The sequence below is a fragment of the Aeromonas bivalvium genome (genome assembly GCF_000819765.1).
Lineage (GTDB): Bacteria > Pseudomonadota > Gammaproteobacteria > Enterobacterales > Aeromonadaceae > Aeromonas > Aeromonas bivalvium.
In genome coordinates, this window is sequence record NZ_CDBT01000057.1 from 1 (window position 1) to 41562 (window position 41562).

Here is a 41562-nt window from a genome sequence, read left to right on the forward strand (position 1 = left end):
GAGACGGCCCGCCTCGCCCGGGATCTCGCCGCCCTGAGCCATCAGGAGGCATGATGTCCGCCACCACCCAAGACAGTACCCAGCTTCGCAAGGATAACGAGATGTCAGAGCTCATTGCCCCTCACCCCTTTCTGAACATGGCCTCCCTCAGCCAGACCATTCTCGGCAAGATCGTGGCCGCCAAGCAGGCGTGGGTGGCGGCCCGCAAGCTGGCCCAGCCCCTCGCAAGCTTCCAGAGTGCGCTCACCCCAAGCGATCGGGATTTCGAGGGGGAGCTGCGGGCAGGCTCCACCCGCTTCATTCTCGAATGCAAGAAAGCCTCTCCCTCCAAGGGCTTGATCCGGGACGACTTCAGCCCGGAGGCCATCGCCGACGTCTATGGCCACTACGCCACCGCCATCTCTGTGCTGACCGACGAGCCGTTCTTTCAGGGGGATTTCGCCTTTTTGCCGCGGGTGCGCAGCCGGGTCCGGCAGCCGGTGCTGTGCAAGGACTTCATGATTGACCCCTATCAGGTCTATCTGGCCCGCCACTATCAGGCGGACGCCATCCTGCTGATGCTCTCCGTGCTCACCGACGAGGGCTATCGCGCCCTGTTCAAGGTGGCCAAAGAGCTGGGTCTAGGGGTGCTCACCGAGGTGAGCAACGAAGAGGAGCGGGATCGCGCCATTGCGCTCGGCGCCCCCGTGATTGGCATCAACAACCGGGATCTGCGGGATTTGAGCGTCGATCTCGCTCGCACCAGACAGCTGGCGGCCGACATTCCCGCCGATCGGGTGGTGATCAGCGAGTCCGGCATCAAGCACCGTGCCCAGGTCGCCGAACTGCGCCAGCATGCCAAGGGCTTCCTGGTGGGCTCCTCCCTCATGGGTGAGCCGGATCTGGAGGCCGCAGTGCGCAAGCTTGTGCTGGGCCAGAACAAGGTATGCGGCCTGACCCGGGCCGAGGATGCCGCCGCCGCGCACCACGCCGGCGCCGTGTACGGCGGCCTCATCTTCGTGGCGAAGAGCCCGCGCTACGTGGATATCCCGAGTGCCCGCGCCCTGATGGCGGGGGCGCCGCTCTCCTATGTCGGGGTGTTTCGCAACGCTCAGCCCCAGACCATCGCCAAGACGGTGGCGGCGCTCGGCCTTGCCGCCGTGCAGCTGCACGGGGAGGAGGACGCCGCCTATATCGAGACCCTGCGCCCCCTGCTGCCGGCGAGCTGCCACGTCTGGAAGGCGGTCGGCATGACGCTCGGCGAGCCCCTGCCCTCTCTCGACTACCCGGCGGATCGCCTGCTGCTGGATACGAAAGTGGGCAGCCAGAGCGGCGGCACCGGCCAGGCGTTCGACTGGGCCCTGCTGGCCGGGCTCGACAAGTCCCGCCTGATGCTGGCCGGGGGCCTCAATCCCGACAACGCCTTGCAGGCCGCCCGGGTCGGTTGCCTCGGCCTTGATTTCAATTCAGGGGTGGAAAGCGCCCCGGGCCAGAAAGATGCCCACAAGCTGGCGGCCGCCTTTGGCGCCCTGCGCCAACTGTGAGAGTGCCCTGTGCAACCCGCAACACCGCACCTATTTGATGTTTCGCTTTAGCAAATACAAGGAAGAGACCATGACCCTGCTCAACCCGTTTATTGGTGAATTTCGTCGATGACATGTATGTGCCCCAGCCATACGCCTCAGCCCGCCAAGGCTCATACCTGAACTCAATTGCAGAATGTAAAGGAAGATAACCATGACCCTGCTCAACCCGTTTTTTGGTGAATTTGGCGGCATGTATGTGCCCCAGATCCTGATGCCCGCCCTGCTCCAGCTGGAGAAGGCCTTCGTCGATGCCAGGGAGGATGCCTCCTTCGTAGCCGAGTTCCAGACCCTGCTGACCGAGTATGCGGGCCGCCCCACCCCGCTCACCCTGACCCGCAATCTGACCAAGGGCACCAGGACCCGGCTCTATCTCAAGCGTGAAGACCTGCTGCACGGCGGCGCCCACAAGACCAACCAGGTGCTGGGCCAGGCCCTGCTCGCCAAGCGCATGGGCAAGCACGAGATCATCGCCGAGACCGGCGCCGGTCAGCACGGCGTGGCCACGGCGCTGGCCTGCGCCCTGCTCGGTCTCAAGTGCCGGGTCTACATGGGCGCCAAGGATTGCGAGCGCCAGAAGCCCAACGTGTTTCGCATGAAGCTGATGGGCGCCGAGGTGATACCGGTGCATTCCGGCTCCAGCACCCTGAAAGATGCCTGCAACGAGGCGCTGCGCGACTGGGCCGCCAACTACGAGACCGCCCACTACCTGCTCGGCACCGCCGCCGGCCCCCACCCCTTCCCCACTATCGTGCGGGAGTTCCAGAAGATGATCGGGGAAGAGGCCAAGGTGCAGTGCTTCGAAAAGGAAGAGCGCCTGCCGGATGCGGTGATCGCCTGCGTCGGCGGCGGCTCGAACGCCATCGGCATGTTTGCCGACTTTATCGACAACCCTGAAGTACGTCTGATCGGCGTCGAGCCCGGTGGCCACGGCATCGAGAGTGGCGAGCACGGTGCGCCGCTCGGTCACGGCAGCAAGGGGGTCTTCTTTGGCATGCACTCCTACCTGATGCAGGACAAGCAGGGGCAAATTCAGGAGTCCTACTCCGTCTCGGCGGGTCTGGACTTCCCCTCCGTCGGCCCCCAGCACGCCCACTTAGCCGCCATCGGCCGCGCCGAGTATGTCTCCATCACCGACAAGGAGGCCCTGGACGCGTTCCAGGAGCTGGCCAGAAGCGAGGGCATCATACCAGCGCTGGAATCCTCCCACGCCCTGGCTCACGCCCTCAAGATGGCCCGCAGCGAGCCGGAAAAGGAGCAGGTGCTGATCGTCAACCTCTCCGGCCGTGGCGACAAGGACATCTTCACCGTTGCCGATATTTTGGAAACAGAGAGCTTCGAAAAAGAAGGAACCCGCAAATGAATCGCTACGCACAACTGTTTTCCCGTCTGGAACACGCCAAGCAGGGCGCCTTCGTCCCCTTCGTGATGCTGGGTGACCCCACTCCCGAGTTGTCGCTCGCCATCGTCGATGCCCTGGTCGAGGGGGGCGCCGATGCCCTGGAGCTCGGCATTCCCTTCTCCGACCCGGTCGCCGACGGTCCCACCATTCAGGGGGCCGCGCTGCGGGCCTTTGCCAGCGGCACCACCCCGGATGGCTGCTTCCAGCTGCTGACCCGCATTCGGGCCAAGTATCCCCAGATGCCCATTGGCCTGCTGGTCTACGCCAACCTGGTCTATGTGCGCCACATCGACGGCTTTTATGAAAAATGCCAGCAGGCCGGGGTGGACTCGGTGCTGGTGGCGGACGTGCCGGTGCAGATGTGCGCTCCCTACAAGGCGGCCGCCGACAAGTTCGGCATCGACAGCATCTTCATCGCCCCGCCCAATGGTGACGCCGAGACCCTCAAAGCCGTGGCCGAGCTGGGCTCTGGCTACACCTACCTGGTGAGCCGCGCAGGGGTGACCGGCGCCGAGACCAAGGCGGGCATGCCGGTGGAGGGATTGATCAATACCCTCAACGAGTTCAAGGCCCCCCCTGCCCTGCTCGGCTTTGGCATCAGCGATCCCCAGCAGGTGAAGGAGGCCATCAAGGCGGGCGCCGCCGGCGCCATCTCCGGCTCCGCCGTGGTCAAGATCATCGAGACCCATCAGCAGGATCCCGACCGCATGCTCATTCGCCTGAAGGAGTTTGTGCAAGGGATGAAGGCGGCGACCAATAAGTAGAGGCAGGTATAGGGTCATATGCCGTTGGCCCTGACCAGCCAGCCAGCCAGCCAGCCAGCATAAAGGGAGCCCACTTGGGCTCCCTTTTCTATTTATCTCTTTTGCTTCCTATATCTTTATCCCCTCTCCCTTCGGGAGAGGGCCAGGGTGAGGGGAGTTTTCGCACTCTCTATCAGCCCTGAGCCCACTAAAAGCAGCGGTTGCTCACTAATTGGTTGAACCCGCTCAGGTTTTTATCATCCTCCTCTTCCCATGCCTCAATCAGGCCCCTTATGATAGCCAAACGACAATCAACCTCTGGGGAGAGCGTCATGGCAGCGATGGATGCAATCTCGCGGGTGAAAAGCAGCGAACTGGGGGCTGTAACTCAGGGGCGGTAGCCATGCTGCGATTTACCGTAACCGGCTCCTGAACTGTTTCTTTATAAAGGGGCAATGGAAGTATTAAACAAGGAGGTCACGCTAATACATTCAAGTATCAGAGGCATACTGGTAATGCTTTGATTTTATTTAATTTTTATGGCAACTCTCAGGGCAGAGCGGAGTTATATGGAAAGCTCTGCTATCGGATTGGGGCCGCCTTCTATCTATTCACTGTTATACCGAACTAGGAGTCAGTCGTGGCCGGACGCCCAACAAAAGAATTCCATGAGTACCTGATTCCTGCGCCAGGTAATACACACGTCAATCACTCTGAATACATCCAAGAACCAGCAACAGCATTTCTTAGATACGTAGTTGAGGCTAAGTCCTCCGTAGACATGTGCTTGAGAAAATTCAAATCAAATGGTAACTATGCACCCGATGCAAATGACAGCATAAGGCACATAATAATCGCAATGCTTCCAGCGATTATGGGGCACTATGAAACATACCAACGATACTTGTTTGCCGGTGTTTTTGAATACAGCGTTTATCTCAATAACTTTAAGCCAGATTCCTTCTTCAAGAAAATCAGCGAATGTGCAAGCTTGGAAGTTGATCTTGTTCGTCTTGCATCTTACAGAAGTTCAGCTGGCTTCTCAGCAGGCTTCATAGTTGCAGACTCACTGCCTGGATGGCACAGCCCTGAGAAAGTAAATAAATACTTTTCAGCATTTGGTTTGAATCGTCAGTTCTATGGCGGCGCCGAAATAAGGCGGCTAAAAACTTTATGGCAACTCAGGCACTCAATTGTTCATACCGGCGGCACAATCACCGTACCCGACGCACAAAAAGTTCCTGAGCTAGCAGCTTCAAGCGGAAAAACTATCGCCTTTGAAAATAATTTCATCTATGAAGTCGCTAGAAAAATACATCCATTAATCAAAACGTCTACTGAGGGAATGGGGGGCGCCTTCAAGGCTCAGCTGAAACAAGGGATAGAACCCTCAATCGTCAGCAAAATCGATGATTTATTTAGAGTAAGATCCTCCGTCAATGTCTGGCTTCGGTAAGTATAACAACTGGTTCAAACCGCTCGCTCCGCTCACTGGGACGGGCTAAAGCCCGCCCCTTAGCTTAATCGTTATATTTTTGAGGTACAGACTGAATTGGAAAATTACATGTGGTTTATAGAAAAATTTATTTATCCTCTAGTCGGTGGTGCAACTGGGGCTATTCTTGTAGCTAAATATTTGGCTAAGCAGCTTATTGAACAGCGATTTAGGAAGGACATGGCTAATTACCAAACCACGCTTACTGAGAAGACTGAGAGCTTGAAAAACTCTTTATCAATATTTGCTCACGAGCGTAATATACAAAACTCAAGAGTTGATGCTCAGACTGCAAAGGCTATACAGGCCGTCTATAGTGCATTGTCTGTACTTCTGAAACATGCGAGAGAGTTTGCCAATGGGAAACCTTACCCTGTTTCAGCTTTAGAAGAATACGAAGATGTTGATAGTCAAGATGCGAGGGATTTTCGCTTTTATAAAGAGAAAGCTGAGCTGACGAGTAATTCAGCCAGGCAGCTAGAATCAATTCTTCTAGACAATGCAATTTTCATAGAATCTAGTCTTTATGAAAAAATAGAGAACTTGAGCAATAGGTTTTATGAGTTATCGGGAAATTACGTTCGGATTATAATCAAAGAAGAGTGCAGCAGAGATGATGTTGAAGAAATCCTAGACGATCTAAATGATATGCATGCTGAATTGAAAAACTATTACAACGGTGAATTAACAAAACTCGTTGATGATATTGTGAGAGTATTTAGGGATAAGCTCGGAATAGAAAAAATATAAAAAAACGCCTCAAGAGGGACTGTCAACGCATGGCGTTTCCAGCCCCTTAGGTTGGCATTTTGGCGCATTCCAATTATAATTTTCCGGAGTGATTTATGAAACGTCGAGATTTCTTAATAGAACATATTATGGGAAAAACATTTATCGAAGATGTAATGAAGTCTGTCGCATGGACCACATTATGTGGTGCAGTATTTGCCTTAAGTTTGTCAACTATGCGCACAGGGGAACTTTATCAAGGCCTCCTCATACTTGCCTTGTTTTTGATTCTTTCAACGCTTGCTGTTTGCTATTTCGCTTTGCACATAGTTATTCCTCTTGATGATGCTATGTACCCAAATGACCATTACTGGGATAATAAGAAAAAAGATGCTAGAGGTGTAGCTAAGGGTGTTGAAGTCATCAAATTAATTTTTACTCGGTGGAAGATTTTCTACTTGTCATTGACAGTGAGTTACTTTTTGTACGTAAATGAGGTATGTAACTACCTGCTATCGAAAGTATAATTGAGGCAAAGATACGCGTTTTTGCGCCATAACAAAGCATTTAAGAATGATTCCCAACGTTTGGAATTTATCATTCCATCGTCGGGTTTTGTATTTAAGGTGGTATGATTATGGTTTGGCGGTAGAGTTGCTCACACCTTAATTCGGCGTTACTCAGCAAGGAGGGATATTATGCAAGAAACCATTTTCACCGTCACACTCTTGGCGTGTTCATTTTATTTCGCGGCAAATGAAGTATATCGTGTTCCATTATCTGGTGACAGCGGCACTTATTTCATTATCAGCAGTGAAAAAGGCAATGATGGAATACTCACCGTCCTTTCAAGCCGTATAGGTAAGGACAATGCATATACCGACTTCACAAAACTCAACGTAAATTTTCAAACCAAGCAATACTTTTAATTAGATGGCAGCAGCGAAGATGGTGCAAAAAATCTCCATCAAAACCTCTCAAAGACTGATCTAACTCCAAATGGACAATATTGATGCCTGGTTCCAGCAAGTCTGATCTTGTTCGGTATGTTTGCAAGTAAAATGCATAACAAAGTAAAGCATTTCGCGACTGTCGCCGCTGGACTCGCTAACGTTCGCCGCTGTTTACGGTGTTATGCCTTATGATGAGGAAAGAGCGCCTATGTTCAAATTAGAAACCGAGCATTTGATCCTGCGTGATATGAGACTCAGTGATGAAAACGTTTTTGTGGCCATGTCCCAAGATAATAAGTATCAGCGTTTTTACAGTGAGTCAGACTGTGACTCTGATAAGTATCGTCAATTAACAAAGCTGTTTGTAGAGCAAGCAAATGAAGTTCCGCGCAAGTCTTATCAGTTGGCAATAGAAAATAAATTGACGGGTGATTTTATCGGTACCGTTTGTCTGCGACTTGAACCTGATAATCAAGCATCGATGGGCTGTGGCATTGAACGGAAATCTCAAGGTCAAGGCTTGATAGAGGAAGCGGTTAGAGAACTAGCGGATTTTGGCTTTAATGAACTGGATGTGCATCGCATCTATTCCGAAACCATAAGCAAAAACCTGGCAGCAATAAAACTTTGCAAGTCGTTGGGAATGCGGCAAGAAGGGTATTTTCGTGAACATCGTTTTTTTAAAGGGCAATGGTGGGATACGGTCGTCTTGGCTATTCTGCGCAGTGAATGGGCACGGGCATAACAAGCGCCTCAGAGGGGCTGTCAACCCGTGGCGTTTCCCGTCCCATTGAGTCGTAATGGTTACGGTTGTGTTGGTTTAGCTTTGTGTTAATACGCTGCCAGCCCCTTGGGCGGGCTTTAGACATAAGAATGGAGGATGCGTGTCGAAAGAGTTATTTTCCCCGGTCATTGAAACCGAGCGGCTAACCATCAGAGCCTTGATGGCCCATGATGCTGAGAGCCTGCTAGAGATATTTTCTGATCCTGAGGTCATGCGTTACTGGAATACGGCGCCGTGGACTTCCATTGAAGACGCCCTGGACTTCATTGCACAGAGCAGCGGTGCGATGCAACGTCAAGAAGCCATCATCCTCGGCATGTATCTGAAGTCGACGGGTGAACTGGCTGGAAAATGTATGCTCTTTAGCTACGACAGCGCATCCAGGCGTGCCGAGATCGGCTTTGGTTTGAGTCGCGCTTACTGGGGAAAGGGTTATATCAATGAGGCAGGGGAGGCCTTGATCCAGTACGGCTTCAATGTACTGGGATTGAGACGAATCGAAGCAGAGATAGACCCAGACAACCAGTCGTCAGCGAAAGCATTAGAGAAACTCGGATTTTCCCGAGAGGGACTGCTAAGGCAGCGTTGGGAAGTGAATGGCACTGTCTCCGATTCAGCCATGTATGGACGACTGGTCAGTGACCATCCAGCGCAGCATGGCCAGCACCCAGAAAGCTGAGCCTAATGCCTGAGAGTAAGGTAATGGTATATAGACGCTTTGAAGAAACCGATTTTGAGTGGTACTCAGATTGGTATAAGCATGCTGCCATCAGCAAATGGCTTGGCCCTGTGTTAGACCCGAATTGGTTGACCTGTGTACTGAGTGATGATTCTCCAGCATATGTGTTGCACAGTGAAGGCACGCCTATTTGTGTCATTGGCATTCAACTTGATGATGGCATCCATGGTTTTAATGTGATCACCGACATCGCCGTGAATCCACACCATCAAAAGATGGGTCATGGGAGAAGAGTCATCTATGACGTCGTATCAGGGAATTTCCCTATCAAAAGGGCCAAATGGGCTGTGTTTGTCGACAATGAAAACGACATGGCCAAGGCTTTGTTTTCTCATTATGCAACCAGCATATCAAGCAATAGCGACAACATGACCGAGTACCATATTGACTCAATCATGTAAACACCTGGTGCCGAGGTGGTATTCAATCACTTGCGAGCATACAAAATTTGGTGCGATGGATGAGCTGTAAATTCAGCCCCCACCTTGCTGATCTCATCTGCATCATCAATAGATAAAGGCAGATACCTCTGTGTATACACACTTGCCCCATCAAAAAACAATCCATGGAGAAAGAATGCTATTTCACAAGGCGTTTCAATATAAGAAATGGGCAAACAATGAGCTGCTTGATTTGGGAGAATGGCAGCTTTCACAACTACCCGAAAGCGATGCCACCTTTTTCATTCGGATTTTAAATCACACCACGGTAGTTGACAGTCTTTTCATTAGCCGTATTTCAGGTCAGCCGGAGAAATACAGTGGGGACAATACCCTTGACACGCCGTCATTATCGGCGTTACGCCAGACGATGGAACAGCACGACGCCTGGCTTGTTGATTTCACGCAAGCCGTGACCGCTGACGAGCTACAGCGTAATGTGACGTTTCGATTTATCGATGGTGGTATTGGGCAGTTGAGCGTAGAGGAGATTTTGCTGCACTTGCTGACCCATGGCAGCAATCATCGTGGCATGGCCTCAAGAGTGCTGGCAGAGCATGGTCTTGAACGCCCGAAAGACACGTTTACCCGTTACTTACACGAAACAGAGCCGACAAGAAGAGAGAACATCGGCATCTGACCATCGGTTAAAGAGATATTGTGAATTATTAGTGGAGCAGAAAATCCTCCGCTATGAGATTGTCTCTGTTTTCACATTACCACTTATTTAACCAGGCACAATGTCATTGAATCGCATCATTTGGATGGATATATGAATATCAGAAAAGCCATGCCCGAAGAATCTGAAACAATAACCCAGCTTGCTTTGCGCTCAAAAGCCCATTGGGGTTACGATGAAACATTCATAGCCCAATGCAAACATGCTTTAACCGTTACCCCAAGAGACCTTGAAAACAAGTCAATGTACTTTGAAGTATGCGAATTGAATGGTGTAGTGGCTGGATTCTATGGGCTGGAATTTATCAATGCTGTGACGGCCGAGTTGACTTACCTGTTTGTTGAACCAACAAATATAGGGCTAGGTATTGGCGGCAAGCTGTTTGATGCTGCAATAAAAAACGTAAAAGAAAGAGGGGTTGCGTCTTTAGACATACTCAGTGATCCAGAGGCCAAGGGGTTCTACCTGGCAAAAGGAGCAAGGTTTGTTGAATACAGGCAATCCGATGCGATTGAAAATAGACAAATTCCTTTTTTGACATACTCGATTAACACCACCACATTGGCATAGCGATGAAAGGATCATGACAGAAATTAGGACACCCAGTTTTCTGAGCAAGACGCTGCACAGCCAGCGCACCAAAGGTGGGTATCCCAGTGTTGGATTTTTCACTCGCGGGAATGGGCTAAAGCCCTGCCCCATCACCAAACGTCATGCACATACAAGGAATTTTTCGTGATCACAAAATACTTATACATCGCAGGCAGTATACCATTCCTTGTACTTGGTATTCTGCATACGGTCTACACAATCACCGACACATTCAACCCCAAGAAATTAATACCATATCAATCTGATGTGATGGGGCTTATGAAATCGTCATCCCTGGCCATCACAAAAGAAACAAATATGTGGCGTGCATGGGTTGGATTTAACATCAGTCACGGTATTGGCATGCTGTTTTTCTCCGTCACTTATTTATACTTATCCACTTTCTATATACCCTTCCTGGAAGCTTCTGTCTTTTTCATGAGTGCGGCGCCAATCATTGCATTGATCTATCTTGCATTGTCTAAAAAATATTGGTTTAGCATTCCCATCATAGGGTCAACGATCGGTCTGCTGTGTTTCGTTGCAGGGGCATTGGCACAGATATATACATAGCAAGTGGTTCAGGCCGTTCGCTTCGTTCACTCGTAACAGGCTAAACCCGCCTCTTAACCAGACGTTATCATGCAAGCCAGAAACAGGAACGCCTCATATATGGAAGTCAGCTGTAGCTCACTGAATGAAGTCCGCGAGCATATCGACAAGATAGATAGTGAAATCGTGGCATTGCTTGCAAGGCGCGGCGCCTTTGTCGCCAAGGCCGCGTCCTTCAAGAAGACGACAGAGGAAGTAAAAGCCCCCAACCGGGTAGAGCAGGTCATCGCCAAAGTCATCTCCCTTGCACAAGAACAAGGCGCCAATCCAGAGGTGGTGGAAAGGGTTTATCGCGCCATGATTGCTGCCTTCATCGACGCTGAACTTAACGAGCATTCACGGCTTAAGGAAAATAGCGTAAAGCCCTGACAACTAGTTCAAATCGCTCGCTCTACTTATTGGGACTGACTAAAGCCAGCCCCTTAATCCGAACGGCATATCCAGTCGTCAGCGCGGGACGCAGCCCAGCCTTGAGCCCATGGCGGGCATTGCCTACAATGACCCACTTTTTATCACACTCAGGTAAATAAAATGAGCGACAACAAACCGGCACTGCCCGACCGTCTGGCGGCCAACCCGCGCAGCCCGCACCATGTGGCGGAGTGCTTCGAGCACGAGATCGGCATTCGCGTGAACGGCAAGGAACGCACCAATGTCGAGGAGTACTGCATCAGCGAAGGTTGGGTGAAGATCCCCTCCCCCAAGGCCAAGGATCGCTACGGCAACCCCATGCTGATCACCGTCAAGGGCACCGTCGAAGCCTTCTACGCCTAAGCAGCGTATGGCTGCGATGCCCCGAGCAGGGGCGCGACCCTGTTAATTCAAAGCACCGGCCTTGCGCCGGTGTTCTGCTTTTGAGGGCGACCCAGGATGACAGGCGGCCTCTCTTTCTTTGTTCTCCTTTGCCTTCCTTTTTCTTCCTTTCCCTTCCTTTCTTTCGCCTTTCCCTTCCGCCAGGGCCCTGATCTGGCTGGCCCTTCCTTTGCCGTCAAGGCAAGGCAAGGGCGGCGCGCTTGTCACCCGCCTCTGGGTGTCGCCACGCCAGTGCCCCTCATGGCGTGGGGCGCGCCTTGCCGGCCTGCCAGCGTTGCAGCGCGGCACCCGCCAGCACCAGCAGGATGCCGAGCAGATCGCTCGCGGCCAGCCGTCCGGCCAGGGCATCGAGCAGCGCGCCTCCCGCCAGCTGGCCCGTGACGATGAGCAGGGCGCAGGCCAGAGCACCGACCCGGCCGATGGCCCAGCTGCTGATGGCAACGAAGAGCGCCCCCAGCACGCCGCCGAGCAGCAACCAGGGATCGAGCCCGGCGAGCCGCTCCCAGGGGGCCCCCTTGAGGATGAGCAGGGCACCGAGCAGCGCGAAGCCAAGCAGGTGGTTGGCGAGCGACGCCGTCATGGCGCCACGGGCGCTGGCGAGGCGGCCATTGAGGGTGCGCGACAGGCTCACCGCCACGCCGTTGAGCAGTCCCAGCAGGATCAATAGGGTCATGGTGTTTCTCCTAACCGAGCACAATAAGCATGGCGCCGGCCAGCACCAGCAGGGCGGCGAGCTGTCCCAGCAGGATCAATATGGTCATGGTGTTTCTCCCAACCGAGCACGATAAGCAGGGCGCCGGCCAGCACCAGCAGGGCGGCGAGCTGTCCCAGCAGGATCAATATGGTCATGGTGTTTCTCCCAACCGAGCACGATAAGCAGGGCGTCGGCCAGCACCAGCAAGGCGGCGAGCAGTCCCAGCAGGATCAATAGGGTCATGGTGTATCTCCTAATGCAGCACGATAAGCAGGGCGCCGGCCAGTACCAGCAAGGCGGCGAGCGCGTCCATGCCCGAGGGGCGGCGGCGGGCCAGTCCGAGCCAGCCGAGGCCGTCGCACAGGGCACCAAACAGCAGCTGGCCGAGCAGCAGCAGGGCCAGGGTGCCCGCCATGCCCAGGGGGGAGTTGAGGCACAGGGCCGCCAGCACCACGGTGAGCGCCCCCGGCAGGCCGCCAAGCCAGGCCCATCGCGGGGCTGCCTCCGGTGTCGGGGCACGGGGGGTCAGCCACCACAGAAGCCCGGCCACCAGGCTGCCGACCCCGTGGGCCAGCCAGCTCCCGAGCCAGGGGTCGGTGGCGCGGGCCAGGGCGCCGTTCTGGGCGATCATCAGCGCCAGCAACAGTCCGGCGGCGAAGGCGGCCAGGGCGCCCAGGGTCTGGCCAAGTGTCTGGCCGAGGGCGAGGCGGCCGGGGCCGCGGTCAACAAGAGGGGGGATCATGGCTTGCTCCTTGGTGTCACTGACGAGCAGGGTAAATTGTTTTTGATTTGGGGATAATCTACCCTTCCTGAACAACATTGTTTCCACATTAAGAACAGCATGAACCAGGATGCCTTCGCCCTGCTCCCCGCCTTCGTCGCCGTGGTGGAGTCGGGCAGTTTCTCCGGTGCCGCCCGCCAGCTCGGCCTCAGCAAGTCGGTGCTGAGCAAGAAGGTGAGCCAGCTCGAGCAGGCCCTCAGCTGCCAGCTCCTCTATCGCACCACCCGCTCCCTCACCCTCACCGAGGCGGGGGAGCGCTACTTCGAGACGGTGCGCCATGCGGTGCGCCTGGCCTGCGACGGGGAAGATGCCATCGGCGCCCTGCAATCGGCGCCGCGCGGCCTGCTGCGGGTGACTGTGCCCATGGTCTATGGCCGGCGCCACATCGCCCCCCTCATCCCCGAGTTTCTCGCCCGCCACCCGGAGGTGCAGTTGCAGCTCGAGATGAGCGACGCCCAGCAGGATCTGGTGGCCGAGGGGTTCGACGTGGCGCTGCGCATCGGCGAGCTGGAGGACTCGAGCCTGGTGGCCCGCCGCCTCGCCCCCTGTCACAGCACATTGTGCGCCGCCCCCGCCTATCTGGCGCGGGCCGGTACGCCCCGCACCCCGGCCGATCTCGAGCACCACAACTGTCTCTTCTACTCCCTGTTTCGCGGCGGCACCCGGTGGCGGCTGCACGGGCCCGAGGGGGAGGTGGCCATCACCCCCAGGGGCAATTTCGAGGTCAACAACAGCGACGCCATCCACACCGCCCTGCTGGCGGGGCTCGGCATCGGCAACATGCCGGACTTCATCGTGGGCGAGGATCTCGCCGCAGGCCGCCTGGTACCCCTGCTGCCGGGCCATGCCCTGCCCGAGCACGGCGTCTGGTGCGTCTATCCCCGCCGACGCCACCTGCCCGCCAAGGTGCAGGCCTGGCTGGCGTTTCTTGACGAGCGCCTGGGCCAGGCCGGAGGCGAGCCATCCCGATAGTCGAAACGGTTCACGTTTTTCCAGCGGGAAGGGGAAGAGTCAGGACAAACCAGGCATCCGCTTTTAATGAAAACGCGCTCTGATGACCTGCCATGACGGGTGCCCCTCACCCCAGGTGGAACGCCATGATGATGAAGAAAACCGCGATTGCCCCGACCCTCACCAGCCTGCTGGCGCTGCCAGCCTGCACTGCCCGATCGTCTGGCGGCCAACCCGCGCAGCCTGCACCCTGTGGCCGAGAGCTTCGAGCACGAGAGCGGCATTGGCGTGAACGGCAAGGCGCGCACCAATGTCGAGGAGCACTGCATCCGCGAAGGCTGGGTGACGATCCCCTCCCCCAAGGCCAGGGAGTGCTACGGCAACCCCATGCAGATCGCCGTCAAGGGCACGGTCGAGGCGTTTTACGCCTGAGACCCAGGGCCGCCGCCCCCGATCCGGGGTGGAGCCTGGGGACAGCTCTCGTTATGCCAAGACACCGGCCTCGCGCCGGTGTCTCTGTTTTTCGGCTGGCAAACGCCCGGGCGCTGCGCCGCCCTCTGCGCATTTTCTCCCTGATTTGCTCTCCTGCTCGACTCCCCCGAGGGGCTTGCCATTGGTTCCCGGGCTCGGCATGATCGCTGCATTTGGCGTCGTTTGAACACAGGGATACCATGAAAACACGGATCTGGCTCCTCGCCTTGCTGCTACCTGGCGTGCTGCCTGGGCATGCACTCGCACAAGCGGCCAGGGCCGCCGCGCAGGACCCCCTCGATTTCATTCCTGAAGGCTATGTGCTCTTTGAGAAGATCGAGGGGGATCTCAATCGGGATGGTCAGGCGGATACTGTCCTCATCATCAAGGGCACGGATCCGGGCAAGCGGCTGGTGGACGAATACCGTGGCGCGCTGGATCGCAACCGGCGGGGGCTCATCATTGCGTTCAAGCAGGGGGATCACTACGCCTTGGCGCTGGAAAATCTGGCCTGCTTCTCCTCGGAGCAGGAGGATGGCGGCGTCTATTTTGCCCCCGAGCTCTGGCTGTCCATCGACAAGGGGATATTGCACATTCACTACGGTCACGGGCGCTATGGTGACTGGTCCTACAAATTCAGATATCAGGACGCCGGCTTCACCCTGATTGGGTACGACGACAGTGATAACCGGGGCCCCCTGATCGAGCGGATGACCAGCATCAACTTCTCGACCCGCAAGGTGCTGATCCGGGAAAACATCAACCGGGATGCGCAGGGAAATGGCGATGAAGTCTTCAGGGAGACCTGGCAAGGCTTCACTCTGCCGGCCCCCTTGCGGCTCGATGCCATCGCGGATTTTGATGGTTTCTATCACGACAAGCTGTATCCGCTGATCCAGTAACAATGGAGGCTGTGGATGACGATACGCGTAAAGCCTGTGCCGAGGCAGACGGTGTGCTTGCCGACCATGCTGACCGAGTGCATCACCGCGCGGCCTCCCCTCTCGATCAAGGGCGCTCGACAACAAGATTCCCTGACCGAAAATGGCCAGCATCGGCGCGCGCAATGGCTATCATGGCGCTTTCACTCGACAGGATGTTGCCATGAATACCGACTTCATCATCCAGGCTCTCGACAAGGGTCTGTTTGCCCGCTTCATGAACATGGAGGAGAAGGCGCTCGACGCCGTCAATGGCCGCTGGCTCGTCGCCGACGCCAGCCCGGGCTATCCCTGCCGGGTCTCCCTGCGAGAAGCCAGTGTGGGGGAAAGGGTACTGCTCATCCCCTTCCCCTATCACGACGTCGACTCCCCCTATCGCGCTTGTGGCCCCGTGTTCGTGCGCCAGCAGGCCGATACCGCCGAGCTGGGCGTCAATGAGATACCCGACATCTTGCCGGGACGGCTGCTCTCTGTCCGGGCCTATGACTGTGCGCACATGATGATCCATGCACAGACCATCCAGGGTACCCAGTTCGAGCAGGCGGTGCGCAGCCAGTTTTCAAGCGAGGCGGTGAGCTACCTGCAGATCCACAATGCCAACCCCGGCTGTTTCAGCTGCTCCGTCCACCGCGCCAATGCCCGCACCTGAAAGAAGAGAGGCCCACCAGATGGCGGGCCTCTCTTTTATTCAAGGGTGCGTCAATCAGCCATTGAGTTCGAGCACAGGGCTGAAGCCGCCGAAGATCATGCGGGCACCATCGAAGGGCATGACCTGATTGGCCGGGTTGCCCGGATCCATCCTGGGATCTTCCATCATCCTGGCCATGGCCTGATCCCGGGTGGCCTTGTCCGGCCACTCCACCCAGGAGAAGACCACGGTTTCATCCTCCTTCGCCGCCACCGCCCGGTAAAAGTCGGTCTGCTTGCCGTGGGGCACGTCGTCCCCCCAGCACTCCAGCACCCGGGTGGCGCCATATTCGAGAAAGATGGGATCGAACTGGCGGGCATGTTCGATCAGGGCCTGCTTGTTGGCCGTGGGCACGGCGAGCACGAATCCGTCCACATATGACATGAGACTCTCCTCCTTGGTTGAGGAGTTCAGCATAGCAAACCCGTGTCGATGGCTCCGTCATGCCAACCCAGCAGGTCAGCTGGCCACCAGCTGCTCCAGATCGCTGCGCTTGATGCGCCGGGAGTCCACCTTGACGTAGAGGGAGCGCTCGGCGCCGTCCAGCAGCACATCGCTCACCCCCTCCCGGGCCCGTACTTTTTGCTCAAGGGCCGGGGTGGCCTCCACCCCTGCCGGCAGCAGGATGCGCAGGCTGCTGACATAGGGCGGCTCTTTCATGGTGAGGCTGAGCCCGAGCCAGAGCAGCGCCAGCAGGGCGCAGCTGCCAAACACCAGAGCCGCCCCCCCCTCGCCATAGAGGAAGCCCCCCAGGCTGCCGCCGATGGCCACGCCGAGGAACTGGCTGGTGGAGTAGACCCCCATGGCGGTGCCCTTGTAACCCGGCGGCGACTCCTTGCTGATGAGGGACGGCAGCAGTGCCTCCATCAGGTTGAAGCCGATGAAGAACAGCTGTAACCCGGCCAGTATGCCCCACAGCTGCAAGCCGGATTGCCACAGCACCACCTCGGCCCCCAGCATGGCCAGCACGCAGAGCTGGAACACCCGCTTCATGCGCCTGCGCTTCTCGGCATAGATGATGACGGGCACCACGCTCACGAAGGCGATCAGCATGGTGTAGAGGAACGCCTGCCACTGCTGGTCCCGGGGCAGACCCGCTTGTTCCAGCAAGGGGGGCAGCGCCACGAAGCTCGACATCAGCAGGGTGTGGACACAGAAGATGCCGACGTTGAGCTTGAGCAGACGGGGGTTGCCCAGCACCCGCTTGAAGCCCCCCTTCACCATGCCGGATTCGCGATTGAGCAGGTGCGCCTCGGGCGCCGGCACCCACCACAGCAGGATGGCGATGCCCCCGAGCGCCAGCAGGGCGATGAGCCAGAACAGGCCTGAGAGGCCGATGGCCTGGGTGATCAGGGGGCCGGTCACCATGGCGATGGCGAAGGTGATGCCAAAGCTGATGCCGATGAAGGCCATCGCCTTGGTGCGGTTCTGCTCCCGGGTGAGATCCGACAGGAGCGCCATGATGGCGGCCGAGATGGCGCCGCTGCCTTGCAGGGCGCGCCCCAGGATCACTCCCCAGATGGAATGGGTCAGGGCCGCAATCCCGCTGCCCAGGGCAAACAGCAGCAGGCCGCCGACGATGAGGGGCTTTCTGCCGATGCGATCCGAGAGCAGGCCGAACGGGATCTGCAGCAGGGCCTGGGTCAGGCCATAGATGCCGATGGCAAGGCCGATGAGCGCCTCGGTGGCGCCGGCCAGGGACATGCCGTAGGTGGTCAATACCGGCAGCACCATGAACATGCCGAGCATGCGCAGGGAGAAGAGGGAACCGAGCGCCCAGGTGGCGCGCAGCTCGCCCCGGGTCATCTTGTAATCATGCATGACGGCCTCAGTGCGATAGAAACGGAGTGAAAAGAGTGGGGCACGAAGAGCCCTGGCAGGCGAAGCGCCCGAGTGACATCCGGAAAACCTCTTCGGCGCACCGGCTAAGATGGCAACAGAGCCGGGACTGTGCCCGGCTCTGGATTTTACGCATTTTCGGGGCGAGATGAAGCCGCCGAGTCCCAAACCCTGAGCCAGCCCCCATCTTGGCGGGCCGGGCTCGGGCAATAGGGCCATCAGGGCAACATGCTGACCAGCACAGCGGAATCCACATCCGGCTGCCCATCCACCGACATCATCACGCTCAGACAGGTGATGGTGACAATCGAGAACATGAACAGCTTGCGGGCCCAGAGGGAGTCATCCACCGCCTGCTTGTAACCGGACAACGCCATCCCCAGCCACCAGACGCTGACCGCCGTGGCCACCACCAGGTACTTGTAACCGGCGTAGCCGCCGAGAAACAGCATCAGGGTCGGCACCATGAAGGCCAGGATGTAGAGGGTGATGTGGTGCTTGGCCACCGAAATCCCCTTCACCACCGGCAGCACGGGAATGCCCGCCGCCTGGTAGTCCTTGAAGCGGAAGATGGCGATCGCATAGGAGTGCGGCATCTGCCACAGGCTGAAGATCGCCAGCAGGATAAGCGCGCCCGAGTCGAACTGACCGCTCACCGCGCAGTAGCCGATGACCGGCGGCGCGGCGCCGGAGAGGCTGCCTATCAGGGTGCCGTAGACCGAGTGGCGCTTCATGTAGAGGCTGTAGACCCCCACGTACACGATGAAGCCGAGCACCGCCAGCAGCGCCGCCAGGGGGTTGGCGGCAAAGTAGAGCAGCGCCACCCCGGCAAGGCCCAGGGCCGTCGCATACCAGAGGGAGACGCCGGGGGCGATGAGCCCCCTCACCAGGGCGCGGTGCTTGGTGCGTTCCATGATGCAGTCGATGTCCCGGTCGATGTAGTTGTTGAACACGCAACCGGACGCCACCACCAGGGAGACCCCCACCATGGTCAGGATGAAGAGGGGCAGATCCAGGTTCCCCTTGGCGGCCAGCAGAAAACCGCCGATCACCGAGATGAGGTTGCCGAAGATGATGCCCGGCTTGGTCACTTGCAGGTATTGCTTCATCATCACGCCGCTCAACTTGGCATCATGTTGATGTTGAGGTTGTACATGATCCACAGGGATCCCCCCACCACGATGGCGATGATGAGCACGGTAAACACCAGGGCCACCAGGTTCCAGCGCTCCTCGGACGAGGTGTTCATGTGCAGGAAGTAGGCCAGGTGTACGAAGATCTGCACCACGGCAGTGGCGACCACGGCCCCCAGGATGACGCCATGGGAGGCGGTGCCCTCCATCACCAGCCAGAACGGGATGGCGGTCAGGATCACCGACAGCACGAAGCCAATCAGATAGCTCTTGGCGCTGCCGTGGCTGGCACCGTGATTGTCAACGGAATGAGTGCTCATTTACATGACCCCCTTCAGATAGGCTCTGACACTGTCGTGGCTGGCACAGTCAATATTGTCAACAGAATGACTCATTTACATGACCCCCATCAGATAGACCACGGTAAACACACAGATCCAGACCACGTCCAGGAAGTGCCAGAACAGGCTCAGGCACATCAGGCGGGTACGGTTGCGCTCGTTGAGCCCCTTCTTGGATATCAGCACCATCATGACGATGATCCAGATAAGACCACTGGTGACGTGGATCCCGTGGGTGCCGACCAGGGTGAAGAAGGCGGAGAGGAAACCGCTGCGCTGGGGACCGAAGCCTTCGGCAATCAGGTGATGGAACTCGTAGATCTCCATGGCGATGAAGCCGGCGCCCAGCAGGAAGGTCACCAGCAGCCAGGTGTTGACCGACGCCACCTTGTGCTTGTTCATGGCCAGCATGGCAAAGCCGAAGGTGATGCTGCTAAAGAGCAGCAGCATGGTCTCGGCAAACACGAACGGCAGTTCGAAAATGTCCTTGCCGGTGGGGCCGCCCGCGGTGCCGGTCACCAGTACCGCATAGGTGGCAAACAGGCAGGCGAACAGGATGCAGTCACTCATCAGGTAGATCCAGAAGCCGAACACCTTGTTGGCGCCGGCATCATGGTGCCCGTCGTGGGCACCCTGATGGTGGGAGTGTTGCAGAATATCAGTAGCCATATCGGTTCTCATGCCACCTTGCTGATGTTGTCGAAATGCTGACCTTCGATGCGCTCGATCTCGTCGACCTGCACGTAGTAGTCCACATCATCGTTGAAACTGTGAATGATCCAGGTCCCTATCATGCCGACGAAGCCGACCAGGGCCATCCACCAGATGTGCCAGATCATGGCAAAGCCAAACACCACGCTGAAGGCGGCAATGATGACGCCGGCCCCCGAGTTCTTGGGCATGTGGATGGGGGCATACTTGGCCGGCTGCTTGTAAGCACTGCCGTCAGCCTTGGCTTCCCAGAACGCATCCAGACTCTTGATCTTCGGCTCGATGGCAAAGTTGTAGAAGGGCGGCGGCGAGGAGGTGGCCCACTCCAGGGTACGGCCACCCCAGGGGTCGCCGGTCAGATCCCGGTTCTTCTCCCGATCGCGAATGCTCACTACCACCTGGACGAGCTGGCACAGCACCCCCAGGGCGATGAGGCCGGCACCGACCGCCGCCACCACCAGCCAGGGGTGGAAGGCGGGATCAATCTGCTGGCTGACGCGACGGGTCATGCCCATGAAGCCCAGCACGTAGAGCGGCATGAAGGCGACGAAGAAGCCGACGATCCAGCACCAGAAGGCACGCTTGCCCCAGGTCTCGTCCAGGGTGAAGCCAAACGCCTTCGGGAACCAGTAGGTGATGCCGGCGAAGCAGCCGAACACCACGCCGCCGATGATGACGTTGTGGAAGTGGGCGATGAGGAACAGGCTGTTGTGCAGCACGAAGTTCGCCGCCGGCACCGAGAGCAGCACCCCTGTCATGCCCCCTATGGTGAAGGTGATGATGAAACCGACGGTCCACAGCATGGGCGAGGTGAACGCGATGCGACCCCGGTACATGGTGAACAGCCAGTTGAAGATCTTCACCCCGGTCGGGATCGAGATGATCATGGTGGTGATGCCGAAGAAGGCATTGACGTTGGCACCCGAGCCCATGGTGAAGAAGTGGTGCAGCCAGACGATGAAGGAGAGCACGGTAATGGCCACGGTCGCCCACACCAGGGAGGTGTAGCCAAACAGCTTCTTCTTGCTGAAGGTGGCGACCACCTCGGAGAAGATGCCAAACACCGGCAGCACCAGGATATACACCTCGGGGTGACCCCAGGCCCAGATCAGGTTGATGTACATCATCATGTTGCCACCCATGTCATTGGTAAAGAAATGGGTACCCAGGTAGCGGTCTGCGGTGAGCAGGGCGATGGTGACGGTCAGGATCGGGAAGGAGGCGATGATCAGGATGTTGGCGCACAGGGCGGTCCAGGTGAACACCGGCAGGCGCATCATGGTCATGCCAGGGGCCCGCATCTTGATGATGGTGGCGAAGAAGTTCACCCCGGTCAGCAGGGTGCCCAGCCCCGATATCTGCAGGCTCCAGATCCAGTAATCCACCCCGACGCCCGGGCTGTACTCCAGACCCGACAGGGGCGGATAGGCCAGCCAGCCGGTCTGGGCGAACTCACCCACGGCGAGGGAGACGTTGATCAGCACCACGGCAGCGGCGGTAAACCAGAAGCTCAGGTTGTTCAAGAAGGGGAAGGCCACATCACGGGCACCGATTTGCAGCGGCACCACTATGTTCATCAGGCCGATCACCAGGGGCATGGCCACGAAGAAGATCATGATGACGCCGTGGGCGGTGAAGATCTGATCGTAGTGATGGGGCGGCAGCACCCCTTCCCCACCGGCCGAGGCCATCACCTGCTGGGTCCGCATCATGACCGCATCGGCGAAGCCGCGCAGCAGCATCACCATCCCCAGGATGAGATACATGATCCCGAGGCGCTTGTGATCCACCGAGGTGAACCACTCCTGCCACAGGTATTGCCACTTGCCGTAGTAGGTGATGAGGGCGGCGATCGCAAGCCCGCCCAGAATGATGGCCGCCACCGTCACCATGATGATCGGCTCATGGTATGGGATGGCGTCGAGCGTTAATTTTCCAAACATCAGTTATTCCTCGGATCCCGCGTTCACAGAGTGGTCACCCATCGGCATATGCCCGGCATGATCCCCTTGGCTGTCATGGGCCATGGCGGCATGGTTCATGGCCTGGTGCTCTCCCTCCTGGCGAGGGGTCGCGCCGTGCGCCATCCCTGCATGACTCCCGTGGTTCATGTCACCCATGAACTTGTTGATCACCTTGGTGAACAGCACGGGGTCGGCCGCGGAGAAATACTCCACCGGATGGTATTGGGTCGGCTTGGCCAAGGCGTCGAACTCTGCCATGGTGGTCAGCACCTTGGGCGCGGCTTTCACCTTGGCAACCCAGGCGTCGAAACCGGCTTGATCCTGGGTCGCGATGGCCTTGAATTTCATGCCCGAGAAACCGGCGCCGCTGTAGCTGCTGGAGATACCGTCATACTGCCCCGCCTCATTGGCGATGAGGTGCAGCTTGGTCTGCATCCCGGCCATGGCATAGATCTGTCCACCCAGACGCGGAATGAAGAAGGAGTTCATGACCGAATCCGAGGTGATGCGGAAATTGACCGGTGTATGGGCAGGGAAGGCCAATTCATTGACCGAGGCGATGCCCAGCTCGGGATAGACAAACAGCCATTTCCAGTCGAGCGAAATCACATCGACCTGGATCGGTTTGACATCGGAGGTGAGCGGCTTGTAGGGATCAAGCTCGTGGGAGGTCTTCCAGGTGATCACGGCCAGAATGGCGATGATAATCACCGGCACTGTCCAGACCACGACTTCAATCTTGTTGGAGTGGGCCCAATCCGGTGCATAGGTCGCACTGGTATTGGAGGCTCGATATTTACGGGCAAATACCACGGCCATGATAATGACCGGGATCACCACGATTAACATTAAATAAAGCGCAGTTAATATCAGCGACTTCTCTTCCAGACCAATCTGGCCCTTGGGATTCATTAATGCCATATCGCAGCCACTCAACAAGCCAGTGACGGCGATTAATAACAAAGCTCCCAAGCCCCTCTTATAGTCAAAAGGTCTCATGCTACTTCCTTTCTCTTGCAAGGCGTAAAGCTATAAATAAAACGCATCATTCTGGGCAAGAGACACCCGGCTAAACAACATGAAAAATTAATCCCGGCAGAGGGTTGGGTGTTGGGGGTAGGACCGGGGGCTCACACTAATCAATCCCGGTCTGATACCAATTAATTAACAGCCTCATACAAGACCAATAAAAAGCCGTCATCAAGTATAATGAACAATTCCTGAACGCATAACATTAATAAATAGAGGGGTAATGGCATGGGGTCGTCGGGCGGGAAATAAGGGCAAGGCCGCGGCCAGCGGGCATTTCTCGATGTGATTAATTATATTTTATACACTCAGGTACCTGAATAAATTCCAATGGCGCCATACATTAACAATTCATTTGCATTATTTAAAAATAAATAACCAGAACAGCCAGCCAAGGCAACAAATAAGGGCAGTGGCCTGGCCCCTGCCCTGACAACACCGCTTTCTAGCCTGCCGCGGCATCCCCTCGGGGGTCAGGAGCGCCGATGCTCCATCCGGGTGGCGACCGCGATCCGGTTCCAGGCATTGATGGTGACTATCTGCATCAGGCATTGGGCCAGCAAGGTCTCGCCCAGCAGCCCCAAGGCCCGCTGATAGGTCTCCTCGCTGAGCCCTTGCTCGTCGATCCGCGTCACCTCGTCGGTGAGGGCCAGCACGGCGCGCTCCCGTTCATCAAACAGCGGGGATTCACGCCAGGCGGCCAGGGCCAGCAGACGCTGGGGACTCTCCTGCTCGGCCATGGCGGCCTCGGCGTGCATCTCGATGCAGTAGGCACAGCCATTGATCATGGAGGCTCGCAACTTGATGAGCTCCTTGAGGATGAAGGGGATGTCCGTGCCACCGAGATAGGACTCGAGGCCCATCATGGCCTTGACGGCGGTGGGAACCAGGTTGGCCAGTTGGATACGTGCTGACATGGGATGCTCCTGTGCAAGAAACGCCCGGCTTGGGCAAGAACCTCATTGTTCATCTTCGCAACCGAAAATAGAATACCGCCGTAAACTGCAACAGTTTTGCATTTATCGCAAAGGAGTATCCATGCTGGATCGCATTCGTATCCTGGCCCAGGTGGTGGAGTCGGGCAGCTTCTCCCGCGCCGCCCGCGCCCTCAGCCTGGCCCCCTCCTCGGTGACCCGCACCATCGACAGCCTGGAGGCCCAGCTGGGGGTGCCCCTGTTCAAGCGCAGTACCCGTCAGCTGGTGCTCACCGAACAGGGGGACTATTTTCTCGCCCGCTCGGTGCGCCTGCTGGAGGAGGCCGATCAGCTGGTGCAATCCCTCCAGCCACTCCATGAGGCGCCAAGCGGCCCGCTGCGCGTATCGGTCTTCGAGAGCTTCGGCGCCGCCTGCCTCTCGCCCCTGCTGCCCGAGTTCCTGGCCCGCTACCCGGGGATACGGCTCGAGATAGGGTTCGACAACCACCTGGTCGATCTCGATGCCGACAACGTGGATGTGGCGATCCGCATCGGACGCCCGACCGACAGCGGTCTTCATGCCCGCACCCTGCTGACCAACCGCTCCCTGCTGGTCGCCTCCCCCGCCTATCTGGCCCGCCATGGCGTGCCCGGGACGCCGGAGGAGATCGCCGGCCACAACTGCCTCATCCGCGGCCAGGGTCGTCAGCGCCAGCACTGGTACTTTCGGCAAGGGGCGCAGCAGCGCGTCCGGGTTCCGGTGCAGGGCAATCTCACCTCCATTGGCGGCACCCCGCTGCTGGAGGCGGCCCGGGCCGGTTGCGGCCTGCTGCTGCTCTCGAGCTGGATGGTGCAGTCCAGTCTGGATGAGGGGAGCCTGCTGCCCGTGCTGCCCCTGTGGCGAGCCTCCCCCTACGAGCACAGCGACGACCAGATCCTGGCGGTGTTTCGCGGCGGCCGTTTCCTGAAGCCCCAGAGCCGCGCCTTCATCGACTTCCTGGTCGAGCGGATCCCGCCCCTGCAAACCCGGGGACCCGGCTGGCCAGAATAGGGGCGACGCCCGCAACAAAAGCCAGTATCAGCAAGGCCCGCCGGGGGCGGGCCTTGTCATGTCAGCTGGCCTTGGGATCTTCCCCGAAGCGGTTGGGGCCCGCCTGTCCCTCGCACACCATGAAGTAGAGGAAGACCAGGGTGCCGACGATGGGGATCAGGTTGATGAGCAGCCACCAGCCGCTGCGATCCGTGTCGTGCAGGCGCCGGGCCCCCACCGCCAGGCTCGGCAGCAAGACCAGCAGGGAGTAGAGGTTGGCGATCTGCTCCTTGAGCCCGATCAACTGGCCAAGCAGACCCAGCAGCAGGGCTATCCCCAGATTGCAGAGCACGAACATCCAGTATTCCTTGCGCCTCGCCCGCCCGGCAAAGACGGCATATTTCCTCATCACGGCCAGATACCACTCCATATCGACTCCTTATCAACAATGAAATAAATGAGATGAATCCAGGATCCCCGCGCTAGTCGCGCCCCTTGCCCCAGGCCACCAGGGTGTCCCGATAGAGGGCCAGCAGGGCCTGATCCCGCACCGCCACCCCGACCCGCTGCGCCGGGCAGCCTGCCCACCCGTCATGGGGATGGCGCCTGTCGTCAAACTTCTGCAGGGTGTGGCCGATGGCGGGGCCGTCCGTGACGACCCGCACCGGCCCCTCTCTCAGGGTAAACAGGGTCGGATCGATCACATAGGCGATGGCGGAGGGATCGTGCACATGGCAGCCATCCAGGCCGATACGCTCGGAATAGAACCTCAGATAGAAGCGGCTGACATCCCACAGGAAGCGGCCGGGCTCTCCCGCCTCGTCTCGCAGGGCATCGAGGTAGGCGCCGCTGAAGAAGCTCTGCTGGGTCACGTCCAGCCCGATGATCACCAGAGGCCAGGGGGCGGTGAAGACCCTGTCCGCCGCCTCGGGATCGTCGTGAATGTTGGCCTCGGCATAGGGGGTCACGTTGCCGCGATGGCCGTTGACGCCAAAGGCGCCTCCCATCACCACCACCTGCTTGACCTGGGTGACTATCTCGGGGGCCTTTTCAAGAGCCAGGGCCAGGTTGGTGAGCGGCCCTATGGTCACCAGGGTGATCTCGCCGGGGTTGGCCTGCACCGTCTCGACCAGGTATTGCCAGACCGGACGGGGATCCGGCGCCAGGGTCACCTCCCCCGCCGCCACATCGCCCAGCCCGCTAGGGCCGTGTACCACTGTGGTCGGCCCCACGGGCTCGCGCACCAGGGGCGCGGCGGCCCCCATGGCCACGTCGGCCCTCATGCCATATTTTTGCTTGAGCCAGAGGGCATTGCGGGTGCCGTTCTCTATGGTGGCATTGCCAAAGACGGTGGTGATCCCCACCAGATCGATGTCGGGGTGTGCCTCGGCGAAGAGGATGGCCATGGCATCGTCGATGCCGGGATCCGTGTCCAGGATGATCTTGCTGGTCATGATAAGGTTCCAATGAGAACGAAAAGCCAGTGTAGCGCGTTGCCGCCCCTGCGTCAGGATCCCCTTCACAGGATGAGTCCGGGGAGGCATTTCCAGACCCGATCCCGTTTTTATCGCCCCCGGCCTGTTATAGTCGACAGGGCGTGGCGCCGGTTTGATGACGGGCCGCCCCAGGCTAAAGCCGACTCTCTTTCTCCCAATCAGGTGAACAGCTTATGGATACCAGACTCTCCCTCGCCGCCCTGCTCACCCTCTCCCTGCTCTGTCCGGTCCAGAGCTGGGCCGTGCCGGTGCGCAGCCTGCAATCTGAATCGGATTACGGCCAGCTCATCAGCAAGCGCCAGGTGGTGGATCAGCTGCTCGGTGAAGCCAGGCAGATCTATGACTCCCCCGCCCGCGTCTCGGATGCCGGCTTCACCGCCAAGATGCCGAGCAACATGGAGCTCGTCACCTCCCGGCTGCTGGAGGCCTATCAGCTCGAGCCCTATCGCACCGATCTGCTCATCTCGGCCGCCAACGCCCAGATCTACAACGGCAAGCTGGACAGGGCCATCGCCCTGCTCAACCAGGCCCTGACCGCCGCCCCCGATGATGTGGATCTGCTCTCCTATCTGGCGGTCTGGCTGCGCGTCAAGGGCGACGAGGGGGGGTCGAGCCAGTATCTCGACCGGGTCAAGGCCCGCAACCCGGGGCGAGAGGCCGATCTGCGCCGCCTCTTTGCCACCATAGACAGGGTGGTCACAACGCCGCTCAAGGAGCGGGCAGGGCGGGATCAGGACAAGACGGGGCGGCGCGCCATCGTCACCCTGGGCTATGCCCTGAACCCCGACGGTTCCATGAGCGACATACTGCTGGGGCGACTCGACACCACCCGAGCCCTGGCCAAGGCCGATCCCCAGGCCCTCATCATAGTGAGCGGCGGCGTGCCCCAGAATCGCAAGACAGAAGCCAGTGTCATGGCCGACTGGCTGGTGAGCAAGGGGATCAGCCGATCGCGGATCATAGAGGACAACTATGCCACCAGCACGGTGGAAAACGCCCTCAACACCGCCTGGGTGCTGGCCCGTCACCAGATAGACAAGGCCACCCTGGTCAGCTCGGCCAGCCATGTGCGCCGTGGTCAGACCCTGCTCGAGATTGCCTGCTGGCAAACCGGTCCGGCCAACATTCGCATCGACAGCGTCAGCTACCCGGACAAGCCCGTCTCCAGCCTGGCCCGGGTCGAGGCGGGCGAGCTGCTCGGCATCTATCGCGATGCCCTGCGCACCTATGGCATGTGGAGCTATCGCTCCCCTCCCCTGCTGGCACGCTGATGCTCCACCCATCAAGGAGGCGTCCCCGGCAGCGGGGGCGCCTCCTTGTCATGGGGCGGGATCAGCGGCGCCTGTGGCCCGAAGGCGGGCCAGGCTGCTGGCCGCGATAGTCGGCGTAAGGGAAGACGTTGCGCACCCGCTGGGCGATGGGCTCTGGGATGGAGCGGGAGAAGACCAGGCGCACCCCCTTGCCATCCCGCAGCCCCTGGATGCGGCCGCGCACCGGCTCGTGCTTGAGGATCTGCCGCACCTGTTCGATGAAGGCGGGGGGCAGGCTGCCCCTTTGCACCACCAGCTTGCCCGGGGCAAGTCGGATCTCGAACAGGGGGCCGCGCCCCAGCTTCAGCAACCACCAGATGAGGGCCACCCCCACCAGCAAGGATATCCAGGCCATCGTCGCTCTCCTTGACGTCATTGATGCCTTTGAGCATCACTCCGGCAGCATAGCGCCATCCGGGATGCTTGCCACACGCCAGTAGGCAACACTTTATTTTAGAAGAGAATCAAATCATTCGATTCATCACCAAAACCATGATGCGTGTCTCATACAGCACCAAAAAACGCAAAAAAGATCTCACTCGGAACCCACTTATGAAAATGACGGCTACTCTTTGTTCGCTTTGATAATTAACCAACGACAAGGAGAAGTGAAGCATGACCCACAAGCTGTCTCTGCTGGCGAGCGCCCTCGCCCTGGCGCTGAGCACGCCCGCTCTGGCCATGACCCAGTCCCAGCTCGATGCCCTGGGAGCCGGCATCGCGCTCGGCTACCAGGTGGTCGACAACAGTCAGGACGAGTGGCGCACCTTTCGCGGCCAGATAAGCCTCACCAACCAGGGAGCCGTACCCTTGCCCGCCACCGGCTGGGCCATCTGGTTCAGCCATATCCGGGACATCAAGGCGCTGGATACGCCCCAGTTCAAGGTGACCCACGTCAATGGCGACATCTTCAAGCTCGAACCCACCGCCAGCTTCGTGCCCCTCAATCCGGGGGAGAGTCTCAGCTTCCAGTTTGACGGGGATGCCTGGCAAGTCGCCAAGAGCGACGTGATGCCGAACTGGTATTTCGCCTCGACCCATCAGGGCCAGCCCATCTCGGCGCTGATCCAGAGCACCAGCAACCGGATCCAGGGTGCCGTGCCGACCGCCCCCTCGGACGAGTTGCCGTTTGTGGCTGACTTCACCTCCCCTTCCCAGTGGAAACGCTATGACAGCCCGGCCCTGACCGATCACTATGACCCCTTCACGGCAGCGGATCGCTACGCCCGCAATCAGGGCCTGGCCCCCCTGCCTCACCCCGTCGGCGTGATCCCGACTCCGGCCGAACAGACCCTGGGGCAAGGCAGCGTCCAGCTTGGCAGCGACTGGACCGTGGTCTATGACAATGGCTATCAGGAGCAGGCCCAATACCTCGCCGCCCAGCTCGACCTGACCGCCGCGCCCTGGAGCCCCAGTACCAGCAAGGTGATCAAGGTCGGCTGGGGACCGGTCAGCCTGGATGGACAGTCAAAATGGCAGGAGGCCTATCGCCTCAAGGTCGATCCGGCCCTCGACCTCATCACCCTGGCCGCCGTCGACCAGGCCGGGGCCTTCTATGGCGCTCAATCCCTGCTGCAACTGCGCCAAGGCAGCCAGGTACCCGCCATCGAGATCACCGATGCCCCCCGTTTCGCCTATCGCGGTTTCTCCCTCGATGCGGTGCGCAACTTTCGCAGCAAGGATGCCGTGCTGGCCCTGCTCGACCAGATGGCTCGCCTCAAGTTGAACAAGCTGCACTTGCGGCTGGCCGACGATGAGGGCTGGCGCATCGAGATTGCCGCTCTGCCGGAGCTGACCGAAGTTGGCGCCAGACGCTGCCATGATCCCGACGAACGCAGCTGTCTGCTGCCCTTCCTGGGGGCGGGCCCCGATGGCACCCCGGAATCGGACGGTTATTACACTGCCAGCGACTATGGCGCCATCCTGGCCCACGCCCAGCGGCTCAATATCGAGGTGATCCCCGAGATAGACATGCCGGGCCATGCGCACGCCGCCATCAAGGCGATGGAGGCCCGATATCACAAGCTGATGGCGGCAGGCCAGCCGCAGCAGGCCCAGGAGTACCTGTTGTCGGATCTGGCGGATCAGAGCGATTACCTGTCGGTGCAGATGTTCAAGGACAATGCCATCAACGTCTGCATGGCATCGAGCTTCCACTTCATCGACACCGTCATCGCCTCCCTGGTCGACCTGCACGCCGCGACCCAGCCCCTCACCCGTTTCCATTTCGGCGGTGACGAGGTGGCGGGGGCCTGGCGCGATTCACCCGCTTGCCAGCAATTTTTTGCCAGCAATACCCAGGGCATCACGGACCCATCCCAGCTCAGCCAGTATTTCGTGGAGCGGGTGGCCAGCCTGAGCTCGGCCCGCGGTCTCAACCTGGGGGGCTGGGAAGATGGCCTGATGCACAACAACCTGGTCTACCCCAGGGCCAACCTGGCCAACGCCAGCGTCTCGGGCAACGCCTGGCAGAATATCTGGGAGTGGGGAGTGGCGGATCGGGCCTACAACCTGGCCAACAGCGGGTATCAGGTGATCTACAACCAGGCGACCCACCTCTATTTCGATCATCCGTATGAACCAGACCCGAACGAGCGCGGCTACTACTGGGCGCCGCGCTTCACCGATACCCGCAAGACCTTCGGCTTCATGCCCGATGATCTGTTCGCCAATGCCGATTACACCCGGGCGGGGGCCCCCATCAGCAAGGAGCAGGTGCTGGCCGGTGCCGGGGTCAAATCCCTGGAGCGGCCGGAGAATGTGCTGGGGCTGCAGGGATCCCTCTGGTCAGAAACCGTGCGTACCGACGATCAGTTCGAGGGCATGGTCTTCCCCCGGGTGATAGCCCTGGCGGAGCGCGCATGGCACAAAGCGGGCTGGGAGGCCGACGACGCCAGTGCCAAGCCCCTGGATGAGGCGGCGCGCACCCAGGATTACAACCGCTTCGCCAACCTGCTCGGCCAGCGCCTGCTCCCGGCACTGGAGCAAGATGGCATCGCCTTCAACCTGCCGGTACCGGGCGCCATGCTGGAGGCGGGGGTATTGCGCGCCAACATCAGCCTGCCAGGGCTCACCATCCAGTATTCGCAGGATGGCGGCGCCAGCTGGCAAACCTATGATGACGCCAACCCGCCCTCGGTCTCGGGCCAGGCACTGGTGCGCAGCGTCTCGGGCCTGCGCGCCAGTCGCAGTGCCAGCGTGCAGTGACCACATCACCAGGACCGCAGCGCTCGCCATGAGTCTGCGGGTCTGGTGAAACCAGGAGGCCTGATCTGGCTCCATTCGCCCCAGGCCCTGGCCTGGGGCACTCTTTTGCGGCCAGGGGCCAGGCCCGCCCCCTGGCAACAAGCGCTGGAAAAAGCCGCTCTCGCACCAGGCGGGCTTGTCCTCGGGGCGGGGGGAGTGGTATCTCTGGGGCCAGACTCACCATGAGGGAACCCAGTGTACCAACTCATCACAGTGGCCCAGCAGCGCCAGATGCCCTGGAAAAATGGCAAGGGCAGCACCGCCGAGATAGTGATTGCCCCGGCGGGCAGCACCCTGGCCAGGCTCGATTTCGACTACCGCCTGAGCTCTGCCCCCATCAAGGAGGCGGGCCCCTTCTCCCGCTTCCCCGGCTATGACCGCATCCTGCTCCCCATCGGCGGGGCCGGTTTCGTGCTCAACGGCCACCCCTACGCCACCTTCGAGGCGGCCCATTTCAAGGGGGACGACGAGACCCACTGCGAACTGCTCAAGAGAGAGGTGACGGACCTTGGCCTCATCTATGACCCCGACAGGCTGAGTGCCAACGTGCGGGTGCTGACCCTGCCCTTCTCCCTCTCCCTCACCCTCATCCCGGCCCACACCTATCTCGTCACCCTGCTCGAGGGCAGCCTGACGGTGGCGCAGCATGAACTCGCCCGGGGAGATACCCTGGTGGTCACGGCCGAGGAGGACATCCGATTCGAATGCAGCAAGAAGGCCAGCATCGCCTTCTTTACCCTGCAATCCAGATAGGCACCAGGCGCACGGGCCCGATCCGGTTCAGCGCTTCGGGGCGAGGCAGGCCTGCATGGTGTCGTAGGGGATGTAGTGCTTGGTGCGACTGTAGTAGGTACCGCCCTTGGGATGGCAGATGCCGTTGCGGCTCTTCTTCACCGGGGGTTCTGCCGCCAGTGCGACGGCGCACATCAGCAGCAGGCAGACAGTGACTCCCCATTTCACTATGTTCATCACGGCGTTTCATTCCTCTCGTCCGAGGCAGAAAGGTTCAAAGGACGCCCATTCTATTGTCTCGTCACACCGCTCGCCCGGCGTTGGATCATGAAACGAGGGGATCCCTTGCCGCCCCATGACTGCGGGCCACAAAAAAGCCGGGCATGCCCGGCTTTTTCATCTTTTGAGCGTCGAGATCAACCGACCTTGAAGCTGCCCTTCATCATGGCCCAGTGGCCGGGGAAGGAGCAGAAGAAGGTGAGATCCTTGCCCGCCAGCCCCTCGGTCGGGAAGCTGATGCTGGTGGTTTCACCGCCGCCGATGAGCTTGGTATGCGCCAGTACCCGGGCATCATCCTTGGGCAGATAGTTGTTGTCCGGGCCCGCCCCCATGCCGGCGGTCGCCACGTCCTGGAAATCGGCCGTGCTGGTCAGCACCCAGTTGTGGCCCATGGCAGCGACCGGCAGCTTGCCGGTGTGGGTCAGGGTGAGGGTCACCTCCTTGCAGGTCGCGGGCACGCTCAACGCCTTGGTGTTGAACTGCATGGCATCGTTCGCCTCGACCGTCAGGGTGCACTCATCGGCGAAGGCGGGGGCCGCCAGGGCGCTCAGAAACAACAGGGACATTACCTTTTTCATCATCCTCTCCTATGGGTTGCCAGGGTTGGCGACAGGATTGTCTGGCCCGCAGCCGCGAGCCAGACAAAGGTGCTATTCGAATCGACCTTATTGTACTCATATGCGCTCGGTCAACCAGGGTTTACGGCCAAGCCTGCGGGCCAGATCACTCCCTTTCCGATGCCAGCCCCCCTGGGGCCGGCCTGGCGCCCCCCTTTGCCAATTGCCTGATCCCGAACTTTGGTGGCACACTGGCGCATCGATGCCCCAAGACCCAGAGCCATGCCGACCCAGGATCCTGCCCTCCCCTCTGCCGCTGGCGATGCCGCCCCCAAGCCTGCCCCCGTCAAGCCGCTGCGCCTGCTGCTGGTCGATGATCAGCGCGCCTTTCAAGTGATGATGAAGGCCATGCTGCAAAACATCGGCATCAACCGCATCAGCTTTGCCAACAGTGCCGAGGAGGCCCGTCGCCGCTGCCAGAAGGAGAGCTTCGATGTCTATCTGTTCGATTACGATCTGGGCGGAGGGGAGAACGGCCGCCAGCTGCTGGAGAGCCTGAGGGACAAGGGGCTGATCCCGCCCCTGAGCGTGGTGATCATGGTCAGCAGCGACAACTCCCGCGCCATGGTATTGAGCGCCCTGGAAGTAGAGCCGGACGAATACCTGATGAAGCCCTTCTCCCAGGAGCAGTTCAAGTTTCGGCTGCGCCGGGCCCTGGCTCGCCGCCGGGCCCTGGAGAGCGTGTTCCGGGCCCTGGCCGAGGACAAGCCCGAGCAGCTGATCCACGCCTGCGCCGAGCGGGCCGACGCCATCCCGCGCTTTGCCAACTTCTGCCGCTGTCTGCAGGCCGACACCCAGCTCAAGCTGGGTCAGGCCAAGGAGGCCCGCAGCCTGATGCGCCAGCTGCTGGCGGGCCAGGAGAACGGCTGGGCCCGGCTCACCCTGGGCAAGGCATGCCATACCCTGGGACTGAACGAGGAGGCGGTGAGCCACCTGCAGGCGACCCTCAAGCACAACCCCCTGATGGTGGAGGCCCACCGCTGGCTGGCCGAAGCCCAGCTGGCCCTGGGGGAAGAGGAGACGGCCCAGCGCGAGCTCAAGCGGGCGGTGGAGATCTCTCCCCAGTCGGTGCTGCTGTCGCGCCGCCTGGCGGAGGTGTGCCTGCAGCGCCACGACTATGCCCAGGCCAGGGATGTGCTCCTCTCCCTCATCGAGCTGGCGCGCAACTCCATCCACCGGACTCCCCACTACCTGGGGGCCTATATCCAGTGTCTCACTCTCTACGCCCTCAACAGCAATGACGGTTATCACATCGCCAACCTGCAAAAACAGGTCAACTCGGCCCTGTCGCGCATTCGCGACTCCCTGATGGTGAGCGAGTTCAATTACCCCGTGTTCGAGCAGATCTGCCAGGCCAGGGTGCAGATCGCCCTGGGCCAGCTGCTCAAGGGCAAGAAGATGCTCTATCGCGCCAACCAGCCCTGGCTGGATCAGCCGGCCAGCATGCCGGGCACCCTGCTCGGCGAGACGGTGCTGGCCCTCTACCAGCTCGGGGAGTTCGAGTATGCCGAGAGCCTGCAGGAGCACCTGACCGAGGATGGGGACAGGCTGCTCACCATCTGCATCCAGGCGACCCGCAACGACAAGACGGTGCAGGAGCGGCGCCAGCGCTATCAGCAGCTCAACGAGCTCGGCATCAAGGCCTATGAGGGGGGCCAGCTCGAGCAGGCCCTCACCCACTTTCGCGAGGCCCTGCGCCGCGCCCCCGCCAACACGGGGGCGGCGCTCAACAAGATCCAGGTGCTGCTCAAGCTCATCGAGAAGCATCGCAAGAACCCGGACTTTCCGAGCGAATGCAAGGAGACCCTGGCCATACTGGAGGGGATTCCCCTCAATCCGGCCCAGCAGGAGCGCTTTCGCAAGCTGCGCCAGGAGTTCAGCCAGAGCCAATGAGCCCGCGGCTTGCATCGACCCGGGATTCCTAGTCCAATAGCCACCTATAAAAACGACATGAGCACATCGACATGAAGATCATCTCTTTCAATATCAACGGCCTGCGCGCCCGTCTTCATCAGTTGCAAGCCATCATCGACAAGCACCAGCCGGACGTGATCGGTCTGCAGGAGATCAAGGTCCACGACGAAGCCTTCCCCCTGGCGGACGTGGAGGCCATGGGCTATCACGTCGAGTTCCACGGTCAGAAGGCCCACTACGGGGTGGCCATCATGAGCAAGAACAAGCCCCTCGAGGTGCAAAAGGGCTTCCCCACGGATCCCGAGGACGCCCAGCGCCGCATGATCATGGCCAGCTTCCAGCGCGAAGACGGCTCCGTCATCAAGGTGATGAACGGCTACTTCCCGCAAGGGGAAAACCAGGATCACGAGACCAAGTTCCCGGCCAAGCAGAAGTTTTACGAGGACTTGCAGCACTACCTCGAGACCCATCACAGCCCGGACGACCAGATTGCGCTGATCGGGGACATGAACATCTCCCCCACGGATCTCGACATCGGCATCGGCGAGGCGAACCGCAAGCGCTGGCTGCGGGATGGCAAGTGCTCCTTCCTGCCCATCGAACGGGAATGGATGGCCCGTCTGGAAGGGTTTGGCCTGACCGACACCTTCCGCGCCGCCAACCCCACCGAGTGCGAGCGCTTCTCCTGGTTCGACTACCGCTCCAGGGGCTTTGACGAGAACCGGGGTCTGCGCATCGACCTCATCATGGCGTCCAATGCTCTCAAGGACAAGGTGACCGAGACCGGCATCGACTACGAGCTGCGCGGCATCGACAAGCCCTCGGATCACGCCCCCATCTGGACCTGCTTCGCCTGATCCCGGCGCCAGGCTCGCCCTCGCCAAAAGACTCGGCCCCCGCCCATGCGGGGGCTTTTTTTGTTCACTGCCCCGCCCTTTCTTAATCCATGTCAATTCGCCAGCAGACGGCCCTTGCCAGGCCTTGACCTTCTCCTTTCGGCAAGGTTTACATTCGGCCTATCCGTCACAGAGAAACCGCCCATGCTCTCATCGAGATTGCCCACAGTGCTCATCGCCCGGCTGTTGCTGGCACTGCTGCTCGCCTGCAATCTCAGCCTCTGCCTCGGCTGGCTGGGCAGTCATGCCATGGCATCCCCCCAGGCCGCTGACCATGGCGCAACCGCAATGGGTCATGGAGAGATGGATGCCGCCGCCATGCAGGTGCTCTCCTGCCACGATGGTGGTGGCAGTGCTGCCGCCGACCTCCATCAGGACGAGTGCCAGATGCACGGCGGTCTCACCTCGTCAACCGGCGCCGGTCTGCCGCTGCTGGCTGCCCTGCTGACCCTGCTCGCCCTGCCCCTGTTGCTGCTGCCCCCAGGGACGACCGGCAGCACACTGGACAACTGGCTGCGGGACCCCTTCCTGCGATCCCGCGGTGCTCACCCTCCCTCCTGGCCACGCCGACACCTGATGCTGTCGGTGCTGCGCCACTAGAAAGCCCTTCTCTCGCGGCGGCGGCAAGCCTTGGCTTGCCCGTTTCCTGCCGCCTTGCCTGACCCTGCGTCCTGGCCAAACCGGTCCGCTCGCAGGGAGCCGTACGCACGCTGACCATTCAGCCGCGCCCCGTTTGCCGCCCGCCCGTGATGCCCTGCCCATCACCCGCCCGGCGGCCTGCACAAGAGAAGACGTACCATGTCACTTGCCCATTTTTCTCCCGCCAGGGTTGCCGCCTTCGCGGGCGCCCTGTCCTCCAGCCCTGCCCGCGCCGGAGGCTTGTCATGAACAAGACGCTGCTGATGTCCGCCCTGCTGCTGGCCCTCGGCGCCGGTGGCGGCTACTGGGCCGCCAAACAGACTGGCGACGGTGCAACCGCCAAAGAGAAGACGCCCCTCTACTGGGTCAACCCCATGGATCCTCGCGACAAGCGCGATGGCCCCGCCAAGGACAACATGGGGATGGACTTCATTCCCGTCTATGAGGAAAAACAGGGGGGTTCGCCGGGTACCGTCACCATCAGCCCCGAGATCCAGCAGAACCTGGGAGTGCGCCTTGCCAAGGTAGAGAAACTCCCTGTCCACCAGCAGCTCGAGACGGTGGGCTATGTCGGCTATGACGAGGACAGGCTGGAGGCGGTCAACGCCCGCATGGCGGGCTGGATCCGCACCCTCGCCATCAAGAGCGAGGGGCAGCAGGTGGCCAAAGGCGCCCTGCTCTACGAGCTCTACGCCCCGGATCTCGTCAACGCCCAGCACGAATACCTGCTGGCGCTCAATACGACCAATCCCCTGCTGCTGCGCGCCGCCGAGGGCAAGCTCAAGTCCTTGCAGGTGCCATCAGATCAGATTGCCGCCCTCAAACGCAGCCGTCAGGTGCGCGAAACCATTGGCATCTACGCCCCCAGCAGCGGTTATGTGTCAGAGCTGAAAGTGCGCGAGGGCCAGTATGTTGAGCCCGCCGCCGCCCTGTTCAACATCGGCACCCTCAAGCAGGTGTGGGTGAGTGCCGAGGTGTTCGAGCGCCAGGCCGCCCAGCTGAAGGTGGGGGATCCGGTCACCATGACCCTGGACTACGCCCCCGGCCGCAGTTGGCAAGGTAAGGTGGATTACCTCTACCCGACCCTGGATGCCGCCACCCGCACGCTCAAGGTGCGGCTGCGCTTTGCCAACCCGGACGAGTTTTTGAAACCCAATATGTTCGCCAAGGTGAGCATTCGCACCGGACAGGGGGAACCCCGGCTGGTGGTGCCGAGCGAAGCGGTGATCCGCACCGGCAGCCAGGATCGGCTGGTGCTGGCGCTGGGGGAAGGCAGCTTCAAGTCGGTGGCCGTCACCCTGGGTCCCCAGTTTGGCGACAAGGTGGCTATCAGGGAGGGTGTTGAAGCGGGGGACAGCATAGTCAGCTCGGCCCAGTTCCTGCTCGATTCGGAATCGGCCATCGATTCGGACTTCCAGCGCATGACGGCGGTGCGCCCGGCCGAGGTGTGGACCCAGGGCGAGGTTGACAGCATGGATCTGGCCAACCGTACCCTGATGGTCTCCCACCAGCCCATCCCAGAGTGGCAGTGGCCCGCCATGGAGATGGAGTTCACCGTGGCGGACGGGGTGGACATGAGCAAGCTGACGGAGGGGAAGACCCTGCACCTGCAGGTGATGCAGGAGGGGGACGAGTACCGCATCACCAACATCCATCAGGAGAAGGCACCCGCTACTGACGGCGACGTCAAGCCTGCGGCGGATGAGATGGAAGGCATGGACCCTAGCCAGCACGAGATGGGAGCCAAGCCATGATCCCTTCCATCATTCGCGGCGTGGCTGACAACCAGGCTCAACTCTCTGCACTGCATGAGCAAGGAGCCAGATCATGATCCCGTCTATTATTCGCTGGTCCGTCGGCAACCGCTTTCTGGTGCTGCTGTTGACCCTCATGCTCACCGCCTGGGGCCTCTGGTCGGTCAAACAGACCCCGGTGGACGCCCTGCCGGATCTCTCCGACGTCCAGGTGATCATCAAGACGGCCTATCCGGGCCAGGCACCCCAGGTGGTGGAGGATCAGGTGACCTACCCCCTCACCACCGCCATGCTGGCGGTGCCGGGGGCCACCACGGTGCGCGGCTACTCCTTCTTCGGCGACTCCTTCGTCTATGTGCTGTTTGACGACAGCACGGATCTTTACTGGGCCCGCGCCCGGGTGCTGGAGTATTTGAGCCAGGTGACCCCCAACCTGCCCGCCTCTGCCCGCCCCCAGCTCGGCCCCGATGCCACCGGGGTGGGCTGGGTCTACCAGTACGCCCTGGTGGACAGAAGCGGCAAGCATGACTTGAGCGAGCTCACCTCCCTGCAGAACTGGTTCCTCAAGTACGAGTTGCAGACGGTAGAGGGGGTCTCCGAGGTCGCCACCGTCGGCGGCATGGTGCGCCAGTATCAGGTACGGGTCGATCCGGACAAGCTGCGCGCCTACGGCATCCCGCTCTCCCTCATCGAGACCGCCATTCAGCAGGGCAATCAGGAGACCGGCGCCTCCGTCATCGAGATGGCGGAAGCGGAGTACATGGTGCGATCCAATGGCTATTTGAAAAGCGTGGAGGACTTAAAACAGATCCCGCTTGGCACCAATGTGCGCGGCGCGCCCCTGTTGCTGGGGGATGTGGCGGATGTGGTCACAGGCCCCCAGAGTCGGCGCGGCGTCGCCGAGCTCAACGGCGAAGGGGAAGTGGTGGGCGGCATCATAGTCCAGCGCTACGGCGAGAATGCCCAGCACACCATAGACGGGGTCAAGGCGCGGCTGGCGGAGCTCAAAAGCAGCCTGCCGGAGGGGGTGGAGATCGTCACCGTCTACGATCGATCCGATCTTATCGCCCGCGCCATCGACAACCTCTCCGGCAAGCTGGTGGAGGAGTTCGCGGTGGTGGTGCTGGTCTGCCTCGCCTTCCTGTTCCACCTGCGCTCGTCCCTGGTGGTGGTCATCACCCTGCCCATCGCCATCCTGACCGCCTTTATCGTCATGCACCTGCAGGGGATCAACGCCAACATCATGTCGCTCGGCGGCATCGCCATCGCCATCGGCGCCATGGTGGATGGCGCCATCGTGATGATCGAGAATGTCCACAAGCATATGGAGCGGGAGGCGCTCACCGACAAGAACCGCTGGCGCATCATCACAGAGGCGAGCATAGAAGTGGGGCCCGCCATCTTCTTCTCCCTGCTCATCATCACCATGAGCTTTTTGCCGGTGTTCGCCCTGGAGGCGCAGGAGGGGCGGATGTTCCACCCCCTCGCCTACACCAAGACCTACGCCATGGCCGCCGCGGCCGCGCTCGCCATCACGCTCGTTCCAGTAATGATGGGGTACTTTATCCGTGGCAAGGTGCTGGCCGAACAGGCCAACCCGCTGAACCGTGGCTTAAGCCAGGGCTATGTGCCGTTGCTCAAGGCCGTCTTGGCCCGTCCGAAAACCACGCTCGCCGCCGCACTACTGGTGACGGTGGCGGGCTTCTGGCCGCTGAAATATCTGGGCTCCGAGTTCATACCGCCGCTCGATGAAGGGGACATCATGTACATGCCCACCACGGCGGCCAACATCTCGGTGGGCAAGGCGCGGGAGATCTTGCAGCAGACCGACAAGCTCATTCGCACCGTGCCCGAGGTGCAGAACGTGTTCGGCAAGGCGGGGCGCGCCGACACCGCCACCGATCCCGCCGATCTGGTGATGATGGAGACCAGCATACAGCTCAAGCCCCGGGATCAGTGGCGCCCCGGCATGACCCCGGAGAAGCTCAAAGAAGAGCTGGATTCCCTCATCCGCTTCCCCGGCCTCACCAACGCCTGGGTGCCCCCCATCAAGACCCGCATCGACATGTTGGCCACCGGCATCAAGACCCCGGTCGGCATCAAGATAGCGGGGCCCGATCTCAAGGTCATTCAACAACTTGGCCAGCAGCTGGAGCAGATCATCGGCAAGGTGGAGGGGGCCTCATCGGTCTATGCCGAACGGGTGGCCGGTGGCCGCTACGTCAAGGTGGACATCGACCGGCTCAAGGCGGCCCGCTACGGCCTCAATATCGCCGACGTGCAAGGGGTGCTCGCCACCGCGGTGGGCGGCATGGAGGTGGGCCAGACCATAGAGGGGCGCGAGCGCTACCCCATCAACCTGCGCTATCCCCAGAGCTATCGCGATTCTGTGGCGAGCCTCGAGCTGCTGCCCCTGGTCACCCCAGGCGGTGCGCGCATCGCCCTGGCGGACGTGGCCCGGGTCTACATCAGCGACGAGGCCCCCATGCTCAGAAGCGAGAACGCGCGGCTCAATGGCCTGGTCTACGTCGACATTCGCGATCGGGACATCGGCTCTTTTGTGGCGCAGGCCAAGGCCGAGGTGGCCAAGCAGCTGGTGCTGCCGCCGGGCTATGCCCTCAGCTGGTCCGGTCAGTTCGAATACATGGAGCGGGCCAAGGCGCGTCTGGCCTACGTGGTGCCATTGACCGTCGCCATTATCGTGCTGCTGCTCTATCTGGCGTTTCGCCGCTTCCAGGAGGTGTTGCTCATCCTCACCACTCTGCCGCTCGCGGTAGTGGGGGGGATCTGGACCCTCTGGTTGCTCGATTTCAACCTCTCGGTGGCGGTGGGGGTGGGCTTTATCGCCCTGGCCGGGGTGGCGGTGGAGACAGGCGTCCTGATGCTGGTCTACCTCAACCACGCCTGGGATGACCTGGTGGCCAGCGGCAAGCCGGACCAGGCGGGCCTGCACCGGGCGGTCATTCAGGGCGCCGCCCTGCGCCTGCGCCCCAAGATGATGACGGTGGTGACCATCATCGCGGGCCTGCTGCCCATCATGTGGAGCCAGGGCACAGGATCCGAGGTGATGCAGCGCATCGCCGCCCCCATGATTGGCGGCATGGTCAGTGCCTTGGGTCTGACCCTGCTGGTACTGCCCGCCGCCTTCTATCTGTGGAAAAGCCGTACCCTGAAGACCCTCGACCACACGACTGCGCAGACGGATATCCCAACTGCACCCTGATCAACCGGACAACCCAAACAAGGAAACCAAGATGAACTACAAGACACTCACTTTGACCCTGCTGCTGGGCCTTGCCACCCACACCAACCTGCAAGCTGAAGAGATGATGAGCCATGAAGGCCATGACATGAGCCAGATGGGTGACATGCAGCAGATGGAGGGGATGAAGGAGGGGGTGATGACCAAGGGGATTATCACCCGCCTCGACGAGGCCAACGGCAAGGTCGGCATCAAGCACGAGGCCATCGCCAACCTCAAGATGCCCCCCATGACCATGGTGTTTCGGGTGGCCGACCCGGCCCTGCTCAAGGATCTGAAGGTGGGGGATGCGGTACGCTTTCACGCCGAGAACCCGGCTGGCAAGCTCACAGTGACCGCCATCCAGCGGGGATAAGGGGCTCAGGCGGCAAGAAAACGGCGGGACAAT

At 60.0% G+C, this 41562-nt stretch carries 45 protein-coding genes; 29 read left to right on the top strand and 16 right to left on the bottom strand.

Annotated elements, in window-relative coordinates; genetic code table 11:
• Positions 1-101 precede the first annotated feature (101 nt).
• From trpCF to BN1119_RS16875, 15 genes are all read left to right on the top strand, one after another.
• Positions 102-1523, top strand: coding sequence for a bifunctional indole-3-glycerol-phosphate synthase TrpC/phosphoribosylanthranilate isomerase TrpF (trpCF, locus tag BN1119_RS16815; RefSeq protein ID WP_244463758.1), 1422 nt, complete (start codon positions 102-104; stop codon positions 1521-1523).
• Between the two features lie 193 nt (positions 1524-1716).
• Positions 1717-2925: a tryptophan synthase subunit beta gene (gene trpB / locus BN1119_RS16820; RefSeq protein WP_042000763.1), complete on the top strand. Its 1209-nt coding sequence runs from the start codon at positions 1717-1719 to the stop codon at positions 2923-2925.
• On the top strand, positions 2922-3728 hold the full coding sequence (trpA, locus tag BN1119_RS16825; RefSeq protein WP_042000765.1) for a tryptophan synthase subunit alpha: 807 nt from the start codon (positions 2922-2924) through the stop codon (positions 3726-3728). Before trpB ends, trpA begins: the two co-directional genes overlap by 4 nt.
• A 619-nt stretch (positions 3729-4347) precedes the next feature.
• Entirely contained in the window at positions 4348-5163 is an 816-nt protein-coding gene (locus BN1119_RS20255) for a hypothetical protein (protein ID WP_084205533.1), read from the top strand.
• Between the two features lie 108 nt (positions 5164-5271).
• A complete protein-coding gene (locus tag BN1119_RS16830) occupies positions 5272-5952 on the top strand; it encodes a hypothetical protein (protein WP_042000768.1) in 681 nt (226 codons plus the stop codon).
• 95 nt (positions 5953-6047) lie between these two features.
• Positions 6048-6458 carry a hypothetical protein gene (locus BN1119_RS20260; protein WP_084205534.1) on the top strand — a complete coding sequence of 137 codons (411 nt, stop codon included), beginning with the start codon at positions 6048-6050 and terminating at the stop codon, positions 6456-6458.
• Positions 6459-6629: 171 nt separating this feature from the next.
• A complete protein-coding gene (locus BN1119_RS16835) occupies positions 6630-6860 on the top strand; it encodes a hypothetical protein (RefSeq protein WP_042000771.1) in 231 nt (76 codons plus the stop codon).
• A gap of 232 nt (positions 6861-7092) precedes the next feature.
• Complete coding sequence (locus BN1119_RS16840; RefSeq protein ID WP_042000774.1) at positions 7093-7629, top strand: GNAT family N-acetyltransferase; 537 nt, start codon at positions 7093-7095, stop codon at positions 7627-7629.
• Positions 7630-7768: 139 nt separating this feature from the next.
• Entirely contained in the window at positions 7769-8347 is a 579-nt protein-coding gene (locus BN1119_RS16845; RefSeq protein WP_042000778.1) for a GNAT family N-acetyltransferase, read from the top strand.
• A 5-nt stretch (positions 8348-8352) separates the two neighbouring features.
• Positions 8353-8808 carry a GNAT family N-acetyltransferase gene (locus tag BN1119_RS16850; RefSeq protein WP_052448082.1) on the top strand — a complete coding sequence of 152 codons (456 nt, stop codon included), beginning with the start codon at positions 8353-8355 and terminating at the stop codon, positions 8806-8808.
• A gap of 175 nt (positions 8809-8983) precedes the next feature.
• Positions 8984-9487: a DinB family protein gene (locus tag BN1119_RS16855; RefSeq protein WP_042000781.1), complete on the top strand. Its 504-nt coding sequence runs from the start codon at positions 8984-8986 to the stop codon at positions 9485-9487.
• A gap of 132 nt (positions 9488-9619) precedes the next feature.
• Entirely contained in the window at positions 9620-10096 is a 477-nt protein-coding gene (locus BN1119_RS16860) for a GNAT family N-acetyltransferase (RefSeq protein WP_042000784.1), read from the top strand.
• 165 nt (positions 10097-10261) lie between these two features.
• Positions 10262-10690, top strand: a complete 429-nt coding sequence (locus tag BN1119_RS16865) for an LIC_13387 family protein (RefSeq protein ID WP_042000787.1) — start codon at positions 10262-10264, stop codon at positions 10688-10690.
• A gap of 99 nt (positions 10691-10789) precedes the next feature.
• Complete coding sequence (locus tag BN1119_RS16870; RefSeq protein ID WP_042000791.1) at positions 10790-11098, top strand: chorismate mutase; 309 nt, start codon at positions 10790-10792, stop codon at positions 11096-11098.
• Positions 11099-11260: 162 nt separating this feature from the next.
• Positions 11261-11503 (top strand): DUF3297 family protein, encoded by a 243-nt coding sequence (locus BN1119_RS16875; RefSeq protein WP_010673692.1) that lies wholly within the window; start codon positions 11261-11263, stop codon positions 11501-11503.
• A 277-nt stretch (positions 11504-11780) separates the two neighbouring features.
• Here BN1119_RS16875 and BN1119_RS16880 read toward each other — a convergent pair whose 3' ends face one another.
• From BN1119_RS16880 to BN1119_RS16885, 3 genes are all read right to left on the bottom strand, one after another.
• Positions 11781-12215: a DMT family transporter gene (locus BN1119_RS16880; RefSeq protein ID WP_042000799.1), complete on the bottom strand. Its 435-nt coding sequence runs from the start codon at positions 12213-12215 to the stop codon at positions 11781-11783.
• Between the two features lie 84 nt (positions 12216-12299).
• The gene (locus BN1119_RS20560) at positions 12300-12479 is read right to left on the bottom strand and encodes a hypothetical protein (protein ID WP_157438682.1); all 180 of its coding nucleotides are present in this window, start codon (positions 12477-12479) and stop codon (positions 12300-12302) included.
• A gap of 10 nt (positions 12480-12489) precedes the next feature.
• The gene (locus BN1119_RS16885) at positions 12490-12978 is read right to left on the bottom strand and encodes a DMT family transporter (RefSeq protein WP_084205535.1); all 489 of its coding nucleotides are present in this window, start codon (positions 12976-12978) and stop codon (positions 12490-12492) included.
• 99 nt (positions 12979-13077) lie between these two features.
• On the opposite strand from BN1119_RS16885, the gene BN1119_RS16890 reads away from it, so the two are divergent.
• From BN1119_RS16890 to BN1119_RS16905, 4 genes are all read left to right on the top strand, one after another.
• Positions 13078-13989 carry a LysR family transcriptional regulator gene (locus BN1119_RS16890; protein WP_042000802.1) on the top strand — a complete coding sequence of 304 codons (912 nt, stop codon included), beginning with the start codon at positions 13078-13080 and terminating at the stop codon, positions 13987-13989.
• A 147-nt stretch (positions 13990-14136) separates the two neighbouring features.
• Positions 14137-14400 (top strand): DUF3297 family protein, encoded by a 264-nt coding sequence (locus BN1119_RS16895; RefSeq protein ID WP_042000805.1) that lies wholly within the window; start codon positions 14137-14139, stop codon positions 14398-14400.
• Between the two features lie 239 nt (positions 14401-14639).
• Complete coding sequence (locus BN1119_RS16900; protein ID WP_042000808.1) at positions 14640-15341, top strand: hypothetical protein; 702 nt, start codon at positions 14640-14642, stop codon at positions 15339-15341.
• 202 nt (positions 15342-15543) lie between these two features.
• Complete coding sequence (locus tag BN1119_RS16905) at positions 15544-16029, top strand: DUF1203 domain-containing protein (RefSeq protein ID WP_042000812.1); 486 nt, start codon at positions 15544-15546, stop codon at positions 16027-16029.
• A gap of 54 nt (positions 16030-16083) precedes the next feature.
• On the opposite strand, the gene BN1119_RS16910 is transcribed toward BN1119_RS16905, so the two are convergent.
• The 8 genes from BN1119_RS16910 to BN1119_RS16945 form a co-directional block, all read right to left on the bottom strand.
• Positions 16084-16452 carry a DUF1428 domain-containing protein gene (locus tag BN1119_RS16910; RefSeq protein ID WP_042000815.1) on the bottom strand — a complete coding sequence of 123 codons (369 nt, stop codon included), beginning with the start codon at positions 16450-16452 and terminating at the stop codon, positions 16084-16086.
• Positions 16453-16527: 75 nt separating this feature from the next.
• On the bottom strand, positions 16528-17889 hold the full coding sequence (locus tag BN1119_RS16915; protein ID WP_042000818.1) for an MFS transporter: 1362 nt from the start codon (positions 17887-17889) through the stop codon (positions 16528-16530).
• A 236-nt stretch (positions 17890-18125) separates the two neighbouring features.
• A complete protein-coding gene (gene cyoE / locus BN1119_RS16920) occupies positions 18126-19022 on the bottom strand; it encodes a heme o synthase (protein ID WP_042000887.1) in 897 nt (298 codons plus the stop codon).
• A gap of 5 nt (positions 19023-19027) precedes the next feature.
• Positions 19028-19360: a cytochrome o ubiquinol oxidase subunit IV gene (locus BN1119_RS16925; RefSeq protein WP_042000821.1), complete on the bottom strand. Its 333-nt coding sequence runs from the start codon at positions 19358-19360 to the stop codon at positions 19028-19030.
• 75 nt (positions 19361-19435) lie between these two features.
• The gene (locus BN1119_RS16930) at positions 19436-20050 is read right to left on the bottom strand and encodes a cytochrome o ubiquinol oxidase subunit III (protein ID WP_042000824.1); all 615 of its coding nucleotides are present in this window, start codon (positions 20048-20050) and stop codon (positions 19436-19438) included.
• Between the two features lie 8 nt (positions 20051-20058).
• On the bottom strand, positions 20059-22035 hold the full coding sequence (cyoB, locus tag BN1119_RS16935) for a cytochrome o ubiquinol oxidase subunit I (RefSeq protein WP_042000827.1): 1977 nt from the start codon (positions 22033-22035) through the stop codon (positions 20059-20061).
• A gap of 3 nt (positions 22036-22038) precedes the next feature.
• Complete coding sequence (cyoA, locus tag BN1119_RS16940) at positions 22039-23055, bottom strand: cytochrome o ubiquinol oxidase subunit II (RefSeq protein ID WP_084205536.1); 1017 nt, start codon at positions 23053-23055, stop codon at positions 22039-22041.
• A gap of 503 nt (positions 23056-23558) precedes the next feature.
• Complete coding sequence (locus tag BN1119_RS16945; RefSeq protein ID WP_042000830.1) at positions 23559-24002, bottom strand: carboxymuconolactone decarboxylase family protein; 444 nt, start codon at positions 24000-24002, stop codon at positions 23559-23561.
• A gap of 121 nt (positions 24003-24123) precedes the next feature.
• Here BN1119_RS16945 and BN1119_RS16950 point away from each other — a divergent pair, with 121 nt between their 5' ends.
• Positions 24124-25050 (top strand): LysR family transcriptional regulator, encoded by a 927-nt coding sequence (locus BN1119_RS16950; RefSeq protein WP_042000833.1) that lies wholly within the window; start codon positions 24124-24126, stop codon positions 25048-25050.
• Between the two features lie 61 nt (positions 25051-25111).
• Here BN1119_RS16950 and BN1119_RS16955 read toward each other — a convergent pair whose 3' ends face one another.
• On the bottom strand, positions 25112-25459 hold the full coding sequence (locus BN1119_RS16955) for a DUF805 domain-containing protein (protein WP_042000836.1): 348 nt from the start codon (positions 25457-25459) through the stop codon (positions 25112-25114).
• 52 nt (positions 25460-25511) lie between these two features.
• Positions 25512-26483 (bottom strand): nucleoside hydrolase, encoded by a 972-nt coding sequence (locus BN1119_RS16960; protein ID WP_042000839.1) that lies wholly within the window; start codon positions 26481-26483, stop codon positions 25512-25514.
• 215 nt (positions 26484-26698) lie between these two features.
• On the opposite strand from BN1119_RS16960, the gene BN1119_RS16965 reads away from it, so the two are divergent.
• Entirely contained in the window at positions 26699-27796 is a 1098-nt protein-coding gene (locus tag BN1119_RS16965; RefSeq protein WP_042000842.1) for a YdcF family protein, read from the top strand.
• 61 nt (positions 27797-27857) lie between these two features.
• On the opposite strand, the gene BN1119_RS16970 is transcribed toward BN1119_RS16965, so the two are convergent.
• Positions 27858-28190: a DUF3634 family protein gene (locus BN1119_RS16970; RefSeq protein ID WP_042000845.1), complete on the bottom strand. Its 333-nt coding sequence runs from the start codon at positions 28188-28190 to the stop codon at positions 27858-27860.
• Between the two features lie 260 nt (positions 28191-28450).
• On the opposite strand from BN1119_RS16970, the gene BN1119_RS16975 reads away from it, so the two are divergent.
• Both BN1119_RS16975 and BN1119_RS16980 read left to right on the top strand, forming a co-directional pair.
• Positions 28451-31042 carry a family 20 glycosylhydrolase gene (locus tag BN1119_RS16975; RefSeq protein ID WP_042000848.1) on the top strand — a complete coding sequence of 864 codons (2592 nt, stop codon included), beginning with the start codon at positions 28451-28453 and terminating at the stop codon, positions 31040-31042.
• 270 nt (positions 31043-31312) lie between these two features.
• Positions 31313-31834 carry a HutD family protein gene (locus tag BN1119_RS16980; protein WP_042000891.1) on the top strand — a complete coding sequence of 174 codons (522 nt, stop codon included), beginning with the start codon at positions 31313-31315 and terminating at the stop codon, positions 31832-31834.
• Between the two features lie 27 nt (positions 31835-31861).
• Here BN1119_RS16980 and BN1119_RS16985 read toward each other — a convergent pair whose 3' ends face one another.
• Both BN1119_RS16985 and azu read right to left on the bottom strand, forming a co-directional pair.
• On the bottom strand, positions 31862-32050 hold the full coding sequence (locus tag BN1119_RS16985) for a hypothetical protein (RefSeq protein ID WP_042000851.1): 189 nt from the start codon (positions 32048-32050) through the stop codon (positions 31862-31864).
• A 179-nt stretch (positions 32051-32229) separates the two neighbouring features.
• A complete protein-coding gene (gene azu, locus BN1119_RS16990; protein ID WP_042000854.1) occupies positions 32230-32670 on the bottom strand; it encodes an azurin in 441 nt (146 codons plus the stop codon).
• Positions 32671-32931: 261 nt separating this feature from the next.
• Here azu and BN1119_RS16995 point away from each other — a divergent pair, with 261 nt between their 5' ends.
• The 6 genes from BN1119_RS16995 to BN1119_RS17020 all read left to right on the top strand — a co-directional run bounded on the left by BN1119_RS16995 (position 32932) and on the right by BN1119_RS17020 (position 41529).
• On the top strand, positions 32932-34602 hold the full coding sequence (locus BN1119_RS16995; RefSeq protein ID WP_042000857.1) for a tetratricopeptide repeat-containing response regulator: 1671 nt from the start codon (positions 32932-32934) through the stop codon (positions 34600-34602).
• Between the two features lie 71 nt (positions 34603-34673).
• Positions 34674-35480 (top strand): exodeoxyribonuclease III, encoded by an 807-nt coding sequence (xthA, locus tag BN1119_RS17000; RefSeq protein ID WP_042000861.1) that lies wholly within the window; start codon positions 34674-34676, stop codon positions 35478-35480.
• A gap of 183 nt (positions 35481-35663) precedes the next feature.
• Complete coding sequence (locus BN1119_RS17005) at positions 35664-36119, top strand: hypothetical protein (protein WP_042000865.1); 456 nt, start codon at positions 35664-35666, stop codon at positions 36117-36119.
• A 284-nt stretch (positions 36120-36403) separates the two neighbouring features.
• Complete coding sequence (locus tag BN1119_RS17010) at positions 36404-37912, top strand: efflux RND transporter periplasmic adaptor subunit (protein WP_042000868.1); 1509 nt, start codon at positions 36404-36406, stop codon at positions 37910-37912.
• 73 nt (positions 37913-37985) lie between these two features.
• Positions 37986-41135 (top strand): efflux RND transporter permease subunit, encoded by a 3150-nt coding sequence (locus BN1119_RS17015; RefSeq protein ID WP_042000871.1) that lies wholly within the window; start codon positions 37986-37988, stop codon positions 41133-41135.
• A gap of 31 nt (positions 41136-41166) precedes the next feature.
• Positions 41167-41529, top strand: a complete 363-nt coding sequence (locus BN1119_RS17020; protein ID WP_042000874.1) for a copper-binding protein — start codon at positions 41167-41169, stop codon at positions 41527-41529.
• Positions 41530-41562 lie beyond the last annotated feature (33 nt).

Coding starts and splice junctions, on each gene's coding strand:
- BN1119_RS16880 (WP_042000799.1), bottom strand. CDS start 12,215: ATGACCCTATTGATCCTGCTGGGACTGCTCAACGGCGTGGCGGTGAGC.
- azu (WP_042000854.1), bottom strand. CDS start 32,670: ATGAAAAAGGTAATGTCCCTGTTGTTTCTGAGCGCCCTGGCGGCCCCC.
- BN1119_RS16960 (WP_042000839.1), bottom strand. CDS start 26,483: ATGACCAGCAAGATCATCCTGGACACGGATCCCGGCATCGACGATGCC.
- BN1119_RS16905 (WP_042000812.1), top strand. CDS start 15,544: ATGAATACCGACTTCATCATCCAGGCTCTCGACAAGGGTCTGTTTGCC.
- BN1119_RS16965 (WP_042000842.1), top strand. CDS start 26,699: ATGGATACCAGACTCTCCCTCGCCGCCCTGCTCACCCTCTCCCTGCTC.
- BN1119_RS16985 (WP_042000851.1), bottom strand. CDS start 32,050: ATGAACATAGTGAAATGGGGAGTCACTGTCTGCCTGCTGCTGATGTGC.
- BN1119_RS16850 (WP_052448082.1), top strand. CDS start 8,353: ATGCCTGAGAGTAAGGTAATGGTATATAGACGCTTTGAAGAAACCGAT.
- BN1119_RS16980 (WP_042000891.1), top strand. CDS start 31,313: ATGCCCTGGAAAAATGGCAAGGGCAGCACCGCCGAGATAGTGATTGCC.
- BN1119_RS16840 (WP_042000774.1), top strand. CDS start 7,093: ATGTTCAAATTAGAAACCGAGCATTTGATCCTGCGTGATATGAGACTC.
- cyoA (WP_084205536.1), bottom strand. CDS start 23,055: ATGAGACCTTTTGACTATAAGAGGGGCTTGGGAGCTTTGTTATTAATC.
- BN1119_RS16885 (WP_084205535.1), bottom strand. CDS start 12,978: ATGATCCCCCCTCTTGTTGACCGCGGCCCCGGCCGCCTCGCCCTCGGC.
- BN1119_RS20560 (WP_157438682.1), bottom strand. CDS start 12,479: ATGACCCTATTGATCCTGCTGGGACTGCTCGCCGCCTTGCTGGTGCTG.
- BN1119_RS16900 (WP_042000808.1), top strand. CDS start 14,640: ATGAAAACACGGATCTGGCTCCTCGCCTTGCTGCTACCTGGCGTGCTG.
- BN1119_RS16910 (WP_042000815.1), bottom strand. CDS start 16,452: ATGTCATATGTGGACGGATTCGTGCTCGCCGTGCCCACGGCCAACAAG.
- BN1119_RS16995 (WP_042000857.1), top strand. CDS start 32,932: ATGCCGACCCAGGATCCTGCCCTCCCCTCTGCCGCTGGCGATGCCGCC.
- cyoB (WP_042000827.1), bottom strand. CDS start 22,035: ATGTTTGGAAAATTAACGCTCGACGCCATCCCATACCATGAGCCGATC.
- trpA (WP_042000765.1), top strand. CDS start 2,922: ATGAATCGCTACGCACAACTGTTTTCCCGTCTGGAACACGCCAAGCAG.
- BN1119_RS20260 (WP_084205534.1), top strand. CDS start 6,048: ATGAAACGTCGAGATTTCTTAATAGAACATATTATGGGAAAAACATTT.
- BN1119_RS17010 (WP_042000868.1), top strand. CDS start 36,404: ATGAACAAGACGCTGCTGATGTCCGCCCTGCTGCTGGCCCTCGGCGCC.
- BN1119_RS16950 (WP_042000833.1), top strand. CDS start 24,124: ATGCTGGATCGCATTCGTATCCTGGCCCAGGTGGTGGAGTCGGGCAGC.
- BN1119_RS16870 (WP_042000791.1), top strand. CDS start 10,790: ATGGAAGTCAGCTGTAGCTCACTGAATGAAGTCCGCGAGCATATCGAC.
- trpCF (WP_244463758.1), top strand. CDS start 102: ATGTCAGAGCTCATTGCCCCTCACCCCTTTCTGAACATGGCCTCCCTC.
- BN1119_RS16975 (WP_042000848.1), top strand. CDS start 28,451: ATGACCCACAAGCTGTCTCTGCTGGCGAGCGCCCTCGCCCTGGCGCTG.
- BN1119_RS16855 (WP_042000781.1), top strand. CDS start 8,984: ATGCTATTTCACAAGGCGTTTCAATATAAGAAATGGGCAAACAATGAG.
- BN1119_RS17005 (WP_042000865.1), top strand. CDS start 35,664: ATGCTCTCATCGAGATTGCCCACAGTGCTCATCGCCCGGCTGTTGCTG.
- BN1119_RS16945 (WP_042000830.1), bottom strand. CDS start 24,002: ATGTCAGCACGTATCCAACTGGCCAACCTGGTTCCCACCGCCGTCAAG.
- xthA (WP_042000861.1), top strand. CDS start 34,674: ATGAAGATCATCTCTTTCAATATCAACGGCCTGCGCGCCCGTCTTCAT.
- trpB (WP_042000763.1), top strand. CDS start 1,717: ATGACCCTGCTCAACCCGTTTTTTGGTGAATTTGGCGGCATGTATGTG.
- BN1119_RS16955 (WP_042000836.1), bottom strand. CDS start 25,459: ATGGAGTGGTATCTGGCCGTGATGAGGAAATATGCCGTCTTTGCCGGG.
- BN1119_RS16860 (WP_042000784.1), top strand. CDS start 9,620: ATGAATATCAGAAAAGCCATGCCCGAAGAATCTGAAACAATAACCCAG.
- BN1119_RS16875 (WP_010673692.1), top strand. CDS start 11,261: ATGAGCGACAACAAACCGGCACTGCCCGACCGTCTGGCGGCCAACCCG.
- BN1119_RS16930 (WP_042000824.1), bottom strand. CDS start 20,050: ATGGCTACTGATATTCTGCAACACTCCCACCATCAGGGTGCCCACGAC.
- BN1119_RS16830 (WP_042000768.1), top strand. CDS start 5,272: ATGTGGTTTATAGAAAAATTTATTTATCCTCTAGTCGGTGGTGCAACT.
- BN1119_RS17015 (WP_042000871.1), top strand. CDS start 37,986: ATGATCCCGTCTATTATTCGCTGGTCCGTCGGCAACCGCTTTCTGGTG.
- BN1119_RS16835 (WP_042000771.1), top strand. CDS start 6,630: ATGCAAGAAACCATTTTCACCGTCACACTCTTGGCGTGTTCATTTTAT.
- BN1119_RS17020 (WP_042000874.1), top strand. CDS start 41,167: ATGAACTACAAGACACTCACTTTGACCCTGCTGCTGGGCCTTGCCACC.
- BN1119_RS16915 (WP_042000818.1), bottom strand. CDS start 17,889: ATGCATGATTACAAGATGACCCGGGGCGAGCTGCGCGCCACCTGGGCG.
- BN1119_RS16890 (WP_042000802.1), top strand. CDS start 13,078: ATGAACCAGGATGCCTTCGCCCTGCTCCCCGCCTTCGTCGCCGTGGTG.
- BN1119_RS16970 (WP_042000845.1), bottom strand. CDS start 28,190: ATGGCCTGGATATCCTTGCTGGTGGGGGTGGCCCTCATCTGGTGGTTG.
- BN1119_RS16925 (WP_042000821.1), bottom strand. CDS start 19,360: ATGAGCACTCATTCCGTTGACAATCACGGTGCCAGCCACGGCAGCGCC.